Here is a 57,671-nt window from a genome sequence, read left to right as displayed (position 1 = left end):
GAGACGAACAGCCGGGGCCTGACCTACCTCGACCACCTGACCCACAACGTCCAGCGCGGCAACATGGTCAAGTGGGCCGACTTCTACGAGAAGATCTTCAACTTCCGGGAGATCCGCTACTTCGACATCGAGGGCAAGCAGACCGCCCTGCTGTCGAAGGCGATGACCAGCCCGGACGGCAAGATCCGCATCCCGCTGAACGAGAGCCAGGATGAGCACTCGCAGATCGAGGAGTTCCTGAAGGACTACAGGGGCGAGGGCATCCAGCACATCGCGCTGGGAACGGACGACATCTACGAGTCCGTCGAGACCATGCGCGACCAGGGGGTGGTGTTCCAGGACACCATCGACACCTACTTCGACGGCATCGAGGCCCGCATCCCCGGGCATGGCGAGGATGTCCAGCGGCTCCAGGCCAACAAGATCCTGATCGACGGCGCCCCCACCGAGGGCCAGGGCCTGCTGCTCCAGATCTTCACCGAGAACATGATCGGGCCGATCTTCTTCGAGCTGATCCAGCGCAAGGGCAACGAGGGCTTCGGCGAAGGCAACTTCAAGGCCCTGTTCGAGTCGATCGAGCTGGACCAGATCCGCCGGGGCGTGCTGCCGGCGAAGGACTGACCGTGGCCTGCGACGGTTCCCGCTGGGCGCTGGTGGCCCACGGCGGCGCGGGCGCCATCGCGCGGGGCGACCTGACCGCCGGCCAGGAGGCGGCCTATCGCGAGGCGATGGCGACCGCCGCCCGGGCGGGCGGCGCGGTGCTGTCGTCCGGAGGCCCGTCGATGGACGCCGTCGAGGCGACGATCCGCATCCTTGAGGACGATCCTCTCTTCAACGCCGGGCGCGGCGCGGCCTTCACCGCCGAGGGCCGGAACGAACTGGACGCCGCGATCATGGACGGCGCCACCCTGGCCGCGGGCGCGGTGGCGGGCCTGACCACCACGCGCCATCCCATCGCCGCGGCGCGGGCGGTCATCGAAGGTTCGCCCCATGTGCTGCTGAGCGGAGCGGGCGCCGACGCCTTCGCGCGCAGTCGGGGGCTGGAGCCGGCGGACCCCGCCTGGTTCTTCACCGAACGCCGCTGGCGCTCGCTGGAGCGCGCGCTGGAGCGCCTGGGCCTGCCGGCGCCGCCCCGTCCGGCCGGCGCGCGGGACGCCGGGCTGGGCGCCCTGGTGCACGAGGAAGGCAAGTACGGCACCGTCGGCGTCGTGGCGCGGGACGCGGCGGGTCACGTGGCGGCCGGAACGTCCACGGGCGGGACCAACGCCAAGCGCTGGGGGCGGGTGGGCGACAGCCCGCTGATCGGCGCCGGGACCTATGCCGCCGACACGGCCGCGGCGGTGTCGTGCACGGGGGCGGGGGAGTATTTCATACGCCTGGGGGTGGCGCACCGCATCTGCGCACTGGTGGAGTATGCGGGCCTGTCGTTGCAGGCGGCGGCCGACCGCGTGGTGCAGGACGAACTGACCGCCCTGGGCGGCGCGGGCGGGGTCGTCGCCGTCGGTGCGGACGGCCGCATGGCGTGGAGCTTCAACACCTCGGGCATGTACCGGGCCCGCATCGCGGACGGTGTTCCGCTGACCGTCGGAATCTACAAGGATGAGGACTAGGGATGGCCAAGGGCGACTGGATTCCCGTGCGCGGCGCGCAGGGGCGGCACTCGCGGCAGGCGCACGCCGACCTGCCCGAGGGCACCTATGAGCGCGAGGTGTCGAAGGAGGGCTTCTTCGGCCCGGCCGCCTTCCTCCACCACCGCCGGCCGCCGACGGGTTGGACCAGCTTCGAGGGGCCGCTCAGGCCCCGCGCCTTCGACCTGGCCCGGCTGAACGCCGCCGAGCCGTCGCCGTGGGCGGCGGGCGTGGTGCTGCTGAACGCCGCCTGCGAGGTGCGCTTCTGGAAGCTGGCCGAGGCGATGCCGGCGCTGGCCCGCAACGCCGACGGCGACCAGCTCCTCTTCGTCCACCAGGGCGAGGGCGACCTCTTCTGCGACTACGGCCGGCTGGGCTACCGCGCGGGCGACTACCTCTACCTGCCGCGCGGGACCATGTGGCGGCTCGCGCCCGCCGCGCCGACCGCGATCCTGATGATCCAGGCCACCAACACCCACTACAAGCTGCCCGACCGCGGGCTGATGGGCGGCCATGCGCTGTTCGACCCCGCGATCCTCGACACCCCGGTGATGGACGCGGCCTTCCGCGCCCACCAGGACCAGCCCGGCGAGGTGCGCGTCGAGGTGAAGAAGCGCGGCCAGGTCTCGACGGTGACCTATCCCTACAATCCCCTGGACGCCGTGGGCTGGCACGGCGACCTGGCGCCCGTGCGGCTGAACGTGGCCGACATCCGCCCGGTGGTGAGCCACCGCTACCACCTGCCGCCCAGCGTGCATTCGACCTTCGTCAGCGACCGCTTCGTGGTCTGCACCTTCGCGCCCAGGCCCTTCGAGACCGACCCGGGCGCGCTGAAGGTGCCGTTCTTCCACAACAACGACGACTACGACGAGGTGCTGTTCTACCACGCCGGCGACTTCTTCAGCCGCGACCACATCGAGGCCGGGATGATGACCTTCCATCCCTCGGGCTTCACCCACGGGCCGCACCCCAAGGCGCTGAAGAACATGTTCGCCCAGCCCAAGCCGGCCACCGACGAATACGCCGTGATGATCGACACCCGCGACCCGCTGGACGTGGGCGAGGCGGCCGCGACGGTCGAGAACCCCGCCTACGTCGACAGCTGGAAGGGCGCGTGAGCCGCCTGGACGACGACCTCGCCGCGGCCGCCGAGGACGAGCTGGCGCGCGCGCTGACGCTGGGCTGGCGCGAACTGGCGAAGGTCACGCCCTGGGGCGACACCTTCGAGGGTTTCACGCCCGAGGGCCGGGACGTCTGCTTCGAACGCGCCTACCTCTGGGAGGCCGCGGCCGGCGGCGATATCCGCGTGGAGGTCGCCGTCTATGAGCCACAGGCCTATGAACGGGGCGTGCGGCGGGTAGGATCGGTTTCGAGGAACGGGAGCAACGGATGAAGCTGGCGTCGCTGAAGGGGGGGCGGGACGGTCGCCTCGTGGTCGTGTCGAACGACCTGGCCTGGTATTCGCCGGCGGATCGGATCGCGCTCACGCTGCAGGCGGCGCTGGACGACTGGGACCGCTGCGAGCCCGAGCTGCGCGGCCTGGCCGAGAGCCTGGAGCATGGCTCGGTCCCCAAGGCCCGCTTCCACGAGCACGAGGCGGCCAGTCCCCTGCCGCGCGCCTACCAGTGGGCCGACGGCTCGGCCTATGTGAACCACGTGGCCCTGGTGCGCCAGGCGCGCGCCGCCGAGATGCCCGACAGCTTCTGGACCGACCCCCTGATGTACCAGGGCGGTTCGGACGGCTTCCTGGGCCCGCGCGATCCGATCCCGCTGAAGGACGAGGCGTGGGGCTGCGACCTGGAGGGCGAGGTGGCGGTGGTCACGGGCGACGTGCCGATGGGCGCGAGCCGCGACGAAGCCCTGGCGGCGATCCGCTTGGTGATGCTGTGCAACGACGTCAGCTTGCGTAACCTGATCCCCAACGAGTTGGCCAAGGGCTTCGGCTTCTTCCAGTCCAAGCCGGCCAGCGCCTTCTCGCCCGTGGCGGTGACGCCCGACGCGCTTCCGAACTGGAAGGACGGCCGGCTGCACGGCAAGCTGGAGGTCGAGCTGAACGGCCAGCCCCTGGGCGAGGCGGACGCCGGCGTGGACATGACCTTCGACTTCGGGACCCTGGTGGCCCACGCGGCCCGGACGCGGACGCTCGGCGCCGGCTCCATCGTGGGCTCGGGCACGGTCTCGAACCGCGGCCCGGACGGCGGGCCGGGCAAGCCCATCGCCGAGGGCGGCGTCGGCTATTCGTGCCTGGCCGAGGTGCGGACCATCGAGACCATCCTGACCGGCAAGCCCGTGACGCCGTTCCTGCGCGACGGCGACGTGGTGCGCATCCAGATGGTCGACGGCCGCCGCCATACGGTCTTCGGCGCCATCGAGCAGCGGGTGACCGCCGCGTGACCCTCCAGCGCCGAGGCTCCGGAGGGCAGGGCCCTCGGGACGAGGGTGATGGGACGGAAGCCGACACGGGCCTGCGGCTGGACGGCTACCTGCCCTACCGGCTCTCGGTGGCGTCGAATGCGGTCTCGGGCCTGATCGCGCGGGCCTACGAGGACCGCTTCGGCCTGACCGTGCCCCAATGGCGGCTGCTGTGCGTGCTGGCCGAGGACGGCGGCTTGACCCAGGTGCAGATCGTCGCGCGCACGGTCATGGACAAGGTGACGGTGAGCCGTTCGGCCCAGGGGCTGGTGAAGCGCCGCCTGATCGCGCGCTCGCAGAACGCCGCGGACGGCCGCAGCCACGTCCTGGCCCTCACCCCGGAGGGCCGCGCCCTCCACGCCGAGATCGCGCCCCTGGCCCTCGCCTACGAGGCCGCCCTGATCTCGGGCCTCTCGCCCGAGGACGTGAAACTGCTCAAGCGCCTGCTGATGCGGCTGCAAACGGCCGCCGGCCAGCTCTCCGGCGAGGCGGAGCCGCCGCGCAGCCTGGGGTGAAGGGAAAGCGGCCCTTTCCCTTCCGCTCGTCATGGCCGGCCATGACGAGAAAAAGAAGGGAATTCAGGGCGCCGGGTCGTTTGACGCTATGGGCCGCGCCTGACCGGAGGCCGGGATGCGCCGACCCTCAAGCTCGATGACGACCTCGCGGCCTCTCCCCCTCTGCTGTTGGTCCTGGTGACGGGGGCTACGAGTTCGCATGAAGCGGACGTTCTGAATTTCCGGGAGGAGTGGATTGCGGACGCCTCGCGCCGAAACTCCGCCCTAGTTCCAGATTCCCCGTGAATCGTTCCGCTCGCGAAGAATCAGGTACGGGCCCTGTTGATCAACAGCGAGGCGGCCCACCACATACCCTGACGCCGTGAATAGTTCTTTGGGGCCGCGGAAAAAGTTGGAGCACGATGTAGCGACTTCGAGGTACGCGGGAAGTCGTTTCGGGAGCTCTGGTCCGCGGAAAACGCTGCGCACTTCCAGAGCGCCAACGAGGAAGCCTCGGGGGCCATCGGTTGTCAGCGCTAGATCCGGCCCGGGTCTCTCACCAGACAATATTCCCTCGGCGATCGTGGAATACTGGTCGCTAGTCGGTGGCGTCGGCCGCTCGACGAAGATCAGGTCGTCCCCTCCGACCCGACACGCGCTAGCTGGCGTTGCAGCGGCCAGTAAGCCCATGCACAACAGCAGGAGGATACGCATTTCACCCCGAAGTCCACAGCTTGCCCGGAACCGCCGTTGGCTCGAGCCGCTCGACGCCTTCCGACGCCTCGCCCTACGCCGCCAGCGCGTCCTCGCGCACGCTCCAGCGGTGCGAGCCTTCGCCGAACGGCAGGTGGAAGCCGTAGGCGGCCCGCTTGCGTTCGTCGCGCCAGGTCTGCTCGAACGAGACGATGACCTCGAGCTGGAGTTCTTCCGGGATCTGCCGGACGTCGTGGCCCAGGGTGCGGGCCACCTGTTCGATCACCATCGACCGGTGCGCTTCGCCACCGAGCGATAGGAGGGCCTCACGGACGCGCTTGCACAGGGTCTGCTTCACCCGGATGGGCGGCTTCTTCCCGGTGGGGGCGTCGTTGGCGGGTTCCTGCGGTTTCTGCATGACGCCGACAGCATTCACCCTGTTCCTTTATCGGCGCGTTAAATCGCACGGAAAAGACGAGGTTAACGCGCGGGCGGCCCGTGGCGGTCTGGCGGGCGGTGCGGCGGCCTATCAGCCGGCGCCCAGCGCCACGGCCGTGTGGTAGACGACGAACGAGGCGAGGTAGGCCAGGGCGACCATGTAGACGAACATCACCGCGGTCCAGCCCCAGGAGTTGGTCTCGCGCTTCACCACGCCCAGGGTCGCCGCGCACTGGGGCGCGAAGACGTACCAGGCCAGGAACGACAGGCCCGTGGCCAGGCTCCAGTGCTCGGCTAGCCGCGCGCCCAGCGCGCCCACATTGGCCTCGGCGTCGCCCACGGCGTAGACGGTGCCCAGCGCGGCCACCGCCACCTCGCGCGCCGCGAAGCCGGGGATGAGGGCCACCACCATCTGCCAGTTGAAGCCGATGGGGGCGAACAGCGGCTGCAACGCCTGGCCGATGATGCCGGCGAAGCTGTAGTCGATGGCCGGGTCCGTGGCGCCGGGGGGCGGGCCGGGGAAGGTGGACAGGACCCACACCAGCACCATGAGCGGCAGGATGATGCGGCCCGCGCGGGAGATGAAGATCTCGGCCCGGAGCCAGAGGTTGCGGAGCACGCTCTCCAGCGAGGGCAGCTTGTAGGTGGGCAGCTCCATCAGGAACGGCTCGACCGCGCCGCGCCAGAACACCTTGCGGATGACGAACGAGACCGCCAGCGCGCTGACGATGCCGGCGGCGTACAGCCCGAACATCACCAGGCCCTGGAGGTTCAGGCCCGGCCCCACCGTCCGGTCGGGGATGAAGGCGCCGATGATCAGGGTGTAGACCGGAATTCGCGCCGAGCAGGTCATCAGCGGGGCCACCAGGATCGTCGTCATCCGGTCGCGCTTCTGGTCGATCACCCGCGCCGACATGACGCCGGGGATCGCGCAGGCGAACGACGAGAGCAAGGGGATGAAGGCGCGCCCGTGCAGGCCGGCGCCGCCCATGATCCGGTCCATCAGGAAGGCGGCGCGGGCCATGTAGCCCAGGTCCTCCAGCAGGATGATGAACAGGAACAGCACCAGGATCTGGGGCAGGAAGACCAGCACCGAGCCCACGCCGGCGAACAGGCCGTCCACGACCAGGCTGCGGATCAGGCCGTCCGGCAGCCATTCCCCCGCCAGGCCGCCCAGCCAGGCGACGCCGCCCTCGATGGCGTCGGCCGGGGGCCCCGCCCAGGTGAACACCGCCTGGAACATCAGGAAGAGCAGGGCCAGCAGGATGACCAGACCCGCCACCGGGTGCAGCAGCACCGCGTCGATCCGGCCGGTCAGGGTGTCGGGCCGCTCGGGCGGACGGACGTAGGCCTTCAGCAGGCGCTGCGCCTCGCGGTGGGCGCTGCGGATCTCGGCGGCCGACGGCTCGTGCCACGCGTTGTCGGTCGCCAGCGCGCCGGACTCGACCAGGGCGTCGACCTGTTCGGCCAGCTCGGTGATCCCGCGCTTGCGGGTGGCCACGGTGGTCACGATGGGGCAGCCCAGCTCGCGGCCCAGGCCTTCGAGGTCGATCCGCAGGCCCTGGCGCTGGGCGATGTCGTACATGTTGAGCGCCAGCACCATCGGCCGGCCAACGGCCTTCAGTTCCAGGATCAGCCGCAGGACCAGGCGCAGGTTGGTGGCGTCGGCCACCGCCACCACCACGTCGGGCGCCGTCTCGCCGTCGAGGCGGCCCAGCACGACGTCGCGGGTCACCACCTCGTCGGGGCTGCGGGCCCGCAGGGAATAGGTGCCGGGCAGGTCGAGCACCGAGAGTCGCCGGCCGCCGGGCGTGGTCAGGAAGCCCTCCTTCCGCTCCACGGTGACGCCGGCGTAGTTGGCCACCTTCTGCCGCCCCCCGGTGAGGGCGTTGAACAGGGCGGTCTTGCCGGTGTTGGGGTTGCCGACCAGCGCGATGCGGGTCGGCGGAAGCGCCGCCTCGCTCATCGGGCCGCCTCCAGCCGCACCCAGACGTCGGCGGCGTCGCGCCGGCGGAGCGCGACGCGCATGTCGTCCAGCTTCACTGCGATGGGGTCGGCGCCGAACAGCCCCTGGTGCAGCACCTCGAACGCGGCGCCTTCCACGAAGCCGAACTCCAGCAGGCGGCGCTCCAGCTCGTGGACGTCCACGGCGTGGGCCGTGGCATGGTCGGCCCGCACGTCGGCGATCACACCGCGGTCTCCGGGCCGGGCCTGGCTCAGGCGGACGAGTCCCTCTGCGGACGCCCCTTCTTCCGCGGGCGCAACGGGGGCGCCGACCGTCTCGTGCATCGTATCCCAGGAATTCCAGCGCTCGCCGGTAATGCGAACGATTAGCAACTATTGCGTGGTTCGCCCCGACGCAAGGGCCGCATTGACGCGGACCTCCGGACCCCTATGTTCCCGCCCTCGCCGCCCCAGTGGCGAAACGGTAGACGCGGCAGACTCAAAATCTGCTGTCCGTGAGGGCGTGCTGGTTCGAGTCCGGCCTGGGGCACCAAGCGTTCGTTCGGGCGGCGGTTCAGCCGCCCCAGATGGTGCGGGCGTAGCGGACGAAGTTCAGTCCCAGGATCTTCTCGATCCGCGCCGGTTTGTGGCCGCGTTCGGAGAGCAGGCGGTGGAGCTTGCGGAACTGGTCGGGCCCGCGCAGGTCGAGGACGAAGGGGTGGGTGTCGGCCCGCTCGCCGGGGGCGGCCACGCCCTTGGCCTTGCGGTCCTCGTGCTCCTTCCGCAGCGCTTCCTTGTAGGTCTCCATGTCGTCGATGGGGGTGGTCCCCCCGTCGGTGCCGATGCCCACGTGATCCTCGCCGCAGACCTGGATCGCATGCTCGATGTGTCGCACCACGTCGGCGGCCGAGGCGTGGCCCGACAGGTTCAGGAACGGCATGAAGTAGATGCCGACGAAGCCGCCCGTCTCGGCTGTCAGGCGCAGCTCCTCGTCGGTCTTGTTGCGCGGCAGGTCGACCAGCGCGCGGCATCCGGTGTGGTTGATCGAGATCGGCTGGCGGGACGCCTGGATCGCGTCGAGGCAGATCTGGCGGCCCGAGTGGGAAAGGTCGACCATGACGCGGTTGGCGTTCAGGCGTTCGACCACCTGGCGACCGAAGTCGGTGAGACCCCGGCCCTCGGGGACGATGGCCCCGTCGCCGAGCTGGTTGCGCAGGTTGTAGGTGAGCTGGACCACGCGCACGCCCATGTCGGCGAAGATGTCGACGCGGGCGGCGTCGTCGCCCATCTGGGCGGCGTTCTGGAAGCCCAGGATGACGCCGACCTTCCCCTCCGTCTGCGCGCGCGCGATGTCGCCCGCGCCGAGGACGAGGGCAAGGTCGCCGGGATGCTCCCGGATCAGCCGGGTCCACTGGGCCACCTCGGCCACCGAGGCCTGGAAAGGTTCGGCGCCGCCGGCGACATAGCCCACGGTGATGTTCACCGCCGTGGTCCCCGAGGCCCGGGCGTCCGCCAGGATGCGGGGCGTGAGCACGGGCCGCGGCGGCTCGGGGAAATTGGGGTCGTAGAGGCCGCCCAGCGCGTTGACGACGATCACGCCTTTCAGGGGATCGGACGGCGAGGCGGCGGCGGGACTCGCCGCTGCGGCGGCGGCCAGGGTCAGGAGGGAACGGCGGTCGAGGGTCATCGGCGGGCTCCGGCGGGTTGCGCCTGGACCTTCCGGGCCAGCGCGCGCATGTCTTCGGCGAAGTCGGCGCGCGCGGGCGCGTCGCGGTAGATGGCGTGGCCCGCCAGGTAGCAGCGGAAGGTCACGCGCTCGCGGTCGGGTGGCGGCAGGCGGCGGCCCAGCTCGGCGTCGATCGAGCAGCCGCCCAGCGGATCGTAGGCGCCGTGGGGAACCAGCACCTGGAGGGAAGGGCTGAGCGCCATGGCCTCGGCGGCCCCGGACAGGTTGGGGCCGAACTTTCCGAGTCCGATGGCGCCGGTCCGGGCGAACTCGGCGCGGGCCTGGGCGATCTGGTCCTCGGTGGCGCCGTAGACGGTCGAGTGGGTCCAGGCGGTGTTGACGGGCCGGGGATAGACGCCGTCGGGCGCGAAGCCGTCCTCGATCGGTTCGACGCCGAAATAGGCCAGATCGGTGGCGTAGCCCAGGTCGTGGCGCAGGTAGCGGACGCCCAGCCTCAACGGCGGGGCGACGTAGGGCTCGTCCTTGCGGTAGTCGGAGTAGTAGAGCCGCCGGCCGCCGCCGATGCGCCCCAGGAAGAGGCCCTGGGTGACCCGCAAGGTCTTCGGTTCGATGTCCGCGGCGTCCAGACCGATGCGGCGGGCGAGGTCGGCGGCCAGCGCCGTCCGTTCGGCTTCCGAGAGCTGGTCGATACGGCGCAGGGCGGGCAGGTAGACGTCGCGCGCCCACCGCTCCGCGATCGCGCGGGCGTCGTGGGGCGTGGTCCCGAACTCGGGCGGCAGCCGACCGAAGTGGAGCGCGGCGACCGCGTAGTCGCCGGTGTGCATGGCCAGCGCCACCAGGGGCCGGTCGGGATAGTCGGGCAGGCCGGTGGTGTTCGAGATCAGCGCCAGGCCGCGCACGTCGAAGCCCCGCTTCAGGAGCTGATAGGTCACCGCGCCGGCCCGCACGGCGCCGTAGCTCTGGCCGGCGATGATCAGCGGTGCGTCCTCGGCGCGGTGGCGCAGCACCCAGGCGCGGACGAACTCGGTGGCGGCCATCGCGTCGCCGATCCAGCTGGTGAACGCCTTCTGCGCCTCGGGGCTGACGGCGCGGGAGAAGCCCGTGGCCACGGGGTCCATGAACACCAGGTCGGTGTCGGTCAGCCAGGTGTCGGCGTTGTCGACCATCCGGTCGCCCTCGATCCGGCGCGGACCTGCGCCCTCGAAGTGCAGCGAGGCGGCCGGCAGGCCCGGCCCGCCGTTCCAGACGAAGGTGATGGGCCGCACGGCGCCGCGAGGGGCCGGCGCGCGGTAGGCGACATAGAAGACGTGGGCCAGCGGCTCGCCCGTGGCGACGTCGCGGATGGGCAGGCGGCCCGCCTCGGCGGTGTAGGCCAGGGCGCGGCCGGCGATCTCGATCCTGTGCCGGGTCAGCACGGGGGGCGTTTCGGCGGCCGTCGCCGGGACGGGACGGGTTGCGAGCGCCAGCCCCGCCACGACGGCGCCCAGCAACACGCCGCGACAATCGATCCGCATGTCCGCGCCTCCCCCGGGGATCCCTGCGCCTCGAGATCCCTGCCCGTAATACGCATGCGGCGGCCAAACCCGCCCGCGGGCGCCGGGATTTCGTCATCTGGAGCGTACTAACAGGCGACGGTGACGAGCATGGAGGGGGCGATGCGGGCAGCTTGGCGCGCGGGCGCGATCGCGGTGGTCCTGGCCTGTGGCGGCGTGGCCCCGACGGCGGCGGGCGCGGAGGCCCCGCTCGCGACCGTGGTGATCCGGCCCGGCAAGGTGGTGGACGCCAAGGCGCCCGTGGAGGTGACCATGACCCTTCCCGGCGTGGACGCGCCGGCCGGCCGGCCTTTCGTCGCGGCGGGACTTTTCACGCCGGGCCTGTCCCGCCCGGCCGAACTGCTGGGCCTGGGCGTCAGCGACGACGCCGGGCCGGTTCCGCTCACCGAGGCGCCGGTGGCGAACGGCCCGCGCCGCTGGATTCCCGGCCGGGCGATCCGGGGCCAGGCGGTGCTGAAGTACACGCTGCTGGCCGAGAACATCCCGGCGCTGTCCGGCGGCCCGCCCACCGCGCTGCGCGTGGACGGCGACGGCGTCTCGGGCGTGGGCGGCGCGCTGATGATCACGCCGGAACTGAAAGGCGACTATCGCATCGCCCTGACGTGGGACGTCTCGGCGATGGGGCCGGGCGTCGAGGGGGTGTCGAGCTGGGGCGACGGCGACGTGACGCTGCCCGCCGGGCCGCTCGCCCAGCTGGGGCGCGGCGTGTACATGGCCGGCCCGCTGGAGCGCGAGACGCACGGGGCGTTCTCGGCTGTATGGGTCCGCGGACAGCCGCCGTTCGACCCGCGGCCCCCGATGCGGTGGACCGCGAAGCTCCACAGCTTCATGAGCAGCTACTTCAAGGACGCCACCGAGCCGCCCTACCGGGTCTTCATGCGCTTCAACCCGATGAACGCAGGCGGCGGCGCCGCGCTCACGCATTCCTTCCTGGTCACCTACGGCAAGGACGTCACGGGCGAGAGCTTCAAGGCCATCCTGGGCCACGAGATGACCCACACCTGGACGGCCAGCGAGGCGGTCGGGAAGTGGTACTCGGAGGGCAACGCCGTCTTCTACCAGGCCATGATCCCCTGGAAGGCGGGCCTGTTCACCACCGACCAGTACCTTCAGGACATCAACGAGACCGCCTACCGCTACTTCACCAACGCCCTGCGCGACACACCGGAAGACCAGGTCGTGCCGCGCTTCTGGGAGGACACCCGCATCCGCGTGCTGCCTTATGACCGGGGCGCGATGTATTTCGCGGTGTTGAACGGCAAGGTCCGCCGCGCATCGGGCGGCGAGAGGTCGATCGACGACCTGATCCAGGTGATGATGCAGAAGGCCCGGTCGCGGGAGACGCTGAGCGAGCAGGTGTGGGTCGACCTCGTCCGCAAGGAGCTGGGCGAGGACGGCGTGGCCGTTCACAGGTCGATGATGGCCGGCGGACTGATGCTGCCGGAATCCGACGACTTCGGACCCTGCTTCCGCCGCACGACCACCACGATGCGCCAGTTCGACCTGGGCTTCGACAACGCCTCGATCGTCTCGAACCCGAAGGTGATCAAGGGGCTGAAGCCCGGGTCCGAGGCCGAGAAGGCGGGCCTGCGCAACGGCGACGTGGTCACCTACGGCGTGGCGCTGGATGCTGTGCAGGGCGACATCGACCGCAAGCTGGAGATGAAGGTCACCCGCGAGGGCAAGACCTTCGACATCGCGTACCGCCCGCGCGGCGCCGAGGTGGAGACCTATCAGTGGGAGCGCGTCCCCGACGCCTCCGACCCGATCTGCAAGTCGTGAAGGGACGCAGAATGACCAAGACGCCGATCCGGCTGGCCGCCGCCGCGGCCGCGGCCGCGCGCCTGGCCGGCGTGGCCGTGGCCCAGCCCGCCGCGCCGCCCCAGCCCGCCGCGCCACCCCAGGCACCGCGCCCGTCCAACGATCCCACGGAGTTCCTGCGCGACCCGCCCAAGCCGGCCAGCCCCAAGGGGAAGTTCTCGCTCGTCCTCCTGGGCGACCTGCTCTACTCGCGCCCGATGGCCGAACGGCCCGACCCGAAGCTCCAGGAGGTGATCTCCCTGATCCGTTCGGGCGACGTGACGATCGCCAACCGCGAGAGCCCGATCCTGGACCTGGAGAGTTTCCAGGGCACCGGCTACGCCAATGGCCTGCTGTGGGGCGAGGCGTCGCTGGCCAAGGACCAGAAGGCCATGGGCATCGACATGGTCTCGATGGCGAATAACCATTCCACCGACTGGGGGCCGGAGGGCGTGATCGAGACGATCCGCCTGCACGACGAGGCGGGCATCGTCCACTCGGGCGCGGGGCGCAACCTCCAGGAAGCGCGGCGCGCGGGCATCCTGACCACGCCGAAGGCCCGGGTCGCCCTGGTGTCGACCGCCTCGACCGTGAAGCCCAACGCCGGCGCCAACGACGCGTTCGGCGAGGTGAAGCAGCGGACCGGCATCAGCGTGCTGCGCGTGCGGCCGATCCAGATGGTGACCGCCGACCAGATGGCCCTGGTCAGGAGGATGGCCACCGAGTTCGCCTCGCCCCGCAAGCCCGCCCCGGCCCCCGACGCGGTGGAGGTGACCGTCAACGAGCAGATCTATCGCCTGGGGCCGAAGACCCAGCTCAAGTGGGAAATGGACCTCTACGACCACGCGGGCCTGCTGAAGGCGGTCCGCGAGGCGAAGGACAACGCCGACGTGGTGGTCTTCACGATCCACGCCCACGAGAGCACCACGGGGGTCGACGACGACACGCCGCCGCCGCCCGATTTCCTGATCAAGCTGTTCCATGACGCGGTGGACGCCGGGGCCGACGTGATCCTGGGCGGCGGGCCCCATTCGTTGCGCGGTGTCGAGATCTACAAGGGCAAGGTCGTCCTCTACGGAATGGGCGTCTTCTTCATCAACGGCGAGATCAAGGCGCTGCAGGAGACGGCGCTGCGCGTCTGGCCCGACCCGGCGACGGGCAGGGCCCCGCCGCCGAAGCCCGAGGAGCGCTCGGTGCGCGCCGGGGGCAATCCGGCGAGCTGGTACGACAGCATGGTCGCGGTCACCGAGTTCGACGGGCCGAAGATCAAGACGGTGAAGCTCTATCCGCTGGACATGGGCAACACCTATGACCGCTCTCGCCGGGGCATCCCTCACTTCGCCGATCCCGAGAACGCCCGGCGCATCCTGGCCAACCTTCAACGCGACTCGGCCCCGTTCGGCACGAAGATCGACATCGAGGGGTCGGTCGGCGTGATCCGCATCCCCTAGGGGCGAGGCCGGACCGATGAGACGTCTGACGGCGGCTGTCCTGGTGGCCGCAGGTCTCGCCGTCGGCGCGGCCCACGCCGCGCCCGAGGCCCACGCCGCCCCTGAGGCGCAACCCGCGCCGTTGATGACGGTGCTGATCAAGCCCGGCGCCATGATGGCCCCGGCCGGCGGCTACGTGGACGTCACGGTGACCGTGCCGGGCATGGACGTAGCGGCGGGCCAGCCGCTGTTCGTCCTGCCGACCATGGCGCCCAACATGCCGTCGCCGCAGCCGCGTACGGGGATGACGGTCACCGACGCCGAGGGCGCGGTCCCGTTGCTCACAGGCCAGGCCGGCGACAAGCCCTGGACCTCGTCGCGCCGGGTCCACGGCGAGGTGGTGGCCCGCTATCGCCTGCCGATCGACAATGCACGCGGCAGCGGGCCGCCCGTCAACCTGCGCATCGACGGGGCCAGCTTCTCCACTCCCGGCCGCATGCTGGTCGCCATCCCCCAGGGCGGGGCCGCCTATCGCGTGGCGATCCGCTGGGACGTGAGCGACATGGGCCCGGGCGCGGTGGGTGTCACCGGCTACGGCGACGGCGACCTGGAGCTTCCCGCCGGTCCGCCCGGACGCCTCTCGAGCACCATGTTCGCCGCCGGCCATTTCACCCGCGAGCCCGCGGCGGCCCAGGGCGGCTTCTCGGCCCTGTGGGGCGGCGAGCCCCCGTTCGACCCTCGCCCGCTGATGCAATGGACCGGCCGGCTCCACGGCTGGATGAGCAGGTTCTTCGGGGACGAGGCGGAGCCGCCCTACCGCGTGATCCTCCGCTCGAACCCGCAGAACCCCGGCGGCGGGGTGGCCATGACCCAGTCGTTCGCGGTGGGCTACGGCGAGGGCACGGATCCGGAAGCGTTGAAGTCGATCCTGGGCCACGAGATGACCCACACCTGGACGGCCATCGAGCTGCTGGGCAAATGGTGGTCGGAGGGCAACGCGGTCTACTATCAGGAGCTTCTGCCCTGGCGGGCCGGCCAGATCACCACCGAGCAGTACCTGGCGGGCGTCAATCGCACGGCGATGCGCTACTACGCCAACACCCGGAAGCACACGCCCGAAGCCGAGGTGCTGGACCAGTTCTGGGACGACACGCGCGTGCGGCTGATGCCCTACGACCGGGGCGCGCTCTACTTCGCGGTGCTGAACGGCAAGATCAGGCGGGCGTCCGGCGGCCGGCGGTCGGTGGACGACCTCGTCCGGACCATGATGACGCGGTTCCGAAGCGGCGAGGCGGTCACCGAGGCCGTGTGGCTTGACGTCCTGCGCGCCGAACTCGGCGAGGCGGGGCCCGCGACGCACCGGGCGATGATGAGCGGCCGGCTGGTGCTGCCCGAGTCCGACGACTACGGCCCCTGCTTCCGCCGCGTGGTGCGGAAGGCGCGTGTCTTCGAGCCCGGCTACGATCTGCGGGCGGCGGCGCCGGACAAGGTGGTGCGTGGCCTGGTGGCGGGGTCCGAGGCCGATAAGGCGGGCCTGCGCGACGGGGACAGGATCGTCGCTGCCCCGTTCGGCGACGCGATGCAGCATGATCACGCCCGGATCGTCACCGTGAAAGTCACGCGGGGCGACCAGCCGCTCTCGTTCACCTATCTGCCGCGGGGCGAACTCGTGGACGTCTATCAATGGGAGAGGACGGCCGTTCCCGAGGCGTCCTGTCGATAAGGAAATATCGGCCGCCGTTCGGGCGTTTCGGTGGGAATCCGGTCGCCGCGCGTACTACCCCGCGTTAGCGTCCCGGTTGAGAACTGGAGCAGATCGTGCAACCCGACGCCAAGGCGGCCGCCAGCGCGATGAGCCAACGGTTTCGGCCGGCCCTCATCGCGTTCTTCCTGCGGCGGATCCGCAACCATTCGGAGGCGGAAGACCTGACTCAGGAAGTTCTGTTGCGGGTCGCCCAGCGTGGCGCGGAGATCGACGCGGCCCGGCCCGACGCCTATGTCTTCCAGATCGCCGCCAACCTGCTGCGCGACCGCGGCCGGCGCCAGAAGGTGCGCGCGGCCTATCAGGCTGCCGTGGCCTCGAACGATTCCGCCTGGGTGGAGGAGCGCGACCCCGATCGCGTGCTCCAGGCCAAGCAGTCGCTGTCCACCGTGCTCGGCGCGCTCCAGGAGCTGCCCGACCGGACGCGGACCATCTTTGTCCTCTTCCGCCTCGAGAACATGAAACAGCGTGAGATCGCCGACATGCTCGGCATCTCGGTGCGCACCGTGGAGCAGCACGTGGTCCGCGCCAGCGTGCATCTGCGCGGATGCTTCGGGGGCGGGTCGTGAGCGTGGTGTCGGACGAGGTGGTGGAGCGCGCCGCCCTGTGGGCGGCCCGGCTGGCCGACGGCCAGGTTCCGCAGGACCAGCAGCGCGAGTTCCAGGCTTGGCTCGACGCCGATCCGGCGCACGAGGTCGCCCTGTTCGAGATCATAGGTTCGTGGGAGGCCGTCGAGCACTACGCCGCGAGCGCCGAGGTGATGGCGTTGCGCGAGGCGGCGCTGGCGTCGGCCCGCCGGAGCTTCCACCGTCATACGCGCCGCGGGATTCCGAGGCGCAGCGTCCTGGGACTGATCGCTGCGACGCTGGTTCTGGCCGTTGTGGGCGCAGGCGGCCTCGGGATGTGGCTGACACCGCGCGCCTACGAGACAGCCGTGGGCGAGCGGCGCGTGGTCGTGCTTGCGGACGGATCCAAGGTCTCGCTCGACGCCGCGACCGTGGTGAAGGTGCGCTACACCGGCGAGAAGCGCCGCCTGTGGCTGGAGCGCGGCCGGGCCAAGTTCGACGTCGCGCGTGATCCGTTGCGGCCCTTCTCCGTCACGGCCGCCAACGAGATGGTGGTCGCCACCGGCACGGCCTTCAGCGTCGAGCTTCTGCGCGACCAGGTCCGCGTCGTCCTCTACGAGGGCCATGTGATGGTGCTGGACCGCGAGGGCGGCGGCGCGCGCCGGACCGTGGCGGTCGGCCCGCGGCGGGTCCCGGCCGACCAGCTCCTGGCGCCCGGGCGCGAACTGATCCTGCCGGCGGTCGCGCCGGCCCAGGCTCCCGCCGTCGTCGCGGCCGCCGTCGTGGGACCGACCGACCCCGTCCGCTCGCTGTCGTGGGAGGCGGGCCAGCTCGTGTTCGAGGACGAGCCCCTGGGCGTCGTGGTGCAGCGCATGAACCGCTATGCCGACCGTCCGCTGGCGGTGGGCGACCAGACGGCGGCGAACGTGCGCGTCTCGGGCGTCTTCCGGGCCGGCGACACCACCGCGCTGCTGCAGGGGCTGGCCGCGGCCTTCGAGCTGGAGGCGCGGGGCGGCCCGGCCAGCATGACGATTTTCGGCGGAAAGGACACGTCGCCGCCGACCTGAAGTTCGGCTTTCTGAAGCTCGTGCGTACCACCCAATACGACGATTTGGCGACAACCGCCGATCGTCCGGAACGAAGGGGGCTTCGGACATGATGGGGATCAAGCTGGCAGGCCTCGGCAGCTCGGCTGCCGCGGCGGCGCTTCTGGTGTTCGCGGGACCGGCCGCGGCGCAGGTTCAACAACAGACATACCGCTTCGACGTGCCGTCGCAGAACCTGGGCGGGGCGCTGCGGATGTTCGGCCAGGCGTCGCGCCAGCAGATCATCTTCGCCGAGGACGACGTGCGCGGGAAGACGAGTCCGGCGCTGGTCGGCGCCTTCACCGCCGACGAGGGGCTTCAGCGCCTGCTTGCCGGCAGCGGCCTGTCGGTGCGCCGCACCGCCGCGGGAGTGATCTACGTGGGGCGAGACGGCGCCGCGTCCGCCGGGGCAAACGCCAGCGCCGCGGCATCCCAGGAGGTCGCCGAAGTCCTCGTGACCGGCTCACGCATCCCGCGCTCCAGCACCGCCACGGCGGCGCCGGTGACCATCCTGGACGATGAGGCGATCACCGAGCGCGGCTACGTCAACCTCGGCGAGATGCTGAACCAGGTGACGTCGAACGTTCCCTCGTTCCCGATCTCGACCACCTCGGGCTTCCCGGCGGGTTCGGGCGCCACCTCGCCCAACCTGTTCAACCTGGGCGCCGGACGCACCCTGACCCTGCTGAACGGCCGGCGCATGGTCACGTCGTCCTCGGGTCTGGGCGACCGCACGGTCGACACCAACGTGATCCCCACCGGCCTGATCCAGCGGGTCGACATCGTCCAGGCGGGCGGCGCGGCCGTCTACGGCTCCGACGCCATCGCCGGGGTGGTGAACTACATCCTCAAGAACAATTTCGAGGGCCTGGAGCTCGACGCGCAGTACGGGGAAAGCTCGAAGGGCGACTATCCCCGCACCTTCCTGCGCGCCACCTGGGGCAAGAACTTCGCCGAGGGCCGCGGCAACATCGCCGTCGATCTGGAATACTCCAAGACCCGGCCGCTGCTGGAGTACGCCCGCCGCCGCACGGCGGAGGGGCCGCGGAACGTCCCGAACCTCGCCAACACGTCGACCACGGACGGCATCCCGCCGACCGTCTGGGTCTTCAACGGCCATTTCTGGTCGCAGAACTATGACGGCGTCATCTTCCAGACGAACACGTCCCTGCCGAACGGCCTGCTGCGCCTGAACGGCGGGGCGCTCCAGTTCTCGCCCGGCGGCCAGGTGATCCCGTACGACACCGGCCTGATCCAGGGCACCAGCAGCACCGCCATCGGCGGGCAGGGCCTGGACGTGCGCGAGAACTCCACCCTGGCGGCCGGGGTCGAGCGCTGGAACGGCACGGTGATCGGCCACTACGACCTGACGGACAACATCCGGGTTTCGGGCGAACTGCTCGTCGGCCGCCAGGAGGGCCGCGACCCCTACGGCACGCAGCAGATCTTCCGCACGGCGGGCAGCAACGCGGTGGCGTTCAACCGCGACAACCCGTTCCTGTCGGCGCAGGACGTCGCGCTCCTGAGCGCCGCCAGCCCGGCCTTCGCCGCCGGGGGCAACCTGTTCGTGTCGCGCAGGTACAACATCCTGCCGACCCGCGAGCGCTATTCGCGCACCGAGACCTTCCGCGGCCTGGTCGCCCTGGACGGCGACTTCGCGTTCGCCGACCGGAACTTCAACTGGAGCCTCTCGTACAGCCGGGCCGAGACCGAGGGGACCCAGCGGGTCTGGACGCCCAACGTGCAGACCATCGGGCAGGCGCTGAGCGCCACCCGCAACGCGGCCGGCCAGATCGTCTGCTCGATCAACGCGGACGCCAACCCCGCCAATGACGATCCGCGCTGCGTGCCCCTGAATCCCTTCGGTTCCCAGACCGCCTCGCAGGAGGCGATCCTGTACGTGTCGGTGCTGCAGGGGCAGAACTACAAGAACACCCAGGATGCCTTCCTCGCCATCATGAGCGGCGACGTGATCAACCTGCCGGCCGGGCCCGCCAAGTTCAGCATCTCGTACGAACATCGCGCCGAGAGCGTGGCGTTCCGGCCGTTCGAGGCCGACCTGCGCGGCCTCACCACCACCGGTACGGCCCCGATCAACCGGGACGGCGAATTCAACACCGACGAGTTCGCCGGCGAACTGCTGGTGCCGATCATCGGCGGCGATTTCACCCTGCCGTTCGTCGAGGCCCTGGAGGTCTCGGGCTCCTACCGTTTCGTCGACCACTCGCTGGCGGGCAAGGAAGAGGTGTGGGGCGTCGGCGGGCGCTGGGAGGTGGGCTACGGCCTGAGCTTCCGCGCCTCGAAGAGCCGCAACTTCCGGGCTCCGACCCTGGACCAGCTGTTCGCACCGACGTTCGCCGCGCCCGGCAACCCCATCGGCACGGACCCCTGCGACGCCGACCGGATCAACGGCGGGCCGGCGCCGGCGACACGTCTCGCCAACTGCCAGGCCGAGTGGGCCCGCAATCCGGGGTATGGCCCGCTGGCGGGCTTCCAGGATCCGGCCGAGAACACCGGCCTGGTCACCATCACGAGCGGCGGCAACCCGAACCTGCGCAACGAGCTGTCCGAGACCGTCACCTGGGGGCTCAGCTTCCAGCCGAGCTACATCCCGGGCCTGACGTTCACGGCGGACCGGATTCAGGTGGACCTGACCGACGGCCTTTCGGCGTTCACGCCTGCCAGCTTCCTGGCCACCTGCTACGACAGCTCGCCCCAGCCGGCGGACATCTGCGCCACGTTCCAGCGTAACGCCCTCGGCCACATCGTCGCGGCGCGGCAGACGACGTTCAACGCGGGCAAGGTGCTGTACCGTGGCGAAGTCTACAACTTCAGCTATCGCTTCCCGATCGGCCGCTTCTTCGACGACGCCGATTTCGGGACGCTGGAGATCGCGGCCGAGGCGACGCACACCACGCGCCTGCTGACCTCGGTGACGGGCTTCGACAGCAACCGCACGGACGGGACCACCTCGACGCCCGACTGGCGCGTGCGTGGCGACCTGCGTTACTCGAAGGGCCCGCTGCGCCTGTTCTATTCGGTCTACTATCTTCCCAGCGTGAAGGCCGCCTTCACCGACACGATCGAGACCAATCCCATTCCGATCGTGAAGGCGAACTACACGCACACGATCTCGGCGTCGTATGAGTGGGAGAACTACACGTTCCGCGCCGGGGTCAACAACCTGACCAACGAGATGCCGTCGTTCCCGACCCGGACCTACGGCGACATCTTCGGGCGGCAGTACTTCTTCGGGATCCGGGCGCGCTACTAGGCCGCCCGTGATCTTCCGCCCGATGCGTCCGGCTCCGTCGCGGCGGAGCCGGAGGTCCCGCCCCCGTTTCCTGGGGCTCCTCGCGGGCCTCCTCCTGGGACTGGGCTTGCCGGCGGCGGCCGGGCCGGTCGACACCCTGCCGTCGGACGTCGCGACGGACTACCGGCCCCCGCCGGCGGTCGCGCGTGTCCGCCGCGAGGCGATGATCCCCATGCGCGACGGCGTGCGGTTGCACACCGTCATCGTGATGAGGCCGGGCGTCCGCAATGCGCCGCTGGTCATGGAGCGCACGCCCTATGGGGCCGACGGCGCGGCGGCCCGGCCGCCCGGCCCCCTGGACGCCGCGCTGCTGGAGGACGGCTACATCCGGGTCTGGCAGGACGTGCGGGGTCGCTACCGTTCGGAGGGGACCTACGTCACCAACCGGCCGCTGTCCGGCCCGCTCAACCCCACCGGAATCGACCACGCGACCGATGCGGCCGACACCCTGGACTGGCTGATACGCAACGTGCCGGAGACGAATGGGCGGGTCGGCGTGATCGGCGGCTCCTATGCAGGCTTCACGGCGCTGATGGCGACGCTGTCCGGTCATCCGGCGCTGAAGGCCGCCGTCCCGGTCAACCCGATGGTCGACGTCTGGATGGGCGACGACTGGTTCCATCATGGCGCCTTCCGGCAGATCACCCTGCCCGTGCTGCCGATCCTGATGGCCGGCCGGCAGGGCGCCCCGCCGGCCGGCGGCGGGGTGGAGCTCTACGCCCGCATGCTGCAATTGGGGTCGGCCGGCGCGTTCATGCGCCACTATGGCCTGGACCAGTTTCCGATGGCGCGGCGGTTCGTGGCGCATCCGGCCTACGACGCCTTCTGGCAGGGGCAGGCCCTGGACAGGCTGCTGGCGGCGCACCCCGTCCGCACGCCCATGCTGCTCGTCGGCGGCCTCTATGACGAGCAGGATCAGTACGGCGCGCCGGCTGTCTTCCGCGCGCTCTCGGCGCTCGACCGCGACCGCCGCGTTCATCTCCTTCTGGGGCCCTGGGCGCACATGGGGGTGTTCGGCGACGGCTCGGGGCTGGGCGTCTTCCGCTTCGAAGAGGACACGGCGGCGCGCGCGCGGCGCGAGGTCATCAAGCCCTTCCTCGACGCCAGCCTGAAAACCGGCGCGTCGCCGGCCGGCCTGGCCGCGGTCACCAGCTATGCGATGGGGGGCGGCTGGAGTCGGGCCGAAGCCATCCCGGAGGCGACGCGCCCCCTCTACCTCCGCGCCGGGGGCCGGCTTTCTGCGGAGCCGCCGACGGCAGGCGAGCCAGGTCGAGACGACTACGTCGCCGACCCCGCCCGCCCGGTTCCGGTGATCGCCCGGCCGTTCTTCTTCGGCAGCCGCACCGATGGTTGGAGGACCTCGCTGGTGGCGGACCAGAGGTTCGCGGCCCAGCGGCCGGACGTCCTTGCCTATGTCACCGAACCGCTCGACCGGCCGCTGCGCATCTTCGGCCGGGCCCAGGTGGAACTGTTCGCCGCGTCCACGGGCGCCGACGCCGACTTCGTGGTCAAGCTGATCGACGTCCATCCCGACGAGATGGACGATCCGGCGCTGGCGGGTTACCAGGCGCCCATTGCCATGGACATCTTCCGGGGCCGGTACCGGCGCGGCTTCGACAGCCCCGAGCCCCTCACGCCGGGCCGCACGGAGGCGTTCCGTTTCGCCTTGCCCATGGCCGACCACGTCGTGGGCAAGGGGCACAGGATCATGGTCCAGGTGCAGTCGAGCTGGTTTCCCGTGTACGATCGCAATCCCCAGACCTGGGTCGCCGATATCTTCAACGCCCCGCCCCAGGCCTATCGCAAGGCGACGCAGAGCGTCGTCCACACGCCGGCCCACCCCAGCGCGGTGCGGCTGCCGGTGGCGGAGTAGGGCGCCGTGGACCTGTCGCGTCGCGGGATTCTCGCCGGCGCCCTGGCCGCGCCGGCCGGTCGCGGCGGCTTCGCGATCGAGGGCGTCTACCTCGACGCGGCCTTCACACATCCGGTGGGCGCCGTCGCCGCCGAGGCGGCGGCGCGCTACACCGAGGCGCGTCGGCGCGATCCCCAGGCGGTGGGGCCCCGCGCCAATCCCCGCCGCGGCGCCGTGGAGCGGTTCGCCCGCCTCATCAACGCCGCCCCGGCCGACGTCGCCGTGGTCCCGAGCACCCTGGTGGGCGAGAACATGCTGGCCGCGTCCCTGGGGCTGGGCCCTGGCGCCGGGGTGGTGACCGACGCCTTCCACTATGACGGGTCGCTGGCCCTCTACGGCGAGCTGGCCCGGCGCGGGGCCCCGCTCACCGTCGTCGCGCCGCGGGCCGGCCGCATCGACCTCGCCGACATCCGCGCCGCGGTCACGCCGACGACGCGGCTGATCGCCGTCTCGCTGGTCTCGGGCGTCACGGGCTTCACGCACGATCTCGCCGAGCTCTGCGCGCTGGCGCACGCCCGCGGCGTCCTGGTCTACGCCGACATCATCCAGGCCGCCGGCGCCATGCCGGTCGACTTGCAGGCCAGCGGCGTCGATTTCGCGGCCTGCGGGACCTACAAGTGGCTGATGGGCGACTTCGGCGCCGCGTTCCTCTATGTGCGCCCCGACCGGCTGGACCGGCTCCGCCGCGTCGAGGTCGGGTGGCGGCAGGTGGTCCGCCAGGACAGCCATGTCCTGCCTTTCGAGCCCCCGGGTCCGCCGCTGGGCGCCTATGAGCTGGCGGGTGGGGCGGCAGGCCTCTTCGAGGTCAGCACCCCGGCCTGGGGCGCGCTTGCGGTGGCCCAGGCGTCCCTGGACCACATCCTGGGGCGCGGAGTCGCCGATATCGCCGCCCATCGCCGTCCCCTGATCGACCGGCTCCAGGCCGAGCTGCCGCCTCTGGGTTTCCGGCCCCTGACGCCGACCGGCGGGCCGGGTCCCGTCGTCGCGTTCGCGGCGCGCGACGCCGCCGGCCGGTACGGCGAGCGGCTCCGTAGCCGGGGCGTGCGGGTGTCGGTCTACGAGCACCGCATCCGAATCTCGCCGTCCGTCTACAACACCGACGACGATATCGACCGACTCGTCGCCGCCCTGGCCGCGTGATTCCCGGCTTCCGACCCTCGGCCGCCGCGGCGCGGGCCCCGATTCCGTCCGGCGGGGTTCATCCTCAAGCCCCCGGTCCAACGTATCGTTGACAAGCGGCGCCGTTGCGGGCCGTTAGGCAGCCTGGCTTTGGGGGAAGCGAGATGGCGTGTGCGGCTGGGGCGGACGGGCTGGGGCGGCGACTTGCACCGGTCGCGGCCGGCGTCGCCCTGCTGTGGGCGGGCGCGGCCCAGGCGGCGCTGATCGACAGCCTGTGCATCCCCTCGGGGGGCGCGCCGGGGGCGGCCTGGCCTTCCGACGAGGCGCTTCGACGCGCGACGGCGGTGGCCGAGGCCCGCCTGGCGGAGCGCGGCGCCGAGGATCCCTATGGAGAGATCGCGCCGGTTCTGGAGGTGTCCGGGTCGGCCGGGACACGCCCGTCGGCCCAGGCGGTTTCCGAATATTGCGCGGCGGCGGGCGAACTGATGCGCGTCAGCGCCCAGGGCAGCCAGTATCAGGCGCAGACCTACCTCCTGGGCGCATTCCAGACGGCCAGCGCGGAGGGCCTGAACCGGCCGGCGTCGCTGGCGGCCTATCGCCTGGGCCTGGTGTCGCTGTCGGGCTCGACGGTGTCGGGCACGCGCGGCGGCGCGCGGCGGGGCGTCCGCGGGGCGGCGGCGGCCGTGGACCAAGTGCGCCAGCAGACGTCGGCGGCGGACTCCGGCCCCTGCGACCTGCTGCGCAACACCGCGCTGCTGATCAACGCCAACCTCGGCGTCTCGACGGCGTCGCTGGCGTGCGCCGCCGAGCAGGCGCGCCTGTCGGGTGACGAGCGGACGGCGGCGCTGGCCGACCTTCGCCTGGCCCGGCTGCGGCTTTCGGTCGCCGAGTCCGACGCGGCCGCAGCGGCGGATTTTCGCCGTCAGGCCGGGGGGGCGGCGTCGAGCGGCCTGGTCTCGGCGCATCGCCTGGCCGATCCCGCGCTGCGGGCGGAGGTGCTGGGCCGGCTGGCCCAGGCGGCCCTCGACGCCCGTGGCCTCGCCGCCGCGCCCGAGGTGGTCCGCGCCATCGATGCGATCCGCGCCGCCCAGCCCGCCGGACCGGCCGCCCAGGCGGTGGCGGCGGTGCTGGAGGCGCGTCTCGCCTTCCTGGCCGGCGACGTCGCGCCCGCCCGCGGCCTGATGGACGCCGCCCTCCTGGCCGAGAGTCAGCGCGACCTGCCCGCGCGCCTGCCGGAATGGCGGCTGCTGCTGGCCGAAATCGACCCCGACCATCGCGAGGCCCACGTCCTGGCCGCGTATGACGCGCTGGAGGCCGTCCGCCCGCTTCTGCCGCGCTTCGATCCCCTGACCGAGGAGACGGCCTTCTCGCTCTACATGCGCCGCATCTTCCAGAGCGCCGTGGACGTGCAGCTCGCCGGCGCCGTGGGCGCGCGCGAGGCGGTCCGCGTCCGCGACGCCCAGCAGATCGTGGAAGCCTACCGTCAGGCCGAGCTTCAGAGCGTGTTCGGCAGCGAGTGCATCCCGGCCCGTGAGCCACTGACGCCCGAGGCCCTCCAGGCCGGAGAGGTGCTGCTCTATCCCATCCTTCTGCCCGACCGTCTGGAGCTGCTCTATGTGACCGGCGGCGCGGGCGGCGAGGCGCGTTTCCGCCGCCTGCCGCCCAACCGCGCGATCGACCGCCAGGCCCTGTCGCGGCTGGTGGAGAGCGCGGTCCTGTCGCTGAGCTATGGAGAGGATGAGAACTGGCGGCCGGCCTCGCGCCAGCTCTACGACCTGCTGATCCGACCGATCGAAGGCGAACTCACCGAGGGCTCCCTGCTGGCGGTGGTGCCCGACGGCGCGCTCCGCAGCCTGCCGTTCGCCATGCTGCTGGACAGCGAGAACCGCTATCTCGTCCAGAGGAGCCGGGTCGCGGTGGCGCCGGCCCTGGCCTATTCGCAGGCGGGCGGCGCCGGACAGGACGAGCGCCTGCAACTCCTGGCGGCTTCGCTCGAGATGGAGGTGCGCGTTCCCGCCGGCTACTTCGAGAAGCTGGAAGGCACCGCCAACGAGGCCAAGGTCGCCGCCGTGGCCGACGGACAGCGGATCGAGCGGGCCCGGCTGATCGAGAATTTCCGCAAGGCCGATCTCGTCCAGGCGTTGACCCGGGAACAGGTGAATGTCCTGCACCTGGCCACCCACGCCTCGTTCAACGGACGGTCCGACCGGGCCTTCATCGTCGCCAACGGCGAGGTGATACTGCTGTCGGAACTGCGCCAGATCCTCAGCGCCAACCGCACCCGCGGCGATGAGCTGGACCTCCTGGTGCTCAGCGCCTGCGAGACGGCGGTCGGCGACGACGAGGCCAGCATGGGCCTGGCCGGCGCGGCCGTGCAGGCCGGCGCCAAGAGCGCCATCGCCTCGCTCTGGCCCGTGAACGACGCCGGGACCGCCGAACTCATGAAGACCTTCTATGGCCTCTATCGCGAGGGCCGGTCCAAGTCCCAGGCGCTCCGCGAAGCGCAGCTCGCCCTCATCGGCGGGGGCGGCGAGAACGCCGCACCGGGCATCTGGGCTGCTTTCACCCTGCTGGGAGCGTGGCGTTGAGCCGGACACGAGCGGCGGCGACCGCATCCCGCCTCGTCCTGGCCCTGGCGCTCGGGACCATCGCCTCGGTGGCGGCGCCCGCGCGCGTCGGCGCCCAGACCGTCATCACGCCGGACGTGGGCAACGCCTTTGCGCTGGGGACCACGGTGTCCGGCGCCGGCGGGATCGTCACCATCGACGGCGGGACGCGGGCGGGCGCCAACCTCTTCCACAGCTTCAGCCGTTTCGACGTCGGCGTCGGCGTCACGGCGCGCTGGACAGCGGCCGATCCCGGCGGCGTCGCCAATGTCGTCAACCGCGTGACCGGCGGCCAGTTCTCGCGCATCGACGGCACGCTCGACTCCATGGCCCTGCCGAACGCGGCGTTCTGGTTCATCAACCCGGCGGGCATGGTCTTCGGGCCGACGGCGGTGGTGAACGTGCCCTCGGCGGCGCATTTCTCGACGGCCTCGCACCTCGGCTTCGCGGACGGCGGACGCTTCACCGTGGCGGCGCCCGATGGCTCGGTCCTGTCGGTCGCGCCGCCCGAGAGCTTCGGCTTCGTGGGCGGGGAGCAGGTCATCGTCCTGGACGGCGTGGGGCAGGGCTTCGCGCCCGACACGGCGGTCCTGTCGTTCACGGCGTCGGACATCGGTGTCTTCGACGCCAACCTGGCGGCGCGCGGCCTGGACCTGACGGCGGTCGGCGACGTCGTGCTCGAGGTGGACGTCGCGTTCCCGCTCTCGTTGTCGGCGCGGGGGGCGGTCGAGATCCTGGACTCCAAGGTCGTCGCTCGGGCCGACACGGCGCCTGGCGCCGACCTCCGCATCACGGGCGGCAGTGTTCGCCTGTCCGGATCGTCGGTGACGTCCGATGCGGTGGGTTCCGCCCCCGGGAGCGACATTTCGATCGCGGCCCTGCGCCTGGGTCTGGGCGGGGGCTCGGTCGTGGGCTCGTCGACGCAGCAGGACGGCCGCGGCGGGGACGTTCGGATCGTGGCGGGTGAGGTCGATATCGACGGAGGCGGCCTCTTCGCCGTCTCCGGCGCCGGGGGCGCCGGAGGCGACATCATGGTGACGGCGAGCATCGTGTCGCTGCGCAACGCCCCCGCGGTGTCGGCCAACGCCCTTGGGAGCGGCGACGGCGGAACCATCACGATCGAGGCGGATGTGTTCGAGGCCGACGGCGGCGTCCTCGTCGCCACCACCTCGGGCTCGGGCTCGGGCGGCGACATCCGGGTCACGGCCGCCCGACAGGATTGGATCGACGGCGTGGCCGCCTCGACCGCTACCGGCGGGGGCCGGCCGGGCGACGTCGTGCTGATCGGCGAGCGTATCTCGCTGTCGGGCGGCGCCTACGGTTCCTCCCCCGGCGCAGCGAGCAATTCGGGCAGCCTCGTCATCGAGGCGTCGCAGGGGTTCGAGGGCATCCAGACCTTCCTCACCGTCTCCGGCGAGGATGTCGGGGGCGCCGGCGTGATCGCGATCCGCAGCCCCGAGATCTTCTTCGAGGGCTCGGCGATCGAGTCGAACGCCCTTGGCGATGGCGCCGCGGGCGTCGTCATCATCGACGGCCGCTCCGTCCTGCTCTCCGATACGCGGGTGACGGCCGAGGCGCGGGGCGGCGCCGGGGCCCAGCCGGGCGCCATCCAGATCCGCGGCGCCGACGCCCTGCGCCTGCGCGGCGGCTTCGTGAACTCCATCGCCTATTCCGCGGCGGATGGCGGGACAGTCCTGATCGAGGGTGGCGATGTCTTCCTGGACGACACGATCGTCCAGTCCGACACGTTCGGCGACGGTGACGCCGGCAGCATCTTCGTGCGCGCCGACAACGAGCTCCTCGTCCGCAATGGCCAGGTGTCTTCGGACAGCAACTTCAACGGCGCCGCCGGCGGGGTGACGCTCGAAGGCCGCAGCCTTACGATCGATACGAGCGCCAAGGTCTCGTCCGACACGTTCGCCTTCGGCCAGGGCGGGACCGTCACCTTGCGGGGCGGCCAGATCCTGCTGGCCGACGGGGCTCAGGTCACCTCCCGGGCCACGGGCGGCACGGGGAACGCCGGGGCGGTGCTGATCGAGGCCGACACGCTGGCGCTCGAAGAGGCCTTCGTCTCGTCCGACGCGCTCAGCCTGGGCGACGCCGGCGCGGTCGTCGTCCGGGTGAACCGCCTGACGCTCTCGGCGATCTTCGAGAACAGCACCTACATCAGCTCTGACACGCTGAGCCTCGGAAACGCCGGCGGCGTGGCGATCGACGCCAAGTCGATCAGCCTCTCGGGACCGGTGTTCATCTCCTCCAACGCGCTGGGGAGCGGCGACGCGGGCGTTGTCGCCATCCGCACCGATTCGCTGAGCCTCGGCCCGGGAACGTTCATCGCGTCGGATACCCAGGGGCCGGGCGCCGCGGGCGACGTCACCATCCAGGCCGGGACGCTTGAGCTGAAGGGCGAACCCGGCTTCCTCACCTACATCAGCTCCGACAGCCTGGGCGCCGGCGACGCCGGCGCCGTGACGATCCAGGCCGGGACGCTGCGGATGAGCGGCGAGGCCTTCATCTCCTCGGACGCCTATGTCTCGGGGGCGGCGGGCGATGTCACCGTCGCGGCCGACAGCGTGAAGCTGGATAGCGTGGCCAGCATCCGTTCGGGCGCCTTTTCGTTCGGCCCGGCCGGCAACGTCCGCGTCACTGCCGGCGAGATCGCGCTCGACACCGAGGCCTCGATCACCTCGGACGCCTTCGAGGGCTCCACTGGAGACGCGGGCTTGGTCGAGATCGCGGCGAAGAACGTCACCGTCCGCGGCGATGCGCGCATCTCCACCTCCAGCCGAGGCGAGGGCGATGCGGGCGGGGTGCGCCTCGTGTCGGAGACGGTGCTGCTGGAGGACGGCGGGCTGATCAGCTCCGCGGCCGATATCGGCGCCACCGGCGCCTCGGGCGTGCTGGAGATCGTGGCCGACACCGTCACGCTCCGCGACGGCGGAGCGATCAGCACCATCTCCCTCAATCCCAACCCGGCCGGCCTGATCGACATCCGGACCGGAACGCTGCGGGTCGATGGCGTGGATTCGGTGATCTCCAGCGAAAACCTCTCAGGAGATACGACGCTGGGTCTGTCCGGTCCCGGCGGCGACGCCGGAACGATCCGTATCCGCGCGGAGAATCTCACCGTCTCCAACGGCGGGCGGATCAGCACCAACGCCGCCGGGGGCGCGGCCGGCGACATCGAGATCGCGATCCCGCGTCCCGGCATCCTGCTGCTGGAGGGCGCGCGGGCGCCGGGGATCATCCAGACCTCGTCGGGCAGCGCCACGGGCGGGCGGATCACCATTTCGGACCCGCTGGCGATCATCTCCAATGGCGGCAGCATCCTGGCGCTGGGCGAGCTGCGCGGGGCGAACGTCACGATCCAGAGCCGCTATTTCGTCAACTCCAGCGACCGGGTGAACACCGTGGCCGTGGACGGCGACTTCCGGTTGGAGACCGGCCTGTACGACATCAGCAGCGGGGTGGTGAGCCGCGACCTGTCGGTGCTGGACGCCTCGCGCGTGCTGCGGGGCCAGTGTCCGGCGGCGCGTTCGACCGGCGCGGTCAGTCAGCTCATCACCCGGCCGGTCGGTCCCTATGTGCGGGAGGTCGCGCCCGAGGGGCTGCGCGCGCCCGATGCCCGCACCCCGGATGCCGGTGCTCCCGCGGTCCGTGCGCCGGCGCCGGGGGCCTGTCCTTGAGCCCGTCCCGCGGACTTCTCGCGCTGCTGGCCTGCGCCGCGCCCGCGATCGCCTGGGCGCAGCCCGCCGGCGACCTTTCCCAGGCGCGCACCGGCCCAGGCGCCGTCCCGCCCGCGACGCCGGCCTATGCCGAGCCGTCCGGGAGCCTGCCGGGGCCGACGGTTTCCGCCGCATCCCCCGCGCCCGACGGCGCGCTGGTCCCGCTGCGCGAGGTCCGGATCGTCGCCGATACGTCGGCCGGCGGACCCGCGCGCCAACCGCCCGCCCGCCCGCCCCCGGCCTGGCGTCCCGAGGCGGGACCTGGTGACCTCCACCTTTCCCACACGCCGGGCGAGGCGCTGGACGAGGCCTGGGTGCGCCGCCAGTTCGCGGCCAACGGCCTGCCCGGGCCCGGCGGCTTCGCCCGCGCCCTGGCCCTGGTCCAGGTGCTGAACCGCGCCTACCTGGGCGCGGGCTTCATCAACTCGGGCCTCGTCGTGCGGCCGTCGCCGGAGCCGGGGGTTCTCGACCTGCGGCTCGTCTATGGGGGGCTAGCGTCGCCCGCCGATGGCGCGCCCGGGATCTCGGTCGAATGGGTCGAGGGCCGGCCCAAGGGCCTGACGGCCGCCTATGTGCGCGATCGCATGGCTGCGGCCCGGCGCCGTCCGCTCAGCGCCGTCGATCTGGAGCGTGACTTCCGTCTCCTGGCCGAGGACCCGGCGATCCGGACCGTCAACGCCGACCTGCGTCCCGGGCTCCGGCCCGGCGAGGCCAGCCTCGGCCTGGCCATCTATCCGGCCGACCGCTTCGACGTCTACGTCACGGCGGCCAACAGCCGTTCGCCCTCTGTGGGTGGCGAACGGCTCTCGGCGGGCGGCTCGGTCCGCAACGTCCTGGCCGCCGGCGACCTGCTGAGCGGCGAGGCCGGCGTCACCGACGGTGTCGAGGATTTCACGCTCAGCTACGCCGTTCCGTTCCTCACGCCGCGGACGACGCTCTCGTTCCGCGGGTCCTACAACGACGCCGCGGTCACCGATACGCCGCTGCTGCCGCTGGACATCTCGGCCCGCGATCGCGCCATCGAAGGCGGGATCCTGCACAAGGTCTACGAGGCGCCGTTGCTGCCCACGGCCCAGCCGGGCCGCTGGTCTTCGGCCCGGACCGTCAGCCTCGGAGCCCAGGTGGCCTGGCGGCGATCCGACACCTTCCTCCTGGGCCAGAGGTTCTCGTTCGCGCCGGGCGCGGTCGACGGGCGGGCGCAATATACGATCCTTCGCCTGGTGGCCGACTATGTGGAGCGCAATGTCGACCGGGTGTTCGCCGTCTCGCTCACGGGCGTCCAGGGGTTGGAGGGCACGCGCTCCGACATCCCCGGTCTGCCCACGCCCAAGAAGGGCTTCCACACCGCGCTGGTCCAGGTGAACTACGCCCGCCGCCTTCCGGACTATGGCGTCGAGTTGCGCGCGCGCCTCTCGGGCCAATGGGCCGACAGCGTCCTCTACTCGGGCGAGCGCTTCACGGCGGGCGGCGAGTACACGGTGCGGGGCTATCGCGAGAACCTGGTCCTGGCCGACAAGGGGCTGGTCGGGTCGGTGGAGGTCGCGCGGGCGATCCGGTTCGGCCGGCCGGCCGGCGGCCGCGCCTTCGATTGGGGCGCCTTCACCGTCTCGGCCTTCGCCGACGGCGCCTACATGCGCAGCGACGCGCCGCCCCAGCCGGTGAAGACCCTCTATTCGGTGGGAACGTCGCTGGCCTGGACGCCGTCGGATGCGCTGTCCGCGCGCATCACCTATGCGAAGTCGCTGAAAGACGTGGAGGTGGCGGGCCGCCGCGACCTCCAGGATCACGGTTTGCAGTTCCGCGTGACCACCCGGCCGCTGCGCTGGTTCCGCTGACGCAGGGTGAGGGATGTGGCCGGCGCGGTCGCTCGGGTGTGGCCGCCCGGGACGTCTGACGCTACCGTCCCGCCCGAGTGGAACGAAGAGGGCGCCCGGGGCGCCGAGGGGAAGAACGCCATGATCAAGACCCGTATCACCGAAATGTTCGGCGTGGAGACGCCGCTCGTCATGGGGGGCATGACCGGGGTCGGCTATGCGCCGCTGGTGGCCGCGGTGGCCAACGCCGGCGCGCTGGGTTTCATCACCGCCCACCACTCGCAGTCGGCCGAGGAGCTCCACAAGGAGATCCAGCGCTGCCGCGACCTGACCGACAAGCCGTTCGGCGTGAACCTGACGCTGCTGCCGTCGCTGAACCCCATCCCCTACGACGAGTACCGCCAGGCGATCATCGAGAGCGGGATCAAGATCGTCGAGACGGCGGGCCGCGCGCCCGTCGATCACCTCCCGGCCTTCAAGGAGGCGGGCGTGAAGGTGATCCACAAGTGCACCTCGGTCCGGCACTCCATCTCGGCGGTGAAGCATGGCGTGGACGTGATCTCCATCGACGGCTTCGAATGCGCGGGGCACCCCGGCGAGGACGACATCGGCCTGATCGTCCTGCTGCCCGCGACGGTGGATGCGGTGGACGTGCCGGTCATCGCCTCGGGCGGCATGGCCGACGGCCGCAGCCTGGTCGCCGCGCTGGCCCTGGGCGCCGAGGGCGTCAACATGGGCACCCGCTTCATGGCCACCCAGGAGTGCGCCATCCATGAGAACGTGAAGAAGAAGATCGTCGAGAACACCGAGCGCGACACGCTGCTCACCAACCGCACCCTGCGCAACACCAGCCGGGTGGCGCGCAACGCCGTCTCGGAAGAGGTGGTGAAGATCCAGCAGGATCCCACCAAGACGATCGAGGACGTCCGCCACCTGGTGGCCGGCGTGCGTGGCCGCACCAACGTGCTGGGCCAGGGCGACACCGACGGCGGCATCTGGACCGTGGGCCAGGCCCAGGGCCTGATCCACGACATCCCCACCTGCAAGGAGATGGTGGCCAACATCATGCGCCAGGCCGAGGCGCTCCTGGAAGCCAACGCCAAGCGCCGCGTCGCCGCCTGACCCCGGAGCCTCCGCGCAAGCGGAGGCTCTTTCCCATGTCCACGGAGACACACGGACAGAGGCGGCGACATCCGTGTGCCTCCGTGTGTATCCGTGGATCTCCAAATCGGAGGGCGCCGCGTTGCGGCCTTCTGGGGCGGCCTTTTGGGGCAGTCTGTCAGTCCAGGATCGCTACAGCCCGGATCCAGCCGGCCGAGGCCCCGGCGATCTTCACCGGGAAGCATGACAGGACGAAGCCGGTCGGTGGCAAGGCTTCCAGGTTCGTCAGCTTCTCGATCTGGTAGTATTCGCGCAGCCGCCCGGCCTTGTGGCCTTCCCAGATGATCTTCGGGTCGCGCCGCTCGGCCCAGCGGCGGGCCGTGTGCGAGAACGGCGCGTCCCACGACCAGGCGTCGGTGCCCACCACCTTCACGCCCCGTTCCGTGAGGTAGAGCGTGGCCTCCTCGCCCATGCCGCAACCCTTGTGGATGTAGCCGGGGTCCCCATAGGCCGCGCCCGCGGCGGTGTTGACCAGCACGATGTCCAGCGGCGCCAGCGTATGGCCGATCCGCGCCAGCTCGGCCTCCACGTCGGCGGCGGTCGCCACATAGCCGTCCTCGAAACGGCGGAAGTCCAGCTTCACCCCGGGCTGAAGGAAATATTCCAGCGGCCCTTCGTCGATCGTCGGCGCCGGGCGTGTCGCCACCGCCTGGTCGGTGGTGGAGTGGAAGTGCCAAGGCGCGTCCATGTGGGTGCCGTTGTGGGTCGAGAGCCGGACTTGCTCCACCGCCCATCCCTCGCCGTCGGGCAGGTCGTCCGCCTGCAGGCCGGGGAAGAAGCCGGCGATCTGCCCGACGGTCTCCTTGTGGCGCGAGTACGAGATGCTGGGCCGCATCACGTCCGGGTCCGAGATGATGTCGTTGGTGATCGGGATCGACAGGTCCACCAGGCGTCGCGCCATCGTCTTGATCCTCCCCGGCTCTTTTCTGTGCGCCGAGCCTCTCCCGAACCGATTTTTCCGGCAAGTGGCCGCATTTGCGGAACCTCGTGGCCATGCTCGGGGTTTGCGGTGGGTCGGGCCGAGGAAGGGCCGGAAACGCGGCGGTGTGCGCCAGGGCCGGAGAACCGGTCCGGGCGCTCGCGTACGCGCCGGTTTCACATGCGCACGCGTCTTCAGGTGCGTGCGTTCTGGGACTGCGCGCGTCTTGGGGGTGAGCTCTGCGGTCGTGTTGAAGATCCTCGCGCCGCATCGGCGGCCGACCCTCCAACGGGTGGCCACCAGCCGGCGGAAGCGCCTGTTCGACGTCCTGGTCGCCGGAACGGCGCTCCTGACCTTTCTTCCTCTCCTTTTGCTGATCGGCACGGCGATCTGGATGGAGAGCCCGGGGCCGATCCTGTTCCGCCAGCAGCGGACCGGCCTCGATGGCCGGCCGTTCCGGATCTTCAAGTTCCGCACGATGCGCGTGCTGGAGGACGGGCGGGCGGTGGTCCAGGCGGCGCGCGGCGATGCGCGGATCACGCCTCTGGGCGCGGTCCTGCGCCGGATGAGCCTGGACGAACTGCCCCAGCTCCTGAACGTGCTGCGGGGCGACATGTCGATCGTCGGCCCTCGGCCGCACGCGCTCGCCCATGACGCGGCCTGGGCCGAGCGTGTCCCGGGCTACGCCGGCCGGTTCCGCGCCCGCCCCGGCCTGACCGGCGCCGCTCAGGTGGGGGGGCATCGCGGCGAGATCGCGGACGATGCGGCCCTGCTGGCCCGGATCGCGGCCGACAACGCCTACATCGACCGCTGGCGGTTCCGTCACGACCTGGTCCTGGTGGTCCGGACCGTCCCACTGCTCTTCGGCGACGAACGCGCCTTCTAGGCTGAGGTTGCCAGGTCCCCGCGCCGCGTTCGGAGGTTGACGCCGGCCCCTGCGCGCCGCCTAAGGGCGCCCGTGTCGCCCTCCGCCTCCCCTCCAGCCTCCAATGTCGTCCTGGGCATCGCCTATCGCGTGGCGGCGATGGCCTGCATGGCCGTGCTGTCGGCGCTGGTGAAGTGGACGGGCTCGCGCGGCGTGCCGGTCTTCGAGATCATCCTCTTCCGCAACCTCTTCGCCTTCCTGCCGCTGGGCCTCTACATCTGGCGCACCACCGGCTTCGAGGTCCTCAGGACCCGGCGGCCCCTGGGCCATTTCGCGCGGGCCACCGTCGGTCTCTTCGGGATGGTGTGCGGGTTCTCGGCCGTTCAGTATCTGCCCCTCACCGAGGCGACGGCGCTCCAGTTCACCTCGCCGCTCTTCATGACCGCCTTGTCGGCGATGCTGCTGTCCGAGAAGGTGGGCCGCCACCGCTGGGCGGCCGTCTGCGTCGGTTTCGTCGGTGTCCTGCTCATGGCGCGGCCGCTGCCGGGCCAGATGAACGTGCCCGGCGTCACCCTGGGCATCCTGGCCGCGCTGGGCGCCGCCGGGGCGATGGTCGCCATCCGCCAGATCTCGGACACCGAGCGCGGCGCCACCATCGTGTTCTATTTCACCCTCGGCGGCGTGGTGATCGGTCTGGTGGGTTCGCTCTTCCACTGGGTGACGCCCGACCCCCTGACGCTCGCCATGCTGGTGCTGGCCGGGGTGATCGGGGGTGTCGGCCAGCTCTTCCTGACCGAGGCGTTGCGGCAGGCTCCCGTTGGGGTGATCGCGCCGTTCGACTACACCCAGCTCGTGTGGGCCGCGCTGCTCGGGCTGGTGATCTGGGGGGAGTTGCCTCATCCGCTGACCATGGCGGGCGCCGTGGTGGTCGCGGGCAGCGGCGTCTACATCCTGCATCGCGAGCTGCGGCGCTATCGCGCCCCGGACGGCGGCGCGAATTGACAGAACCGGATTAGGGGCGGACGCTGTCGGTCATCAGCCAGGCTGTGGAGCAGGCCATGCTCAGCACCTCCCGACGCGTTCTCCCTCTCGGCTCGCCGTCTGTCGTCGCCGTCGCCGCGACCGCCGCGCTCGTTGCGGCCGCCGCCCTGGCTTGGGCGGGCGGGGCCCGGGCCGCCGTCACCGTTCTGGGCGGAGGCCTGGCGCGCGAGTGCTCGAACGCCGCCCTCGGCGGCCTGTCCGACATCCGCTCGGAAGAGGCCTGCACCCAGGCGCTGTCGACCGAGTTTCTGGACCTGCGAGACCGGGCCGGCACCTATGTGAACCGTGGCGTCATCAAGTTGCGGCGCAGGGAGTTTGCGTCCGCCGAGTGGGATTTCAACCGCGCCATCGAGACCAAGCCCGACCTGGGTGAGGCCTATGTGAACCGCGGGGCCGCCTGGGTCGGCGCCCGGCGCTATTCGGACGGCCTGGCCGACATCAACAGGGCGCTGGAGCTGGGCGTCAGCGAGCCGGAGAAGGCCTACTACAATCGCGCGCTCGCGCATGAGGGCCTGGACGACCTCCGGGCGGCCTATTTCGACTACCGCAAGGCCGTCGAACTCAAGCCCGACTGGGACCCGCCGCAGAAAGAGCTGGCGCGGTTCACCGTGGAACGCCGATAGAGGCCGTACGTTCGCCCCTGATGTCCCGCTTGTTCGCCTTTGCCCTTTCCATGACGTTCCTGGCTCTCGCCGCGGCGCCCGCGGACGCCGTCGCCCAGCCGACGCAGTTCCAGCTCGACGACCTCCGCGCACGCGAGGAGGCCGCCCAGCGTCGCGCGGTCGACCAGGGCAACCAGCTCCAGGCGCTGGAGGCGCGCCTGCGGGCGGAACAGGCCGTCCGCGACCTCGCCCGCCCTTCGCCGCTGGTTCCCGCGCCCGACGTTCCGCCGCGCGCATCGCCCGCGGCCGCTCCCGCCATGCAGGACTATCCCATGATCCCTGACGCCGCCCTCGCCGAGTCCAACCGCCGCGTCCGCGCGGCGTCCCGGGATCCCCGCTGATGCGCTGGCGGGGCGGAGAGGGCGGCGGCAACATCGAGGATCGCCGCGGCATGGGCGCCGTGGGCGTCGGAGGCCTGGGAGTCGGCGGCGTCATCCTGGCGCTGGTGGGGTATTTCATCTTCGGCATCGATCCCTCGACCACCCTGGGCGTGGTCCAGGGGGCGGCCCCTGCCCAGCAGCAGGCGGGCGTTCGGGGCGCGCCGGAAGACGAGGCCGGGCGGTTCGTCGATGTGGTGTCGGGCAATGTGGACGCGGTCTGGACCCAGCTCTTCCGCCAGTCCGGGCGCACCTACGAACCGCCGGCGTCCATCGTGCTGTATCAGCAGGCCACCGGCACCGGCTGCGGCACGGGCCAGGCGGCGATGGGACCGTTCTATTGCCCGGCCGATCGCAAGGTCTACCTGGACCTCTCGTTCTGGCAGGAGCTTGAGACCAAGTTCGGCGCCGGCGGCGAGGCGGCGCGGGCCTATGTCATCGCTCATGAGATCGGGCACCACGTCCAGACCCTGACCGGCGCGTCCGAGCGCTCGCGGCGCCTCGGCGCGCGCGGGGCCGAGAGCGGCGCCGTACGGCTGGAACTGCAGGCCGACTGCTACGCGGGGGTGTGGGTGGCCCACGCCGCCACGGTGTCGGGCGGGCAGGTGGCGCTCGACGCCCGCGACATCGAGGACGGCCTGCGCGCCGCCGCCGCGGTGGGCGACGACACGCTCCAGAAGCGTTCGCAGGGCCAGGTGGCGCCCGATACCTTCACCCACGGCTCGTCCGAGCAGCGCATGCGCTGGTTCCGACGCGGCGCCGAGACCGGGGACCCGAACGCCTGCGACACCTTCCGCGCCGAGCGGCTCTGAGCCTCGGGCGAGCGGGCCTTCAATCCAGGGCGACGGGCGCGGACTCCCAGCCCAAGCACACCGCCACGGCCTTGCGGGCCAGGAGGTCCGCCGGGTCCACCATCTCCAGCCGCAGGTCCCGCGGCGCCAGCACCAGGGGAACCTCGGCGCACCCGGCGACGAGGACCTCGGCGCCGGCCTGACGCAGGTCTTCGGCGTAGCCCTGCATTTCCCGCGTCACGTCGGCGGTTCGTTCGCCGGCCTTGATACGGTGGAGGGTGACCATGAACGCCTCCTGGCGTTCGGGCGGCAGGGCGAGCAGGCCCATGGCTCGCGCGGCGAGGTACTCGCGATACAGCTTCAGCGCGCCGCGCTCTCCGAGCACGCCCGCGCGCATGGCGCCCGTCCGGCCGGCGGCCTCGGCGCCCAGCCCGATCATGTCTATCAGCGGCAAGCCGCTGGCGCGCCGGATCAGGTCGGCATGGGCGTGGGCGCTGTTGCACGGCATGGCGAGCACCTCCGCGCCCGCTCCGCGCAGGCCCCCGGCCATCTCGGCCAGGGCGCCGCCGGCGTTGGCGCCCGGAACCCCGGGGGCGGCCGTCCGGGGATTGATGTCGGCGATCACCCGGATGTGGTCCTGGTCCTGGTGGGCGGGCGTGCAGGCCTGCACCTTCGCCAGGAAGTCGACGGTGGCCGCCGGGCCCATGCCGCCCAGCACGCCCAGGACGAGGGCCGGCTGGCTCACGGCCTGCGCCCCACGGGCTGCGTCGGGCGGTCCGCGGGGCGGCGGGCGGGTATGGAGCCGGTGGAGCGCATGCCTGCTCCCTAGGCGCTTGCCGTCAGGGCTTCAACTTCGGCGGCAGGGCGGCCACCTCCTCGGGCGTCATCCTGACGACGGAATCCACGATGCAGGGCGAGGGGAAGCCGGCGCGCGAGATCGAGATGTCCATGTCGATGGGCTTGCAGATCAGCGCCGCGCCCGGTGGGCTGCGGGTCACGATCGGGTCCGACGATGTGGCGCCGGCCAGGCACGAGCCCTTCATGGTGACGCGATAGGCCCCCTTGCCCTGGACGTCGACCAGAAGGGTCTGGCGGTCGCCGATGGTATGGTTGCGCATGTCGCTGGAGCGGAAGCAGTCCCCCGGAGCGAGGCCCGCGCCGGACGGGGGCGGCGGCGTCGGCAGGGCCGAGGGCTTCTGCGCGACGGCGCCCGTGGCGATGGCCGTGGCGGCGGCCGCGACCGCCAGGGCGAGGATCGGAAGCTTCATGGTGGTCTCCTGAGGCAGGTGTCCGGGAAGTCCCTCGCCTCAGGATACGTCGTCCGGCCGCCGCCGTCTGCAAGTCCTGGGCCCCTGGGAGCTAGACCCGCAAGGTGGTCCCCGACCCGCGAGGCGGCGGCCGCCCGAGCCGTCAGCCTCCGAACTTCCTGGTGAACCGAACGCCGACCTTGCGGGGCGGCAGCGGGTTGGTGAACGACCGTACGAAGACGGTGCGGCCGGTCTCGTCGGTCACCGTGCCGTTGTTGAACCACGGGTTCCCGTTGCCGCCGCTCTCGGCGAACGTGTCGAAGATGTTCTCGGCGTACAGCGTGACCGACCAGTCGCGCGCGTCGCCCGAGAGCGTGGCCGACAGGTTGTGCATCGTATAGTCGTCGAAGGTGATGGCGCCGCCGCGGTTGCCCACCGCCGACAGGATGTCCGACACGTAGCGGCCGGAGTAGTTGAGCTGGAGGTTCAGGCCCTCGGCGATCGGCCGCTCATAGGTGACGAAGACGCTGGCCTGGTGTTTCGGCGAGCCCGGCAGGCGGTCGCCGTCGAAGGCGTCGACCAGGGTGTTGCGGAACGGGTTGCCGGTGGGATTGGTCGCCGGATCGGGGATCGTGCGGACGAACTTGGGCGCGTCGGCGGTCAGCTTGGCGTCGGTGTAGGCGTAGCTGGCCCGCACGGTCAGTTCCTCGGTCACCCGCGCGTCGAACGAGACGTCGAAGCCCTTGGTCTCGGCTCCGCCGCCGTTGCGGGTGATGGTCCCGCCGCCGATGGTCGTGGCCGACAGGAGCTGCGGGTCCTTCCATTCGATGTAGTACAGCGAGGTGTTCAGGGTCAGGCGGCCGTCCAGCCACTGTGTCTTGGCGCCCAGTTCGTAGTTGATGGTCTTGTCGGGGCTGTAGGCGATCTCGTCGGGCAGGGCGCAGACGTTCTGGAAGTTGCCCAGGGGATCGGGGCAGGGCGCGATCCCGTTGCCGCCGCCGATCCGGTAGCCCTCGCTGTAGGTGAAATAGGCCAGCACGTCGGGCGTGATCTGGTACGAGGTGTTGAACTTGTAGAGGAACCCGTCGTCCTTCTGGCCGTCCTCCTCGAAGTCGAGCCGCACCTCGGTGGGCGCGCGGCCGTCGGGGATGATGCTGGTGAACAGCAGCGGCAGGTCGACCGCGTTGAAGGTCTTCAGCTTGTAGTCGTAGTAGCGGACCCCGCCGGTGACCTGCCACTTGTCGGTGATCTGGTAGCTGACCTCGCCGAAGGCGGCGACCTGCTCCAGCTTGCTCGTGCCGACCGCCAGATACTCCAGCGAGTCCGGCCGCAGGTCCCCGCCCGTGCCGAAGGCGTCGATGGCGTAGCGGTCGAAGTTCGGCGTGAACTCCTTCGAGAAGCCGTCGGTGTCGTACTTCGAGAAGAAGCCGCCGACGATCCAGCTCAGGGGGCCGTCGGTCTTGGAGACCAGGCGGATTTCCTGGGTCCAGGTCTCGTCGTCCTGATCCTCGAGCGTGTAGCCCACGAACGAGGGGAACAGCTCGTAGCCGTAGGCGAAACCCACCAGCAGGTTGGTCTGGTCGCGCTGGCCGCGCTCCTTGTAACGCGCGTAGCCGGTGGCCGAGGTCAGCTCGGCGAAGCCCAGGTCCAGGCTCATCTCCAGGGCCAGCAGGCCGTTCTCGCGGCGGTTGGGCTCCAGCACGCGCGTGGGCGAGACATAGCGTTCGGTGGCGATGGCGCTGCGGTGGCCGCTGATGGTCCGGCCTTCCGAGCGCTGGTCCTGGTAGTAGTAGGTCAGGTTCGCGTCGAAGATGTCGGTCGGCCGCCACCTGACCGCCAGTCGGCCAGAGACCGTCTTCTCGCCGTTGGCGTCCTTCTTCGGGTCCAGATCGTAGCCCGGTCCGGCGAGGATGTTGGGGTTGCTCACGCCGGGTACGCGGACGACGTAGTCGTAGTCGATGAAGCCGGTGTCCTTGAGGAAGTCGAGCGAGGCGCGCACCGCCACGGTCTCGCCGATCGGGAAATTCCCCGTGGCGCCGTAGTCGTAGCTCAGCCCGCTGGCCTTGGAATAGCCGTAGCCGTCGCCGCGGACCTCGAAGCTGCCGACGCCGAATTGCGGGCGCTTGGGGATGTAGCGGATCGCGCCGCCCATCGTACCCGCGCCATAGAGCGTACCCTGCGGACCCAGCAGGAATTCGACCCGTTCCATGTCATTGAGCTTCAGGTCGATGTAGATCGGGATCTCGCCCAGGTAGGTCGAGACGATGTCGCCCGCGTTGTTGCCCAGCACGTCGGTCTGGCCGATGGCGTCGACGTTCAGGCCGCGCACGACGATCCGGTCCGAGGTGCGTCCCCCCTGGTCCACAAGGTGCACGCCGGGGATGAAGCCGGCCAGTTCGGCCAGGTCGGTGGCGCCCTGTCGCTGGATGAAGGATTCGCCCACGGCGGCGATGTTGATCGGTACGCTCTGGACGTTCGCCTCCCGCCGCGTGGCGGTGACGATCAGTTCCTCGACCTCCGCGCCGCCCTGCGCGGCTGCGATGGCGGGCGTCGCGATGGCGACGGCGCTGATCGAAGCAAGCAGAATGCGGCGACGATGCAGAGGCGATATCTTCATTGCGGAGTTCCCCAGAATTCTGAAAGGCTCATGCGAGCTTTGGGGAAATCTGGAGACATTCATCCGGAACGCCGCAACCCCGACGACCGGGTATTGGACATGAAGCGGCCTCGTTGCGGTGGGCGAGACAGAAATGATGCAATTCGATCAGGCGCTCGCGGAGGCCGAAAAGCTGATGGCCCGGCGCGCCTACGCGCCCGCGCACCGGATCTGCATGCAGGCGCTGGAGCGCGACCCTGAGGCCGCCGCCGCGTGGTTTCTCCTCGGCGTGCTGGCGGCGGATCATGGCAACGTCGGTCGGGCGGCGGATCTGTTCGAGAAGGCGGTGATGTTCGCGCCGCACGATCCGAGGCCCCACGCCCACCTGGCGCGGGCGCTCATGCTGCTCAACGAACAGGCAGATGCGGTCGAGGCCGCGGAAATCGCTGCGGCGTTGCATCCGCGCGACGCTCTCACGCTCGACACCCTGGGCGTGGTGTTCAGCCGCGCGGGCCTGCACGCCCGCGCGATCCCGTTCTTCGAGGCGGCGGTGGCGCGCAACGGACGCAACGCGGAACTGCTGTTCAACCTGGGCGCCTCGCGCCAGTTCCTGGGTGATTTCGCGGGGGCGGAGGCGGCCTACGCCGGCGCCGTCGCCATCGATCCGGACGCCCATCGCGCCTGGTCGTCCCGCGTCACCCTGGCGCGCCAGACGCCCGAGCGGAATTTCCGGCCCGAGCTGGAACGCCTCTTCGCGATTCACGCCCACGATCCCGAGCGCGCGCTTCATTTCGCCCACGCCTTGGCCAAGACCAGTGAGGATCTCGGCGATCCCGTCGCCGCCCTGGCCTGGTTGCAACGGGGAAAAGCCGTGCGGCGGGTCTGCGCGGGATATGATCCGGCTCGCGACGCGGCGATCTTCGACGCCGCCGGCCAGACGTTCGTGGCCAGCGACGGGACCGCAGGCTTTGGATCGGATGCACCCGTCTTCGTGGTGGGGCTGCCGCGGACGGGTACGACGCTGGTCGACCGCATTCTCTCCAGCCACCGCGACGTGGAATCGCTGGGGGAGCTGGCCCACTTCGGGCTCCTCGTGAAGCGGATGGCCGCGACGCCCTCCAGCCTCGTCCTCGATCCGCCGACCCTGCGGGCGGGCCGGGCCATCGATCCGGAGAGCCTGGGCCGGGCGTTCCTCGACAGCGTGGCCGGCCTGCGGGGCGCGGCCCCGCGGTTCGTCGATAAGATGCCGCTGAACGTCGTCTACGCCGGCCTGATCCATCGGGCTCTGCCGGACGCGCGGATCGTCTGCCTGCGCCGCCACCCGATGGATTCCTGCCTGGCCAACTATCGCCAGCTCTTCGCCACCAACATTCCCCAGTACGACTACGCTCTCGATCTGGAGGATCTCGGCCGCTACTACCTGGGCTTCGACCGGCTGGTGGCCCGCTGGCGCGCCGTCCTGCCGCCCGACCGCTTCTGCGAGGTGGCCTACGAGGACCTCGTCCATGACCAGGAGGCCCAGACCCGGCGGTTGCTCGCCTTCTGCGGCCTGGACTGGGACCCCGCCTGCCTCGCGTTTCACGAGAACGCCGCCCCGGTCGCCACCGCCAGCTCGGTCCAGGTGCGCCAGCCGCTATATGCGTCGTCCATCGGCCGCTGGCGCGCGTATGGCGAAGGCCTCGCGCCGCTCAGGCGGGTCCTGGAGGCCGGCGGCCTCGACGTAGAGGCCGATCGCGCCTAACCTCCCGGACATCCTCGGGGGGCCGCGCGCAAGCGGCTGAGAGGTGGGTGAGCCCACGACCCGTCGAACCTGATCCGGGTCATGCCGGCGAAGGGAAGGGCCTGTACATCCCGAACCGACGCCCGTGATCCGTCCTGACCGAAGGACGCATGCGATGAACAAGCCCACCGGCAAGCTGGCCTCAGCCGCCATCCCGACCGGGGAACGCCCTGGCTCGAAGAAGGTCTACCAGCCCGGCGTGGTCTGGCCCGACATCCGCGTGCCGTTCCGCGAGGTGGCGGTTCATGAGAGCGCCAGGGAGCCGGCGCTGACCATCTACGACCCCTCCGGCCCCTACACCGACCCTACGGTCGCCATCGACATCGAGAAGGGACTCTCCAAGACCCGCGAGCCGTGGGTGGTATCGCGCGGCGACGTCGAGATCGTCGAGAATCCCCGCGCGGTGAAACCCGAGGACAACGGTTTCGCCAAGGGCGCGCACCTCGCTCCCGAGTTCACCGCCCCCCGGCGCGTCTACCGCGCCAAGGCCGGCGTCAACGTGACCCAGCTTGAGTACGCCCGTCGGGGGATCATCACCCCGGAAATGGAATACGTCGCCATCCGCGAGAACCTGCGGCGCAAGGAGACCGACGCCTTCATCCGCGACGGCGAGGACTTCGGCGCGTCGATCCCCGACTTCGTGACGCCCGAGTTCGTGCGCGACGAGATCGCCCGCGGGCGCGCCATCATCCCCGCCAACATCAACCACACCGAGCTGGAGCCGATGATCATCGGCCGCAACTTCCTGGTGAAGATCAACGCCAACATCGGCAACTCGGCCGTCCTCAGCCACGTCGCGGACGAGGTGGACAAGATGGTCTGGTCGATCCGCTGCGGCGCCGACACGGTCATGGACCTGTCCACCGGCCGCAACATCCACAACATCCGCGACTGGATCATCCGCAACAGTCCCGTGCCGATCGGGACGGTGCCGATCTACCAGGCGCTGGAGAAGGTGAACGGCGTCGCCGAGGACCTCACCTGGGACGTCTTCCGCGACACCCTGATCGAGCAGGCCGAGCAGGGGGTGGACTACTTCACCATCCACGCCGGCGTGCGCCTGGCCTATGTGCCGCTGACCGCGGGCCGGGTGACCGGCATCGTCAGCCGCGGCGGCTCGATCATGGCAAAGTGGTGCCTGGCCCACCACAAGGAGAACTTCCTCTACGAGCACTTCGAGGAGATCTGCGAGATCATGAAGGCGTACGACGTGTCGTTCAGCCTGGGCGACGGCCTGCGCCCAGGCTCGATCGCCGACGCCAACGACGCGGCCCAGTTCGGTGAGCTGGAGACCCTGGGCGAACTCACCCAGATTGCCTGGAAGCACAACGTCCAGGTGATGATCGAAGGCCCCGGCCACGTGCCGATGCACAAGATCAAGGCCAACATGGACAAGCAGCTCAAGACCTGCGGCGAGGCGCCGTTCTACACGCTCGGCCCGCTCACCACGGACGTGGCGCCTGGCTACGACCACATCACCTCGGCCATCGGGGCGGCGATGATCGGCTGGTTCGGCACGGCGATGCTCTGCTACGTCACGCCCAAGGAGCACCTGGGCCTGCCCAACCGCGAGGACGTGAAGGTCGGCGTGATGACCTACAAGCTGGCGGCCCACGCGGCCGACCTGGCGAAGGGCCATCCGGCGGCGCGCCTGTGGGACGACGCCATCAGCCGCGCCCGCTTCGAGTTCCGCTGGGAGGACCAGTTCAACCTGGGGATCGACCCGGAGACGGCGCGCGAATACCACGACGAGAGCCTGCCGAAGGAGGCGTTCAAGACCGCCCACTTCTGCTCCATGTGCGGCCCCAAGTTCTGCTCCATGAAGATCAGCCAGGACATCCGCGACGCGGCGCGAAAGCAGAACGACGTGGACGCCGGCATGGCCGAGATGGCGCAGAAGTTCCGCGACGGCGGGGGCGAGATCCTGGTGCCCGTGGCGCCGGCGGAATAGGCTTCGCCGCCGATCGGGCGGCTTTCGGCGCAAGCCTCTACAGGCTGGGCCTTACATGCGGCATCCTTCGACGGTCCGGGCCCGTACAGGCTTGGGCAAGAAGAGGGATATCCATGCGCTGGATCATGTTCACCGCCGCCGCTGCGGCGCTCCTGTCGGCCTGCTCGAAACCCGCCGAGGCGCCGGCCGGTCAACCCCATGTGGTGGCCGCCAATGACATCGAGGCGGGCCGCTATCTGGTCATGGTGGGCAGTTGCAACGACTGCCACACCGAGGGCTTCCCCCAGGCCGGCGGGAACATCCCCGAGGCCGAGCGGCTGACCGGACGCGCGATCGGCTACCTGGGACCGTGGGGCGTCTCCTACGCCACCAACCTGCGGCTGCTCGCGCAGAGCACGACCGAGGATGGCTGGGTCGAGATCCTGAGGTCCAAGCCGCTGCTGCCGCCCATGCCGACGCAGAACATCTCGAAGATGACCGAGAAGGACCTGCGGGCGATCTACCGCTACATCCATTCCCTGGGCGAGGCCGGTCAGCCCGAGCCCGACAACCTCCCGCCCGGCGTCGAGCCCCGGACGCCGGTCGAGAACTTGGTCCCCGTCCCGCCCAGGGCCTGAGCGCCCCGGCGGGCCCGGAGGCGCCGACGCCCCCGAATGGGGGGCGCGCGCAGATTCTCGCCGGGGCTATCTGGGGAAGGGGGAAGGCTGAGCTCGCCTGCCGCGGGAACACCTCCCCCTGTCGCGGACCATTGCGGCGGACAACAAGGGTTTCCGCCTGCGAAGGACCTGCGGCGGCGCCTTTCGGCGCTTCTGTGACAGAGGCTTTCGGGCCCGAACCAAGGGGTGTTCCAATGAAGAAGATGCTGTGTGCCGCGGCCGCGCTCGCGCTGGCCTCCACGGGGGCGGCTTACGCCGCGCCGACGGATCTCTCGGGCTGGACCCGCGAAGGGACGGGCGGAACGTGGAATCTGGCTGCCGACAAGAATTCCGTCACCCAGACGGTGAACGGCGCACCGACGGTGTTCTACAGCGACTTCGACGCGCTCGGGCGTTCGCTGTCCGGGACCATCCGGGTCAACACCACCAGCGACGACGATTTCATCGGCTTCGTCGTCGGCTTCAATCCGGGCGAGCTCAGCGGCCCCGGCGATTTCCTGCTCATCGACTGGAAGCAGACGACTCAGGCCTACTACGGCAACGCTCCGGCGGGCCTTGCCCTCTCGCGGGTCACCAGCGGTCTTGGCGACAACGCCGGCGCCTGGTCCCACGATCCGGGTTTCGGGATCATCGAACTGGCCCGCGGCCTCACCTTGGGTTCGACGGGATGGGCGGACCTGACGACCTACACGTTCGACATCGAATACACCGCGTCGAACGTGAAAGTGTGGGTCAACGATGTGCTTCAGTTCGATGTCGACGGCGTCTTCGGAAGCGGGGCGTTCGGCTTCTACAACTACTCCCAGCAGAACGTGACCTACGCCGGTATCGAGGACGACGTCCTGCCCCCGCCCGTGGGGGGCGTCCCGGAACCGTCCACCTGGGCCATGATGATCCTGGGCTTCGGGGCCGCCGGATCCCTGCTCCGTCGCCGCCGCACGCCTCTGGAGGCGTAGGGGCGAAGGGGAGGGCCGGCGAGACAAGGCGCTTCGCGCCTCCCGCCCGTCCTCCCCGGAGGCCTCTCGGCCGCGAGGCTAGCCCGGCCACGACGCCGGACGGGCGGGGAATCCCCTTCCGCCGGGACGTCAGGCCGGTCGAGTGCGGTGTCGCCGGATCATCGAGCCGGCCAGGCCGAAGCCCCCGATCATCAGCGCCCAGGTCCCCGGTTCGGGAACGGCGCCGGTCGGCGCAGCGGACTCGAAGACCCGGACGCTCGTGACCGAGCCCTTGATGTCGTAGGCCTGATCGTACCCGCGCCCGGCGTTCTGCACCTGGCGGAGGAAGCTCGACAGGCCCGAGCCGCCGACCGGCGACCAGGGTTCCGCCATGTCGAAGGCGATGAGCGTCGGTGACGCGAAGCCCGAACTCGCCGTGTGATAGTCGTAGGCCTGTCCACCGACGGGCGAGGGGACGTAGCTGCCGCCGACGCCGGACATGTGGAGCTGGCCCGATGGGCTGGCGGGATAGCTCACGCGCTCGATCCTGCCGTTGAACACCTGGTCGGCCTGGAAATCCATCACGTCCTGGTGGCCGTTGATGGTGATCGTCAGCGAGCGGATGGGCGAGGCGGCGTCGGCGCCTGCGCGGATGTAGTCGAAGACTCCGCCGCCGGGACTGTAGATCGATGTCGTACCGACCGACGGGTCGAACTCGTAGGTCGCCGTGTAGTCCAGGCCGATCAGGTCGTAGGACCCGAAGGTGAGGTCGGTCACCGCATAGGTGACCTTGCCCGAGAACGTCGCGAACAATGCCGCGGCGGCCGGCGCCGGCGCCGCCATGCCGATGGTGAGTACAAGGGCGGCCGCGCCGCCCGCCCAATTCCTGAAACGCATGCCTCTGCTCCATTCCGCCCCGACTCCGGGAGCGAGACCACCCGACTAGCCTGGGAGCCTCGGGCTTCGACCCCCCGTTCGGGGGGCGCCGTGTGGGTGGAAGGCGGTGTTTTTGCTGGGAATTCCCCTTGCGCGCGTACTCTTCACCTGACGCGGGATTCGCATCTTCGAGGCGCGGGAAAAGTGCGTGCCCGTCAGGTCTTCAGGCCCGTCAGGTCTTCAGGTCCGGCAGGCCTTCAGGTCGGTCTCGACAGGCTGCAGGTTGTTCTGGCGATCGTAGTCCGACAGGTCGTCACGGTCGGCGTAGCCCCGAAGGATCGTCCGCGACTCCCGCAGCGCGCCGCAGGCCGAGCCGGTCCGTCCCGCCCGGCGGTACACCGCGGCGGCGTCCTTCAGGCCCACCGCAAGATGCAGCCGCGAGCCCTTGTTGCCGCCGCTGCGCTGGGCCAGCTGGCGGCGGATGGCCACCGCTTCGTCCGCCGCGGCGACGGCCTGGGCGTGCGCGCCCCGGGCGCTCTGGACCTGGGCCAGCACGAGGCCGGTCAGGGCGATGGATTCCGCGGCCCCCGCGTCCGTGGGGCTGCGCACCGCCATCGCGCGGGCGATGGCCTGCCCGTCCTGGAGGGTCGCCAGCGCCGCATCCAGCCGCCCGGCCTCGCGCTGGGCGTCGCCCAGCGACCAGAGCGAGGCGATCAGCCGCCGTGTCCAGGTGGGATCGCCTTCGGCGGCCGCCAGCCGCGCGCGGTTCAGCGCGACGCCTTCCTGCATGCGGGCCACGGCGTCGTCGATGCGGCCGGTGTGCAGATAGACGTTGCCGCTCTGCCGCAGCAGGCCGCTCAGCGAGACGGCGACCGGATCACTGTCGCGCAGGGCCGGGGGCAGGTCGGCCACGATCTTGAGACCTTGCTCGTACACGCGCCCCGCGCCGGGGATGTCGTTGTCCCAGCCGTAGCTGTCGCCTTCGTAGAGGTACGCCGCCGCCAAGGCGCCGGCGCTGCGGTCCGATGGTTCCGGCAGCGCCGTCAGCAGGGTTCGGGCCCGTGTGGCGCGGGCGCGCGCGGCCTTGCTGTCGCCGTCGGCGTACAGGCTCTCGCCGGCCAGGAACGACAGCAGGTGGCCCAGGGCCAGGCTGACGTCCGCCCGCGCCGGCTGTTCGGCGTGGAGCCGTTCGAGGATCGCCTCGGCGCGGCCGTACAGCGCCTTGCCTTCCTCCCGCCGGCCCAGCGAGCCGCCGCCGGTGGACCCCATCACCCGGCCCAGGCGGAAATAGCCTTCGCCCGCCTCCAGCCGCACGTCGAACGGCGCATGCGGGTCGGCGGCCAGCCGGTCGAGATAGGTCTGGGCGGTCTGGGCCAGCTTCAGCCGCGCGTCGACCGAGCCCTGGACCTTGGCCACCTCGTCGTAGACGTCGAACATCATCGACTTGGCCAGGGCGCGCACGTCCTCGAACCGCGCCTCGGCCTCGGCGCGGGCCGCCTCGGCGCGGGCGTTGGCCGCCAGCGTCAGGCCGAAGGCGGCGACCAGGAGGCTCGCCGCGGTCGCCGCCGCGCCCACCGCCAGCCGGTGGCGGCCGACGAACTTGCGGAAGACATAGCCCCGCCCGCCGCCCGCGGCCGACACGGGGAAGCCGCCCCGCCAGGCCGCCACGTCGGCGCGCAGGGCCTCCACGGTGGAGTAGCGGTCGGCCGGGTCGTCGGCGGTCGCCCGCGCGACGATGGCCGAGAGCTCGGGCGCGCGACGGCCGCCCTCGGTGAGCCAGCCCAGCACCCGGCCCAGGGAATAGATGTCCGACAGCGTGCTGGACGGCGCGCCCGCGATCCGCTCGGGCGCGGCGAAGCCGGGCGTGTGGATGCCCGCGTCCCCGCCCGGCGCGGCCGGGGACGGCGCCGCGGCGGTGGCCGGGGCGGCGATGCCGAAGTCGATCAGCTTGGGCTGGCCTGCCGCGTCCACCAGGATGTTGGCCGGAGTCACGTCGCCGTGGACCACGAGGTTCTGATGGGCGAAGGCCACGGCCGCCGCCGCGGCCAGGAACAGGTCCAGGCGGGCCGCGTCGGACGGTCCGGCCGCCAGCCAGTCGGTCAGCGGCCGGCCCTCGACATACTCCATCACGATGAAGGGCTCGCCGGCGGCCGTCTCGCCGCCATCGAACAGGCGCGCGATGTTGGGGTGGGCCAGCCGCGCCAGGGTCTGGCGCTCGCGGCGGAACCGCTCCACCAGCGCGCCCGACAGCGCGCCGGGCCGGATCACCTTGATCGCCACCGTGTGGTCGAAGTCGCCCGTCGCCCGCTCGCCGCGATAGACCGTCCCCATCCCGCCCTGGCCGATTCGGCCGGTGACGCGGTAGGCCCCGATCCGCTCGGGCAGCGGCGCTTCGCCGGCCAGGCCCGGCGCGCCGCCGGTGGGCAGGATCGCCGCGGCGCCGGGGCTGAGCGACAGCAGCGTCAGGGCGCGGTCGCGCACCGCCTCGGAAACCGGACGGCTCCGGATCCAGGCTTCCCGGGAGTCGGAGGGCTGGTCCATCGCCCCGTCGATCAGATCCAGCGCCTGTGCGTCGAGCGACGCCGGCGGCCGATCGTCAGACATCCTGGGCCTGCAGCGCCTCGTAGAGCCACAGGCGCGCAGATTGCCAGCGGCGTTTCACGGTGGATTCCGACAGGTTCAGGACCACGGCGATATCCGTGATCTCCATACCGCCGAAATAGCGCATCTCGACGATCTCGGCCCGCTGGGGATCGACCCGCGCCAGCCTGTCCAGGGCGTCGTTCACCTCGTCGAGGTCGGCATTGCCCACGTCCGGCAGGTTGGTGATCAGCTCCACCTTCATGTGGTCGCGCTTGGCGGCTCGCTTGGCCCGCACGTGTTCGATCAGCGCGCGCCGCATCATGGTGGAGGTGAGCGCCATGAAGTGGGCCCGGTCGCGCCAGTCGATGCGGTCCAGCGCGATCAGCTTCAGGATCGTCTCATGGACGAGGTCGCCGATCGAGAGCGAGACGTGCCGCTCCCCGCGCAGCATCGCCGCGGCGGCCTGACGCAGTTCGGCGTAGAGAAGTGCGAACAGCCGGTCCCGCGCCGCCCTGTCACCGCGCCGCCACCCTCCCAGGAGGGCCCGAGCCTCGTCGTTCGGCGTACGCGTCAACATGGCTCGGCATACTGCGCAGCCGGGGCCGGCGTGGCAAGACGGCGCCCCTCCTGGGTGAAAAATCCACCCTGGCGAGAAAAATTTCACCGGCCCTGACCCGTGGTGCGCGGTTCCGGCGCCTTTAGCTCTTGAGCGGGCCTCGAGGCGGGATCCGCTCGCCCGTCGGCGCCGTCGCGGCTTCCGGTCCCGTGTCATCCGGGATGCCGGGGCGGCGTCCGACCCCGCCTCGAACCGAAGCCGTCTTCCCGGCGCCCAGCGACCCCGCGCTCACTCTTCGGCTTCCGCCCCCACACGCCCTGGCCAGACGCGGACGGCCACCGCCGCCGCCACCGAGCCCAGGATCGCCGCCGCCGCGCCGGCCATCTGCACCGGCGTCATGCCGGCCGCCGCGCAATGGCCCGTCATCGCGCCCGACACGAAGACCAGCGCCGCCGAGCCCCACTCGGCCAGGTCCTGGGTGGTGAAACGAACGTCCATGCGCGAACTCCGGAAAGGGGGCGATATCCCACGCCACCCTGGCGCAGGGCCAATGCCAAATGGTTGCCGTCGGCGCGATGCGACACGGTTGCACAGCGTTGCGGCCACGGGGCGGGCAGGGGCCGGGTGGGCGCCTGCTATCGTCGCGGGCTTCCGGCCGCGAGCAGCTTGGCCACGGCGTGGACGCGGTTGACGGCGCCCAGCTTGCGGCGGGCGTTGTCCACGTGGAAGCGCACGGTGGTCTCCGACAGGCCCAGGATGACGCCGATCTCCCAGTCCGACTTGCCTTCGGCGACCCAGGTGAGGGCGTCGCGCTCCCGCGAGGTCAGGCGCGGGTCGTCGTCGGCCACCGACTCGGCGCAGGTGACGATCACAGCCGGCCGCTGGCGGAAGACCGCCAGCCGCTCCGAGCGTGCGCGGGCCACGTCGATCGACCGGGGCGGGCGCCCCTCGGCGCCCGCCCGGACCAGGCTCGCGTCGCGCCGCGCCGCCGGGGCGCGCGCGGCCGCGGCGGCGATCAGGCCCTCCAGCCGTCCGGAGGGGTCTCCCGGCGTGGCCAGCCGCCCGCCGGCGACCGACAGGTCGTCGCGGTCCGCCAGCAACGCCTCGGCGGCCGGGGTCATGCGTTGCAGCCGCCCGTCGCCGTCCAGCACGAACACGGCCGCGCCCGCACCGGCGTTCTCGAGGTCGTCGTCGGCGAGCCCGCTGGACGCCAGCCGCTCGGTCATGCGGAAGGCCCGGCGCAGATGGCCGTGGAGCCGCTGCGCCTGCGCCAGCTCGGCGTGACCGAACGGCTCGCGCCCCCGCGGGCGGTTGATGGTCAGGGAACTCACGTCGAAACCGTGCGCGGCCAGGCGGACGATCATGAACGAGTGGATGTCCTGCGGGCGCATGAAGTCGTTGTAGTATTCGCGCCGCGCCAGGTCGGCCTTGGGCATCCACGCCTCGTCCGTCAGGATGGTCGGCGTCCAGGCCGCCATGAAGGCGCCCGGGTCCGGCGCGTTCGAGAACGGGTTTATGCCCGCGTAGTGCTCGGCGTAGAGCGTGGCCATGTGGGGATCGATCCGCGCCAGCACGCCCTCGCCCGAACCGTCCGCGACGCTGAGCCGCGAAAGCCAGGCGCCCGAACCGCCGAGGAGATCGGCGAACGTCTCCATGGCGCGGGGCCACAGCCCCGGCTCCACGGCGGCGCCGTAGAGCAGATCCAGGAATCCCTCGTCCTGAGCGTGCGGCACGGCGGCGGTCTCGTCATCCGGCGATGCGGAACCCGCCCAGGCTACACCGTGGCTGCGGTCCTGCGCCATGCCTTGCGCCCGCCGGGCGAGCGGAATTCCCCTACGGCGCCTACGCGCCGCGCAGGGCGGCGGCTGGTCGCTTCGAGAGCGCCTGGAACGAGGCGAGCAGGCCGCCGGCGCCGGCCAGGGCGGCCGCGCCGGCCAGCAGCGCCGCCACGCCGCCCCAGTCCACGCTCCACGTCGCCTCGAACACCTGCGTCACGACCGGCCAGGCGGCGGCATACCCCAGCGCCACGCCCGCCGCCCCGGCGATGAGGCCCACCAGGCCGTATTCGAGGACATAGGCCGCCAGGACCTGGGCGCGCGAGGCGCCGAGCACCTTCAGCGTCGCCGCTTCGCGTGTCCGCTCCTGAGCCCGCGCCGCGATGGCGCCGGCCAGCACCAGCAGGGCCGCCATGAGCGCCACGGCCGCAGCGCCCCGGACGGCCAGGGCCACCTGGTCGAACAGCTCGGTCGCCGCCTCGAGCTGTTCGCGGACCGAGATCACGTTCACCTCCGGGAAGCTCTGGCCCAGGGCGCGGACGATGCGCTGTTCCTCGTCGCGGCTGGCCTTGGCGATGGCCACGTGCCGGGGCGCCGCGCCTTCCAGCGCGGCCGGGGTGACGATGAGCGGGAAGCTGGCGCCGAAGCTGCCGAAATCCACGTCGCGGATCACGGCCAGGGTCGTCTCGATCTCGGCCCCCAGGACCGACAGGGTGACCTTGTCGCCGACCTTCAGGTTCATGCCGCGCGCCGGTTCCTTCGACATGGCCAGCAAGGGCGGCCCGTCATGGTCCGCCGGCCACCAGCGCCCGCTCAGGATGTTGGCGTTGGGCGGTTCGGGGCCGATGGCCGAGAGGGTCACGTCGTTGTCGTAGGCCCAGCGGACGTTCGCCGGCACGCGCTCGGGCGTGACGGGCTCGCCGCGCACGGCGGTGATCCGGCCGGTGAAGTAGGGCGCGCGCAGATAGGTGTCGGCGGTCGGACGCCGGCCATAGGCGCGGGCGAACTCGGCGTCGAAGGCGGCCGCGCGCTCGCCGGGGATCTGGGTGAAGACCAGGGCCGGCGCCGTTTGGGGCGCGATGCTGGAGATCTGGGCCAGCAGGCTGGACTGGATCAGGACCACGGCCGCCAGCAGCGCCACGCCCAGGCCGATCGCCGGCGCCGCCGTCCGGGCGGCCGAGCGCGGCCCGGCCAGGTTGGCCAGCGCGATGCGCATCGCGCCCCGCGCGCCGCCCCGCACCCGTCCGGCCAGCGCCGCCGCCGCCCAGCCGAAGGCCCAGAGCACGAGGAAGGCCGCCGCCACGCCGCCGATCATGACGCCGGCGGCGAACGGGGTGGGCGCGGTCACGACGGCCAGCGCGCCAAGCCCGGCCGCAGCCAGGCCGGCGGCGATCAGCTCCGGGCCCGGGCGGAGGCGGCCCGACAGGTCGCTGCGGAACAGGCTGGCCGGCGGCGTGGTCCTTGCCCGCGCCAGGGGCGCCAGCGCGAAGGCCGCCGCCGAGAGCAGGCCGAACGCCGCGGCCTTCAGGAGCGGGGCGGGATAGATGGCGAACAGGGCCGGGACCGGAAGCTGCGCCTGGATCGCCGCGCCCAGCACGAGCGGCGTGGCGGCGCCCGTCGCCAGGCCGATGGTCACGCCGGCCAGCGCCAGGAGGCCGATCTGGGCCAGGTATGTGTTGCGGATCAGGGCGCTGTCGGCGCCCAGGGCCTTGAGGGTCGCGATCGCGGACTTGCGGCCGTCCACATAGGCGCTGACCGCGCCGAACACCCCGAGCCCGCCCGCCACCAGGGACGCCAGGCCGATGAAGCCCAGGAAATATTCGAGCTGGTCGATCATCCGGCTGACGCCCGGCGCGGCGTCGTTGCGGTCGCGGACGCGGTAGACGCCCTTCATCGCCTTCGCGATCTCGGCCTTGGCCTCGTCCAGCGGGACGCCCGGGGCCAGCGCGATCCGCGCCGTCTGGGCGAACGGCAGGCCGGCCGTCAGGAATCCCCCCGACTCCAGCGCGCCGGTCTGCGCCAGCACGCGCGGTCCCAGGGCGAAGCCGCGCGCCAGCCTATCGGGCTCCGTCTCGAGGATCGCCGTCGCCTGCAGGGTGACGTTGCCCACCAGGAAGCGGTCGCCCAGCTTCAGGTTCAGCCGCTCCAGCAGCGCCTGTTCCACCGCCGCGCCCCACACCGCCGGGCCTCCGGTTTCGTCCTGCCTGGCCAGTGCGGCGGCCAGCGACGGCGCGCCCTCGATCGTCACGGCGCCCGCCAGCGGATAGGCCGCATCCACGCCGCGGAACTCCACCAGCCGCCGCTCGCCGCTCGGCGCCTCGCTCATCGCCTGGACCGCGACGGCCACGCTCACGCGGCCCAGCCGGTCGAAGAGCGCCCGCTCCCTCGGGGTGAAGCGCGTCTGCCCCCGCGACACCGAAAGGTCGCCGCCCAGGATCTGACGCGCCTCGGCGGCCAGCCCCTGCCGGAACGCCTCGGCGGTCGAGCTGGCCGCGGCGATGGCGGCGACGCCCAGCGCCAGGCAGGCCAGGAAGATGCGGAAGCCCTTGACCCCGCTGCGCAGCTCCCGGCCGGCGAACCGCATCCACAACGGGATCACGCCGCCTCCGCGGCGGCCTCTGGCCGTCCGTCGCGCAGGGTGACGACCCGCTGCGCCCGGTGGGCCAGGGCGGGGTCGTGGGTGACCATCAGCAGCGCTGCGCCGGTGTGCTCCACCAGCTCAAACAGCAGGTCGGCCACATGGCGGGCGTTCTTCGAGTCCAGGTTGCCGGTGGGCTCGTCGGCGAAGATCAGCGCCGGGCTGGGCGCCAGCGCCCGGGCCAGGGCGACGCGCTGTTGCTCGCCGCCGGAAAGCTGGTGCGGATAGTGCCTCAGGCGGGCGCCCAGCCCCACGCGGTCCAGCCATGCGCGCGCCTCGGCCATGGCGTCGGGGCGGCGGGCGATCTCCATCGGCGCGGCCACGTTCTCCTCGGCGGTCATGTTGGGCAGCAGGTGGAACGCCTGGAAGACCAGGCCCACCCGCCCGCGCCGCAGCCGGGCGCGGCCGTCCTCGTCCAGCCGGCCCAGGTCCTGTCCGAACAGTCGTACGGTCCCCGCCGTCGGGCGCTCCAGGCCGGCGGCCACGGCGATCAGCGAGCTCTTGCCCGACCCCGAAGGCCCCACCAGCGCCATACGTTCGCCGTGCGCCAGAGTCAGGGACAGGCCCCGCAGGATCTCCACCGGCCCCGCCGCGGAGGGCAGGGTCAGGCTCACGTCGTCGAGGGCGAGCGGCGGCGTGTCGGTCAAGGCGGTCCTCGGTTCGGCGGCTTGCGGGAACGTTGTGCGTATCGGGCTTCTCTTACATAGGACGATCATGGCCGAGCCAAGACCCAGCCGCCGCGCGCTTCTCGCGGTTCCGCTCTTCCTCGCCGCCGGGCCAGCCCTGGCGCAGCCCGCCAACCGTCAGCCCGGCCCGCGCGTCGTCCCGGGTCCGCGCGTCGTCACCTTGCTGGGCGACTCGATCACGGCCGGCTACGGCCTGCCGGCCCAGGCCGCCTTGCCGGCCCGGCTCCAGGCGGCCCTCGTGCGCCTGGGCGCGAACGCCGTGGTCCGGGGCGCGGGCGTCTCGGGCGACACCACGGCCGGCGGTCTCGCCCGCGTGGACTTCAGCGTGCGCAAGGACACCGACGTCGCCGTCATCGCCCTGGGCGCCAACGACCTGCTCCAGGGCCTGGACCCTCGGCGGACCCGCGCCAACCTCGACGGCATCGTCCGGAAGCTGAAGGGCCGCGGCGTCGGTGTGGTGCTCGCGGGGATCGACGCGCCGGCCCAGATCGGCGGCGGCTACGCCCGCGACTTCAACGCCGTCTTCCCGGCCGTGGCCCGCGCCCACGGGGTGACCCTCTATCCGAACCTTCTGGACGGCGTGGCCCGCCAGCCGGCGCTGAACCAGGCCGACGGCATCCATCCCAACGCCCGCGGCGCCGCGATCATCGCCGCCCGCCTGGCCCCCGTGGTCGCGCGGGCCCTGGCGGCGCGGGGGTAGGGCGGCCTATCGCGGCAGGCTGAACAGCGCCCGGTCCGGCGTGACGGCTTCGATCTTCTCCAGGCGGCGTTCCACGGGTTTCGGCCGGCCCGCGCCCGTGGCGGTCACCAGGAACGGGAGCATCAGGCGCCCGACCCGGCGATAATCCCCGAACTCCAGCGTCAGGGTTTCGCCGCCGCGGCCCTCGACCATGCGGCCCGGCAGGCCGGTGGCCCGGTCGAACCAGACCTCTCGCGGCGCGCCCGCCTCGGGATGCACCCGGACCACGTCGAACGACTTGCCGCCGCTGGGACGCACGCCGAGATAGGTGCTGCGGAAGTCGAACCGTCCCGGGAACAGGTAGCCATAGGCGCCGAAGAACGCCTCGGACCGCGCGCGGGCCATCAGCTCGGCGTCCGAGCCTGGCGGCCGCGCGCGCCCGAACGGCTGCCACCAGGCGCCGTAGCCGTTGTAGCCCTGCACGAACTGCTGCGGCCCCGTCCCCACCTCGGTGCGCTCGCCGTAGCGCAGCGTGTCGATCCAGCGCTGATAGGGCTGGCCGCCCTCCGCGCCGGTCTCGTGGAATCCCCGCACGCCGGCCCAGGCGGCCGACCCGCCCATCGCGGACCGCGCCTTGTCCACCACCGCTGGCACGCCCGGCCCATACTGCGCCACGGCCGCCGCGGGCGCGGCCAGCAGGAGGAGAATCGCGAGGAGGAATCGGAGCGCCATGACTCCAGAGCCAATGCCGCGACCGTGTCGTCAATGGGGCGTCGCGGAACGGGCGCGAGTCCGGTTTGGGATTCGGCCGCGAACCCACACGAAAAACACGAACGGGGCGGGCCATTCCCGAGCCTCCGCGCGAGCGGAGACTCCGTCATGTGAACCGCGGAAGACGCGGAAAGGCGCGGAATCG

45 protein-coding genes, 1 tRNA gene and 1 riboswitch (1 of these 47 running past the window's edge) are annotated in these 57,671 nt (G+C 71.3%); of the genes, 29 read left to right on the top strand and 17 right to left on the bottom strand.

What is annotated here, in order from left to right; translation table 11 throughout:
- The 6 genes from hppD to WG212_RS13575 all read left to right on the top strand — a co-directional run.
- Positions 1 to 621, top strand: the 3' portion of a protein-coding gene (hppD, locus tag WG212_RS13600; RefSeq protein WP_337187643.1) for a 4-hydroxyphenylpyruvate dioxygenase. It extends 495 nt beyond the left edge of the window; only the last 621 of its 1,116 coding nucleotides appear in the window; its start codon lies off the left edge, out of view; its stop codon occupies positions 619 to 621.
- A gap of 2 nt (positions 622 to 623) precedes the next feature.
- Positions 624 to 1,610: an isoaspartyl peptidase/L-asparaginase gene (locus WG212_RS13595; protein WP_337187642.1), complete on the top strand. Its 987-nt coding sequence runs from the start codon at positions 624 to 626 to the stop codon at positions 1,608 to 1,610.
- 2 nt (positions 1,611 to 1,612) lie between these two features.
- Complete coding sequence (locus tag WG212_RS13590) at positions 1,613 to 2,746, top strand: homogentisate 1,2-dioxygenase (RefSeq protein WP_337187641.1); 1,134 nt, start codon at positions 1,613 to 1,615, stop codon at positions 2,744 to 2,746.
- Positions 2,743 to 3,021 (top strand): hypothetical protein, encoded by a 279-nt coding sequence (locus WG212_RS13585; RefSeq protein ID WP_337187640.1) that lies wholly within the window; start codon positions 2,743 to 2,745, stop codon positions 3,019 to 3,021. Before WG212_RS13590 ends, WG212_RS13585 begins: the two co-directional genes overlap by 4 nt.
- The gene (locus WG212_RS13580; protein ID WP_337187639.1) at positions 3,018 to 4,022 is read left to right on the top strand and encodes a fumarylacetoacetate hydrolase family protein; all 1,005 of its coding nucleotides are present in this window, start codon (positions 3,018 to 3,020) and stop codon (positions 4,020 to 4,022) included. Before WG212_RS13585 ends, WG212_RS13580 begins: the two co-directional genes overlap by 4 nt.
- Positions 4,023 to 4,093: 71 nt before the next feature.
- Positions 4,094 to 4,555, top strand: coding sequence for a MarR family winged helix-turn-helix transcriptional regulator (locus WG212_RS13575; protein WP_337187704.1), 462 nt, complete (start codon positions 4,094 to 4,096; stop codon positions 4,553 to 4,555).
- A gap of 766 nt (positions 4,556 to 5,321) precedes the next feature.
- Here WG212_RS13575 and WG212_RS13570 read toward each other — a convergent pair.
- The 3 genes from WG212_RS13570 to WG212_RS13560 form a co-directional block, all read right to left on the bottom strand.
- Entirely contained in the window at positions 5,322 to 5,645 is a 324-nt protein-coding gene (locus WG212_RS13570) for a hypothetical protein (RefSeq protein ID WP_337187638.1), read from the bottom strand.
- A gap of 111 nt (positions 5,646 to 5,756) precedes the next feature.
- Positions 5,757 to 7,631: a ferrous iron transport protein B gene (feoB, locus tag WG212_RS13565; RefSeq protein WP_337187637.1), complete on the bottom strand. Its 1,875-nt coding sequence runs from the start codon at positions 7,629 to 7,631 to the stop codon at positions 5,757 to 5,759.
- Positions 7,628 to 7,954 carry a FeoA family protein gene (locus tag WG212_RS13560; protein WP_337187636.1) on the bottom strand — a complete coding sequence of 109 codons (327 nt, stop codon included), beginning with the start codon at positions 7,952 to 7,954 and terminating at the stop codon, positions 7,628 to 7,630. Before WG212_RS13560 ends, feoB begins: the two co-directional genes overlap by 4 nt.
- A gap of 122 nt (positions 7,955 to 8,076) precedes the next feature.
- Here WG212_RS13560 and WG212_RS13555 point away from each other — a divergent pair.
- Positions 8,077 to 8,162: transfer RNA gene (locus WG212_RS13555), tRNA-Leu, on the top strand.
- A gap of 21 nt (positions 8,163 to 8,183) precedes the next feature.
- Here WG212_RS13555 and WG212_RS13550 read toward each other — a convergent pair.
- Both WG212_RS13550 and WG212_RS13545 read right to left on the bottom strand, forming a co-directional pair.
- Positions 8,184 to 9,296, bottom strand: coding sequence for a membrane dipeptidase (locus WG212_RS13550; protein WP_337187635.1), 1,113 nt, complete (start codon positions 9,294 to 9,296; stop codon positions 8,184 to 8,186).
- The gene (locus WG212_RS13545; RefSeq protein WP_337187634.1) at positions 9,293 to 10,810 is read right to left on the bottom strand and encodes a hypothetical protein; all 1,518 of its coding nucleotides are present in this window, start codon (positions 10,808 to 10,810) and stop codon (positions 9,293 to 9,295) included. Before WG212_RS13545 ends, WG212_RS13550 begins: the two co-directional genes overlap by 4 nt.
- Before the next feature lie 141 nt (positions 10,811 to 10,951).
- Here WG212_RS13545 and WG212_RS13540 point away from each other — a divergent pair, with 141 nt between their 5' ends.
- The 12 genes from WG212_RS13540 (at position 10,952) to WG212_RS13485 (ending at position 33,103) form a co-directional block, all read left to right on the top strand.
- On the top strand, positions 10,952 to 12,631 hold the full coding sequence (locus WG212_RS13540) for a hypothetical protein (protein ID WP_337187633.1): 1,680 nt from the start codon (positions 10,952 to 10,954) through the stop codon (positions 12,629 to 12,631).
- Positions 12,632 to 12,642: 11 nt separating this feature from the next.
- On the top strand, positions 12,643 to 14,100 hold the full coding sequence (locus WG212_RS13535) for a CapA family protein (protein WP_337187632.1): 1,458 nt from the start codon (positions 12,643 to 12,645) through the stop codon (positions 14,098 to 14,100).
- Positions 14,101 to 14,116: 16 nt separating this feature from the next.
- A complete protein-coding gene (locus WG212_RS13530) occupies positions 14,117 to 15,802 on the top strand; it encodes a hypothetical protein (RefSeq protein WP_337187631.1) in 1,686 nt (561 codons plus the stop codon).
- A 95-nt stretch (positions 15,803 to 15,897) separates the two neighbouring features.
- Positions 15,898 to 16,410, top strand: a complete 513-nt coding sequence (locus WG212_RS13525) for a sigma-70 family RNA polymerase sigma factor (protein WP_337187630.1) — start codon at positions 15,898 to 15,900, stop codon at positions 16,408 to 16,410.
- Positions 16,407 to 17,474 carry a FecR domain-containing protein gene (locus WG212_RS13520; protein WP_337187629.1) on the top strand — a complete coding sequence of 356 codons (1,068 nt, stop codon included), beginning with the start codon at positions 16,407 to 16,409 and terminating at the stop codon, positions 17,472 to 17,474. The genes WG212_RS13525 and WG212_RS13520 overlap by 4 nt, the downstream gene beginning before the upstream one ends.
- A gap of 88 nt (positions 17,475 to 17,562) precedes the next feature.
- Positions 17,563 to 20,766 (top strand): TonB-dependent receptor, encoded by a 3,204-nt coding sequence (locus WG212_RS13515; protein ID WP_337187628.1) that lies wholly within the window; start codon positions 17,563 to 17,565, stop codon positions 20,764 to 20,766.
- A 106-nt stretch (positions 20,767 to 20,872) separates the two neighbouring features.
- On the top strand, positions 20,873 to 22,678 hold the full coding sequence (locus WG212_RS13510) for a CocE/NonD family hydrolase (protein ID WP_337187627.1): 1,806 nt from the start codon (positions 20,873 to 20,875) through the stop codon (positions 22,676 to 22,678).
- 6 nt (positions 22,679 to 22,684) lie between these two features.
- Positions 22,685 to 23,857 (top strand): aminotransferase class V-fold PLP-dependent enzyme, encoded by a 1,173-nt coding sequence (locus WG212_RS13505; RefSeq protein WP_337187626.1) that lies wholly within the window; start codon positions 22,685 to 22,687, stop codon positions 23,855 to 23,857.
- 143 nt (positions 23,858 to 24,000) lie between these two features.
- Entirely contained in the window at positions 24,001 to 26,424 is a 2,424-nt protein-coding gene (locus tag WG212_RS13500) for a CHAT domain-containing protein (protein WP_337187625.1), read from the top strand.
- The gene (locus WG212_RS13495; protein WP_337187624.1) at positions 26,421 to 30,128 is read left to right on the top strand and encodes a filamentous hemagglutinin N-terminal domain-containing protein; all 3,708 of its coding nucleotides are present in this window, start codon (positions 26,421 to 26,423) and stop codon (positions 30,126 to 30,128) included. Before WG212_RS13500 ends, WG212_RS13495 begins: the two co-directional genes overlap by 4 nt.
- The gene (locus WG212_RS13490; protein WP_337187623.1) at positions 30,125 to 32,002 is read left to right on the top strand and encodes a ShlB/FhaC/HecB family hemolysin secretion/activation protein; all 1,878 of its coding nucleotides are present in this window, start codon (positions 30,125 to 30,127) and stop codon (positions 32,000 to 32,002) included. Before WG212_RS13495 ends, WG212_RS13490 begins: the two co-directional genes overlap by 4 nt.
- Positions 32,003 to 32,122: 120 nt before the next feature.
- Complete coding sequence (locus tag WG212_RS13485) at positions 32,123 to 33,103, top strand: nitronate monooxygenase family protein (protein ID WP_337187622.1); 981 nt, start codon at positions 32,123 to 32,125, stop codon at positions 33,101 to 33,103.
- Between the two features lie 157 nt (positions 33,104 to 33,260).
- Here WG212_RS13485 and WG212_RS13480 read toward each other — a convergent pair whose 3' ends face one another.
- Positions 33,261 to 34,043, bottom strand: coding sequence for a cyclase family protein (locus tag WG212_RS13480; RefSeq protein WP_337187621.1), 783 nt, complete (start codon positions 34,041 to 34,043; stop codon positions 33,261 to 33,263).
- A gap of 265 nt (positions 34,044 to 34,308) precedes the next feature.
- On the opposite strand from WG212_RS13480, the gene WG212_RS13475 reads away from it, so the two are divergent.
- The 5 genes from WG212_RS13475 to WG212_RS13455 all read left to right on the top strand — a co-directional run bounded on the left by WG212_RS13475 (position 34,309) and on the right by WG212_RS13455 (position 37,818).
- Positions 34,309 to 34,947, top strand: coding sequence for a sugar transferase (locus tag WG212_RS13475; RefSeq protein WP_337187620.1), 639 nt, complete (start codon positions 34,309 to 34,311; stop codon positions 34,945 to 34,947).
- A 72-nt stretch (positions 34,948 to 35,019) separates the two neighbouring features.
- The gene (locus WG212_RS13470; RefSeq protein ID WP_337187619.1) at positions 35,020 to 35,928 is read left to right on the top strand and encodes a DMT family transporter; all 909 of its coding nucleotides are present in this window, start codon (positions 35,020 to 35,022) and stop codon (positions 35,926 to 35,928) included.
- Positions 35,929 to 35,984: 56 nt separating this feature from the next.
- The gene (locus WG212_RS13465; RefSeq protein WP_337187618.1) at positions 35,985 to 36,590 is read left to right on the top strand and encodes a hypothetical protein; all 606 of its coding nucleotides are present in this window, start codon (positions 35,985 to 35,987) and stop codon (positions 36,588 to 36,590) included.
- A 29-nt stretch (positions 36,591 to 36,619) separates the two neighbouring features.
- Positions 36,620 to 36,970: a hypothetical protein gene (locus WG212_RS13460; protein WP_337187617.1), complete on the top strand. Its 351-nt coding sequence runs from the start codon at positions 36,620 to 36,622 to the stop codon at positions 36,968 to 36,970.
- Positions 36,970 to 37,818, top strand: a complete 849-nt coding sequence (locus tag WG212_RS13455) for a neutral zinc metallopeptidase (protein WP_337187616.1) — start codon at positions 36,970 to 36,972, stop codon at positions 37,816 to 37,818. The genes WG212_RS13460 and WG212_RS13455 overlap by 1 nt, the downstream gene beginning before the upstream one ends.
- Positions 37,819 to 37,837: 19 nt before the next feature.
- On the opposite strand, the gene WG212_RS13450 is transcribed toward WG212_RS13455, so the two are convergent.
- From WG212_RS13450 to WG212_RS13440, 3 genes are all read right to left on the bottom strand, one after another.
- Complete coding sequence (locus tag WG212_RS13450) at positions 37,838 to 38,542, bottom strand: amino acid racemase (RefSeq protein ID WP_337187615.1); 705 nt, start codon at positions 38,540 to 38,542, stop codon at positions 37,838 to 37,840.
- 94 nt (positions 38,543 to 38,636) lie between these two features.
- On the bottom strand, positions 38,637 to 39,065 hold the full coding sequence (locus WG212_RS13445; protein WP_337187614.1) for a DUF6491 family protein: 429 nt from the start codon (positions 39,063 to 39,065) through the stop codon (positions 38,637 to 38,639).
- A gap of 142 nt (positions 39,066 to 39,207) precedes the next feature.
- A complete protein-coding gene (locus WG212_RS13440; protein WP_337187613.1) occupies positions 39,208 to 41,661 on the bottom strand; it encodes a TonB-dependent receptor in 2,454 nt (817 codons plus the stop codon).
- 133 nt (positions 41,662 to 41,794) lie between these two features.
- On the opposite strand from WG212_RS13440, the gene WG212_RS13435 reads away from it, so the two are divergent.
- The 4 genes from WG212_RS13435 (at position 41,795) to WG212_RS13420 (ending at position 46,983) form a co-directional block, all read left to right on the top strand.
- Entirely contained in the window at positions 41,795 to 43,381 is a 1,587-nt protein-coding gene (locus WG212_RS13435; protein WP_337187612.1) for a sulfotransferase, read from the top strand.
- Between the two features lie 5 nt (positions 43,382 to 43,386).
- A riboswitch (TPP riboswitch) is annotated at positions 43,387 to 43,494 on the top strand.
- A gap of 41 nt (positions 43,495 to 43,535) precedes the next feature.
- Complete coding sequence (thiC, locus tag WG212_RS13430; protein WP_337187611.1) at positions 43,536 to 45,371, top strand: phosphomethylpyrimidine synthase ThiC; 1,836 nt, start codon at positions 43,536 to 43,538, stop codon at positions 45,369 to 45,371.
- A 113-nt stretch (positions 45,372 to 45,484) separates the two neighbouring features.
- Positions 45,485 to 45,988 carry a c-type cytochrome gene (locus WG212_RS13425; protein WP_337187610.1) on the top strand — a complete coding sequence of 168 codons (504 nt, stop codon included), beginning with the start codon at positions 45,485 to 45,487 and terminating at the stop codon, positions 45,986 to 45,988.
- Positions 45,989 to 46,221: 233 nt separating this feature from the next.
- The gene (locus WG212_RS13420) at positions 46,222 to 46,983 is read left to right on the top strand and encodes a PEPxxWA-CTERM sorting domain-containing protein (protein ID WP_337187609.1); all 762 of its coding nucleotides are present in this window, start codon (positions 46,222 to 46,224) and stop codon (positions 46,981 to 46,983) included.
- 129 nt (positions 46,984 to 47,112) lie between these two features.
- On the opposite strand, the gene WG212_RS13415 is transcribed toward WG212_RS13420, so the two are convergent.
- The 7 genes from WG212_RS13415 to WG212_RS13385 all read right to left on the bottom strand — a co-directional run bounded on the left by WG212_RS13415 (position 47,113) and on the right by WG212_RS13385 (position 56,037).
- On the bottom strand, positions 47,113 to 47,859 hold the full coding sequence (locus tag WG212_RS13415) for a PEPxxWA-CTERM sorting domain-containing protein (protein WP_337187608.1): 747 nt from the start codon (positions 47,857 to 47,859) through the stop codon (positions 47,113 to 47,115).
- A gap of 219 nt (positions 47,860 to 48,078) precedes the next feature.
- On the bottom strand, positions 48,079 to 50,442 hold the full coding sequence (locus WG212_RS13410) for a serine/threonine-protein kinase (protein ID WP_337187607.1): 2,364 nt from the start codon (positions 50,440 to 50,442) through the stop codon (positions 48,079 to 48,081).
- Positions 50,435 to 50,998: an ECF-type sigma factor gene (locus tag WG212_RS13405; protein ID WP_337187606.1), complete on the bottom strand. Its 564-nt coding sequence runs from the start codon at positions 50,996 to 50,998 to the stop codon at positions 50,435 to 50,437. Before WG212_RS13405 ends, WG212_RS13410 begins: the two co-directional genes overlap by 8 nt.
- Before the next feature lie 267 nt (positions 50,999 to 51,265).
- Positions 51,266 to 51,475, bottom strand: coding sequence for a hypothetical protein (locus WG212_RS13400; RefSeq protein WP_337187605.1), 210 nt, complete (start codon positions 51,473 to 51,475; stop codon positions 51,266 to 51,268).
- 137 nt (positions 51,476 to 51,612) lie between these two features.
- A complete protein-coding gene (locus WG212_RS13395; protein ID WP_337187604.1) occupies positions 51,613 to 52,779 on the bottom strand; it encodes a helix-turn-helix transcriptional regulator in 1,167 nt (388 codons plus the stop codon).
- 40 nt (positions 52,780 to 52,819) lie between these two features.
- Positions 52,820 to 55,351: an FtsX-like permease family protein gene (locus WG212_RS13390; RefSeq protein ID WP_337187603.1), complete on the bottom strand. Its 2,532-nt coding sequence runs from the start codon at positions 55,349 to 55,351 to the stop codon at positions 52,820 to 52,822.
- Entirely contained in the window at positions 55,348 to 56,037 is a 690-nt protein-coding gene (locus WG212_RS13385; protein WP_337187602.1) for an ABC transporter ATP-binding protein, read from the bottom strand. The genes WG212_RS13390 and WG212_RS13385 overlap by 4 nt, the downstream gene beginning before the upstream one ends.
- 67 nt (positions 56,038 to 56,104) lie before the next feature.
- Here WG212_RS13385 and WG212_RS13380 point away from each other — a divergent pair, with 67 nt between their 5' ends.
- Positions 56,105 to 56,776: an arylesterase gene (locus WG212_RS13380; protein WP_337187601.1), complete on the top strand. Its 672-nt coding sequence runs from the start codon at positions 56,105 to 56,107 to the stop codon at positions 56,774 to 56,776.
- A 6-nt stretch (positions 56,777 to 56,782) separates the two neighbouring features.
- Here WG212_RS13380 and WG212_RS13375 read toward each other — a convergent pair whose 3' ends face one another.
- A complete protein-coding gene (locus tag WG212_RS13375; RefSeq protein ID WP_337187600.1) occupies positions 56,783 to 57,487 on the bottom strand; it encodes a hypothetical protein in 705 nt (234 codons plus the stop codon).
- Positions 57,488 to 57,671: the final 184 nt, after the last annotated feature.

This window comes from Phenylobacterium sp. (assembly GCF_037189685.1).
GTDB lineage: Bacteria > Pseudomonadota > Alphaproteobacteria > Caulobacterales > Caulobacteraceae > Phenylobacterium.
Note: the sequence above shows the minus strand (reverse complement) of the source record. Positions and strands in the feature narration are given on the sequence as shown.

What these genes read in the sequence shown, in the direction of transcription:
- WG212_RS13590 (WP_337187641.1), top strand. Translation starts at nt 1,613, where the DNA reads ATGGCCAAGGGCGACTGGATTCCCGTGCGCGGCGCGCAGGGGCGGCAC.
- WG212_RS13580 (WP_337187639.1), top strand. Translation starts at nt 3,018, where the DNA reads ATGAAGCTGGCGTCGCTGAAGGGGGGGCGGGACGGTCGCCTCGTGGTC.
- WG212_RS13570 (WP_337187638.1), bottom strand. Translation starts at nt 5,645, where the DNA reads ATGCAGAAACCGCAGGAACCCGCCAACGACGCCCCCACCGGGAAGAAG.
- feoB (WP_337187637.1), bottom strand. Translation starts at nt 7,631, where the DNA reads ATGAGCGAGGCGGCGCTTCCGCCGACCCGCATCGCGCTGGTCGGCAAC.
- WG212_RS13560 (WP_337187636.1), bottom strand. Translation starts at nt 7,954, where the DNA reads ATGCACGAGACGGTCGGCGCCCCCGTTGCGCCCGCGGAAGAAGGGGCG.
- WG212_RS13550 (WP_337187635.1), bottom strand. Translation starts at nt 9,296, where the DNA reads ATGACCCTCGACCGCCGTTCCCTCCTGACCCTGGCCGCCGCCGCAGCG.
- WG212_RS13545 (WP_337187634.1), bottom strand. Translation starts at nt 10,810, where the DNA reads ATGCGGATCGATTGTCGCGGCGTGTTGCTGGGCGCCGTCGTGGCGGGG.
- WG212_RS13540 (WP_337187633.1), top strand. Translation starts at nt 10,952, where the DNA reads ATGCGGGCAGCTTGGCGCGCGGGCGCGATCGCGGTGGTCCTGGCCTGT.
- WG212_RS13535 (WP_337187632.1), top strand. Translation starts at nt 12,643, where the DNA reads ATGACCAAGACGCCGATCCGGCTGGCCGCCGCCGCGGCCGCGGCCGCG.
- WG212_RS13530 (WP_337187631.1), top strand. Translation starts at nt 14,117, where the DNA reads ATGAGACGTCTGACGGCGGCTGTCCTGGTGGCCGCAGGTCTCGCCGTC.
- WG212_RS13515 (WP_337187628.1), top strand. Translation starts at nt 17,563, where the DNA reads ATGATGGGGATCAAGCTGGCAGGCCTCGGCAGCTCGGCTGCCGCGGCG.
- WG212_RS13500 (WP_337187625.1), top strand. Translation starts at nt 24,001, where the DNA reads ATGGCGTGTGCGGCTGGGGCGGACGGGCTGGGGCGGCGACTTGCACCG.
- WG212_RS13485 (WP_337187622.1), top strand. Translation starts at nt 32,123, where the DNA reads ATGATCAAGACCCGTATCACCGAAATGTTCGGCGTGGAGACGCCGCTC.
- WG212_RS13480 (WP_337187621.1), bottom strand. Translation starts at nt 34,043, where the DNA reads ATGGCGCGACGCCTGGTGGACCTGTCGATCCCGATCACCAACGACATC.
- WG212_RS13465 (WP_337187618.1), top strand. Translation starts at nt 35,985, where the DNA reads ATGCTCAGCACCTCCCGACGCGTTCTCCCTCTCGGCTCGCCGTCTGTC.
- WG212_RS13455 (WP_337187616.1), top strand. Translation starts at nt 36,970, where the DNA reads ATGCGCTGGCGGGGCGGAGAGGGCGGCGGCAACATCGAGGATCGCCGC.
- WG212_RS13445 (WP_337187614.1), bottom strand. Translation starts at nt 39,065, where the DNA reads ATGAAGCTTCCGATCCTCGCCCTGGCGGTCGCGGCCGCCGCCACGGCC.
- WG212_RS13440 (WP_337187613.1), bottom strand. Translation starts at nt 41,661, where the DNA reads ATGAAGATATCGCCTCTGCATCGTCGCCGCATTCTGCTTGCTTCGATC.
- WG212_RS13435 (WP_337187612.1), top strand. Translation starts at nt 41,795, where the DNA reads ATGATGCAATTCGATCAGGCGCTCGCGGAGGCCGAAAAGCTGATGGCC.
- thiC (WP_337187611.1), top strand. Translation starts at nt 43,536, where the DNA reads ATGAACAAGCCCACCGGCAAGCTGGCCTCAGCCGCCATCCCGACCGGG.
- WG212_RS13425 (WP_337187610.1), top strand. Translation starts at nt 45,485, where the DNA reads ATGCGCTGGATCATGTTCACCGCCGCCGCTGCGGCGCTCCTGTCGGCC.
- WG212_RS13420 (WP_337187609.1), top strand. Translation starts at nt 46,222, where the DNA reads ATGAAGAAGATGCTGTGTGCCGCGGCCGCGCTCGCGCTGGCCTCCACG.
- WG212_RS13415 (WP_337187608.1), bottom strand. Translation starts at nt 47,859, where the DNA reads ATGCGTTTCAGGAATTGGGCGGGCGGCGCGGCCGCCCTTGTACTCACC.
- WG212_RS13410 (WP_337187607.1), bottom strand. Translation starts at nt 50,442, where the DNA reads ATGTCTGACGATCGGCCGCCGGCGTCGCTCGACGCACAGGCGCTGGAT.
- WG212_RS13405 (WP_337187606.1), bottom strand. Translation starts at nt 50,998, where the DNA reads ATGTTGACGCGTACGCCGAACGACGAGGCTCGGGCCCTCCTGGGAGGG.
- WG212_RS13400 (WP_337187605.1), bottom strand. Translation starts at nt 51,475, where the DNA reads ATGGACGTTCGTTTCACCACCCAGGACCTGGCCGAGTGGGGCTCGGCG.
- WG212_RS13395 (WP_337187604.1), bottom strand. Translation starts at nt 52,779, where the DNA reads ATGGCGCAGGACCGCAGCCACGGTGTAGCCTGGGCGGGTTCCGCATCG.
- WG212_RS13380 (WP_337187601.1), top strand. Translation starts at nt 56,105, where the DNA reads ATGGCCGAGCCAAGACCCAGCCGCCGCGCGCTTCTCGCGGTTCCGCTC.
- WG212_RS13375 (WP_337187600.1), bottom strand. Translation starts at nt 57,487, where the DNA reads ATGGCGCTCCGATTCCTCCTCGCGATTCTCCTCCTGCTGGCCGCGCCC.